Source organism: Pseudomonas putida (assembly GCF_001941965.1).
GTDB classification, from domain to species: domain Bacteria; phylum Pseudomonadota; class Gammaproteobacteria; order Pseudomonadales; family Pseudomonadaceae; genus Aquipseudomonas; species Aquipseudomonas putida_L.
This window is the reverse complement of the sequence record NZ_MKZO01000009.1, coordinates 57,672-115,342: the sequence shown is the minus strand read 5'-3', so window position 1 is coordinate 115,342 and position 57,671 is coordinate 57,672. Positions and strand designations below refer to the sequence as shown.

The 57,671-nt window shown below is 65.2% G+C and carries 48 protein-coding genes (1 of these 48 only partly in view); 16 read left to right on the top strand and 32 right to left on the bottom strand.

Translation table 11 applies throughout. The features are described 5' to 3' along the window. The 8 genes from pilO to hemE all read left to right on the top strand — a co-directional run. Window positions 1–307: the end of a type 4a pilus biogenesis protein PilO gene (gene pilO, locus PSEMO_RS05600; protein WP_075802148.1), read on the top strand. It extends 560 nt beyond the left edge of the window; the window shows 307 of its 867 coding nt (coding positions 561–867); the start codon falls outside the window, past its left edge; its stop codon occupies window positions 305–307. 49 nt (window positions 308–356) lie between these two features. Next, on the top strand, window positions 357–1,607 hold the full coding sequence (locus PSEMO_RS05595; RefSeq protein ID WP_144443546.1) for a type IV pilus secretin PilQ: 1,251 nt from the start codon (window positions 357–359) through the stop codon (window positions 1,605–1,607). A gap of 4 nt (window positions 1,608–1,611) precedes the next feature. Continuing rightward, window positions 1,612–2,130, top strand: coding sequence for a shikimate kinase AroK (aroK, locus tag PSEMO_RS05590; RefSeq protein WP_075802147.1), 519 nt, complete (start codon window positions 1,612–1,614; stop codon window positions 2,128–2,130). Between the two features lie 100 nt (window positions 2,131–2,230). Continuing rightward, window positions 2,231–3,328: a 3-dehydroquinate synthase gene (gene aroB / locus PSEMO_RS05585; protein WP_075802146.1), complete on the top strand. Its 1,098-nt coding sequence runs from the start codon at window positions 2,231–2,233 to the stop codon at window positions 3,326–3,328. 16 nt (window positions 3,329–3,344) lie between these two features. Beyond that, the gene (locus tag PSEMO_RS05580) at window positions 3,345–4,982 is read left to right on the top strand and encodes an SPOR domain-containing protein (protein ID WP_075802145.1); all 1,638 of its coding nucleotides are present in this window, start codon (window positions 3,345–3,347) and stop codon (window positions 4,980–4,982) included. Between the two features lie 370 nt (window positions 4,983–5,352). Then, on the top strand, window positions 5,353–9,798 hold the full coding sequence (gene gltB, locus PSEMO_RS05570; protein ID WP_075802144.1) for a glutamate synthase large subunit: 4,446 nt from the start codon (window positions 5,353–5,355) through the stop codon (window positions 9,796–9,798). Between the two features lie 121 nt (window positions 9,799–9,919). Then, window positions 9,920–11,338 carry an FAD-dependent oxidoreductase gene (locus PSEMO_RS05565; RefSeq protein WP_075802143.1) on the top strand — a complete coding sequence of 473 codons (1,419 nt, stop codon included), beginning with the start codon at window positions 9,920–9,922 and terminating at the stop codon, window positions 11,336–11,338. Window positions 11,339–11,456: 118 nt separating this feature from the next. Next, window positions 11,457–12,521, top strand: coding sequence for a uroporphyrinogen decarboxylase (hemE, locus tag PSEMO_RS05560; protein WP_075802142.1), 1,065 nt, complete (start codon window positions 11,457–11,459; stop codon window positions 12,519–12,521). 107 nt (window positions 12,522–12,628) lie between these two features. Here the strand turns inward: hemE and PSEMO_RS05555 are convergent, their stop codons facing one another. After that, complete coding sequence (locus PSEMO_RS05555) at window positions 12,629–13,438, bottom strand: hypothetical protein (RefSeq protein WP_075802141.1); 810 nt, start codon at window positions 13,436–13,438, stop codon at window positions 12,629–12,631. A 139-nt stretch (window positions 13,439–13,577) separates the two neighbouring features. Here PSEMO_RS05555 and PSEMO_RS05550 point away from each other — a divergent pair, with 139 nt between their 5' ends. After that, complete coding sequence (locus tag PSEMO_RS05550; RefSeq protein ID WP_075802140.1) at window positions 13,578–13,931, top strand: NirD/YgiW/YdeI family stress tolerance protein; 354 nt, start codon at window positions 13,578–13,580, stop codon at window positions 13,929–13,931. 126 nt (window positions 13,932–14,057) lie between these two features. Here the strand turns inward: PSEMO_RS05550 and PSEMO_RS05545 are convergent, their stop codons facing one another. Beyond that, window positions 14,058–15,323 carry an MFS transporter gene (locus PSEMO_RS05545; RefSeq protein WP_075802139.1) on the bottom strand — a complete coding sequence of 422 codons (1,266 nt, stop codon included), beginning with the start codon at window positions 15,321–15,323 and terminating at the stop codon, window positions 14,058–14,060. Between the two features lie 121 nt (window positions 15,324–15,444). On the opposite strand from PSEMO_RS05545, the gene PSEMO_RS05540 reads away from it, so the two are divergent. Beyond that, the gene (locus PSEMO_RS05540) at window positions 15,445–16,332 is read left to right on the top strand and encodes a LysR family transcriptional regulator (protein WP_075802138.1); all 888 of its coding nucleotides are present in this window, start codon (window positions 15,445–15,447) and stop codon (window positions 16,330–16,332) included. 6 nt (window positions 16,333–16,338) lie between these two features. Here PSEMO_RS05540 and PSEMO_RS05535 read toward each other — a convergent pair whose 3' ends face one another. The 22 genes from PSEMO_RS05535 to PSEMO_RS05430 are packed head-to-tail and all read right to left on the bottom strand — an operon-like array spanning window position 16,339 to window position 35,169. After that, window positions 16,339–16,785, bottom strand: coding sequence for an excinuclease (locus tag PSEMO_RS05535; RefSeq protein ID WP_075802137.1), 447 nt, complete (start codon window positions 16,783–16,785; stop codon window positions 16,339–16,341). 15 nt (window positions 16,786–16,800) lie between these two features. Next, on the bottom strand, window positions 16,801–17,241 hold the full coding sequence (locus PSEMO_RS05530) for a hypothetical protein (protein ID WP_075802136.1): 441 nt from the start codon (window positions 17,239–17,241) through the stop codon (window positions 16,801–16,803). Between the two features lie 20 nt (window positions 17,242–17,261). Next, on the bottom strand, window positions 17,262–18,488 hold the full coding sequence (locus tag PSEMO_RS05525; protein ID WP_075802135.1) for a beta-ketoacyl-ACP synthase: 1,227 nt from the start codon (window positions 18,486–18,488) through the stop codon (window positions 17,262–17,264). Further along, complete coding sequence (gene fabG, locus PSEMO_RS05520; RefSeq protein WP_075802134.1) at window positions 18,488–19,216, bottom strand: 3-oxoacyl-ACP reductase FabG; 729 nt, start codon at window positions 19,214–19,216, stop codon at window positions 18,488–18,490. The genes PSEMO_RS05525 and fabG overlap by 1 nt, the downstream gene beginning before the upstream one ends. Further along, window positions 19,209–19,679 carry a hotdog family protein gene (locus PSEMO_RS05515; protein WP_075802133.1) on the bottom strand — a complete coding sequence of 157 codons (471 nt, stop codon included), beginning with the start codon at window positions 19,677–19,679 and terminating at the stop codon, window positions 19,209–19,211. Before PSEMO_RS05515 ends, fabG begins: the two co-directional genes overlap by 8 nt. Further along, entirely contained in the window at window positions 19,676–20,848 is a 1,173-nt protein-coding gene (locus PSEMO_RS05510; protein ID WP_075802132.1) for a beta-ketoacyl-[acyl-carrier-protein] synthase family protein, read from the bottom strand. Before PSEMO_RS05510 ends, PSEMO_RS05515 begins: the two co-directional genes overlap by 4 nt. Continuing rightward, a complete protein-coding gene (locus tag PSEMO_RS05505; protein WP_075802131.1) occupies window positions 20,845–21,330 on the bottom strand; it encodes a hypothetical protein in 486 nt (161 codons plus the stop codon). Before PSEMO_RS05505 ends, PSEMO_RS05510 begins: the two co-directional genes overlap by 4 nt. Beyond that, on the bottom strand, window positions 21,327–22,058 hold the full coding sequence (locus PSEMO_RS05500; protein ID WP_075802130.1) for a class I SAM-dependent methyltransferase: 732 nt from the start codon (window positions 22,056–22,058) through the stop codon (window positions 21,327–21,329). Before PSEMO_RS05500 ends, PSEMO_RS05505 begins: the two co-directional genes overlap by 4 nt. Next, the gene (locus PSEMO_RS05495) at window positions 22,055–23,302 is read right to left on the bottom strand and encodes an NAD(P)/FAD-dependent oxidoreductase (RefSeq protein ID WP_075802129.1); all 1,248 of its coding nucleotides are present in this window, start codon (window positions 23,300–23,302) and stop codon (window positions 22,055–22,057) included. The genes PSEMO_RS05500 and PSEMO_RS05495 overlap by 4 nt, the downstream gene beginning before the upstream one ends. After that, complete coding sequence (locus PSEMO_RS05490; RefSeq protein WP_075802128.1) at window positions 23,295–24,449, bottom strand: sodium:proton antiporter; 1,155 nt, start codon at window positions 24,447–24,449, stop codon at window positions 23,295–23,297. Before PSEMO_RS05490 ends, PSEMO_RS05495 begins: the two co-directional genes overlap by 8 nt. Continuing rightward, on the bottom strand, window positions 24,446–26,764 hold the full coding sequence (locus PSEMO_RS05485; protein ID WP_075802127.1) for an MMPL family transporter: 2,319 nt from the start codon (window positions 26,762–26,764) through the stop codon (window positions 24,446–24,448). The genes PSEMO_RS05490 and PSEMO_RS05485 overlap by 4 nt, the downstream gene beginning before the upstream one ends. Continuing rightward, a complete protein-coding gene (locus PSEMO_RS05480) occupies window positions 26,754–27,344 on the bottom strand; it encodes an outer membrane lipoprotein carrier protein LolA (protein ID WP_075802126.1) in 591 nt (196 codons plus the stop codon). Before PSEMO_RS05480 ends, PSEMO_RS05485 begins: the two co-directional genes overlap by 11 nt. Continuing rightward, window positions 27,341–27,766: an acyl-CoA thioesterase gene (locus tag PSEMO_RS05475; RefSeq protein WP_075802125.1), complete on the bottom strand. Its 426-nt coding sequence runs from the start codon at window positions 27,764–27,766 to the stop codon at window positions 27,341–27,343. Before PSEMO_RS05475 ends, PSEMO_RS05480 begins: the two co-directional genes overlap by 4 nt. Continuing rightward, window positions 27,759–29,303 carry an HAL/PAL/TAL family ammonia-lyase gene (locus PSEMO_RS05470; RefSeq protein WP_075802124.1) on the bottom strand — a complete coding sequence of 515 codons (1,545 nt, stop codon included), beginning with the start codon at window positions 29,301–29,303 and terminating at the stop codon, window positions 27,759–27,761. The genes PSEMO_RS05475 and PSEMO_RS05470 overlap by 8 nt, the downstream gene beginning before the upstream one ends. Next, window positions 29,284–30,222: an LpxL/LpxP family acyltransferase gene (locus PSEMO_RS05465; RefSeq protein WP_075802123.1), complete on the bottom strand. Its 939-nt coding sequence runs from the start codon at window positions 30,220–30,222 to the stop codon at window positions 29,284–29,286. Before PSEMO_RS05465 ends, PSEMO_RS05470 begins: the two co-directional genes overlap by 20 nt. Further along, entirely contained in the window at window positions 30,219–30,953 is a 735-nt protein-coding gene (locus tag PSEMO_RS05460; protein ID WP_075802122.1) for a glycosyltransferase family 2 protein, read from the bottom strand. The genes PSEMO_RS05465 and PSEMO_RS05460 overlap by 4 nt, the downstream gene beginning before the upstream one ends. Continuing rightward, window positions 30,950–32,620, bottom strand: coding sequence for an acyl-CoA synthetase family protein (locus tag PSEMO_RS05455; RefSeq protein ID WP_075802121.1), 1,671 nt, complete (start codon window positions 32,618–32,620; stop codon window positions 30,950–30,952). The genes PSEMO_RS05460 and PSEMO_RS05455 overlap by 4 nt, the downstream gene beginning before the upstream one ends. Next, entirely contained in the window at window positions 32,617–33,162 is a 546-nt protein-coding gene (locus tag PSEMO_RS05450; RefSeq protein ID WP_075802120.1) for a COG4648 family protein, read from the bottom strand. Before PSEMO_RS05450 ends, PSEMO_RS05455 begins: the two co-directional genes overlap by 4 nt. Then, on the bottom strand, window positions 33,159–33,413 hold the full coding sequence (locus PSEMO_RS05445) for an acyl carrier protein (protein WP_075802119.1): 255 nt from the start codon (window positions 33,411–33,413) through the stop codon (window positions 33,159–33,161). The genes PSEMO_RS05450 and PSEMO_RS05445 overlap by 4 nt, the downstream gene beginning before the upstream one ends. Window positions 33,414–33,423: 10 nt before the next feature. After that, the gene (locus tag PSEMO_RS05440) at window positions 33,424–33,690 is read right to left on the bottom strand and encodes a phosphopantetheine-binding protein (protein WP_075802118.1); all 267 of its coding nucleotides are present in this window, start codon (window positions 33,688–33,690) and stop codon (window positions 33,424–33,426) included. Continuing rightward, window positions 33,665–34,480, bottom strand: a complete 816-nt coding sequence (locus PSEMO_RS05435; RefSeq protein WP_075802117.1) for a lysophospholipid acyltransferase family protein — start codon at window positions 34,478–34,480, stop codon at window positions 33,665–33,667. Before PSEMO_RS05435 ends, PSEMO_RS05440 begins: the two co-directional genes overlap by 26 nt. Next, window positions 34,456–35,169 carry a beta-ketoacyl synthase chain length factor gene (locus PSEMO_RS05430; protein ID WP_075802116.1) on the bottom strand — a complete coding sequence of 238 codons (714 nt, stop codon included), beginning with the start codon at window positions 35,167–35,169 and terminating at the stop codon, window positions 34,456–34,458. The genes PSEMO_RS05435 and PSEMO_RS05430 overlap by 25 nt, the downstream gene beginning before the upstream one ends. Window positions 35,170–35,481: 312 nt before the next feature. Between PSEMO_RS05430 and PSEMO_RS05425 the strand changes: the two genes are divergently transcribed. After that, window positions 35,482–36,255, top strand: a complete 774-nt coding sequence (locus PSEMO_RS05425; protein WP_075802115.1) for a ParA family protein — start codon at window positions 35,482–35,484, stop codon at window positions 36,253–36,255. Here the strand turns inward: PSEMO_RS05425 and trxC are convergent. The 7 genes from trxC to betI all read right to left on the bottom strand — a co-directional run bounded on the left by trxC (window position 36,252) and on the right by betI (window position 47,885). Beyond that, the gene (gene trxC / locus PSEMO_RS05420; RefSeq protein WP_075802114.1) at window positions 36,252–36,686 is read right to left on the bottom strand and encodes a thioredoxin TrxC; all 435 of its coding nucleotides are present in this window, start codon (window positions 36,684–36,686) and stop codon (window positions 36,252–36,254) included. The genes PSEMO_RS05425 and trxC overlap by 4 nt on opposite strands. A gap of 340 nt (window positions 36,687–37,026) precedes the next feature. Further along, window positions 37,027–38,487, bottom strand: a complete 1,461-nt coding sequence (gene selO / locus PSEMO_RS05415) for a protein adenylyltransferase SelO (protein WP_075802113.1) — start codon at window positions 38,485–38,487, stop codon at window positions 37,027–37,029. A gap of 10 nt (window positions 38,488–38,497) precedes the next feature. Beyond that, entirely contained in the window at window positions 38,498–41,812 is a 3,315-nt protein-coding gene (mscK, locus tag PSEMO_RS05410; RefSeq protein WP_075802112.1) for a mechanosensitive channel MscK, read from the bottom strand. A 38-nt stretch (window positions 41,813–41,850) separates the two neighbouring features. After that, entirely contained in the window at window positions 41,851–43,593 is a 1,743-nt protein-coding gene (locus PSEMO_RS05405) for a potassium/proton antiporter (RefSeq protein WP_075802111.1), read from the bottom strand. A gap of 284 nt (window positions 43,594–43,877) precedes the next feature. Next, a complete protein-coding gene (gene betA, locus PSEMO_RS05400) occupies window positions 43,878–45,569 on the bottom strand; it encodes a choline dehydrogenase (RefSeq protein ID WP_075802110.1) in 1,692 nt (563 codons plus the stop codon). Between the two features lie 149 nt (window positions 45,570–45,718). After that, window positions 45,719–47,191: a betaine-aldehyde dehydrogenase gene (betB, locus tag PSEMO_RS05395; RefSeq protein WP_075802109.1), complete on the bottom strand. Its 1,473-nt coding sequence runs from the start codon at window positions 47,189–47,191 to the stop codon at window positions 45,719–45,721. 28 nt (window positions 47,192–47,219) lie between these two features. Then, window positions 47,220–47,885 carry a transcriptional regulator BetI gene (betI, locus tag PSEMO_RS05390; RefSeq protein ID WP_075802108.1) on the bottom strand — a complete coding sequence of 222 codons (666 nt, stop codon included), beginning with the start codon at window positions 47,883–47,885 and terminating at the stop codon, window positions 47,220–47,222. Between the two features lie 483 nt (window positions 47,886–48,368). Here betI and PSEMO_RS05385 point away from each other — a divergent pair, with 483 nt between their 5' ends. Then, window positions 48,369–50,315: a BCCT family transporter gene (locus PSEMO_RS05385; protein ID WP_256721001.1), complete on the top strand. Its 1,947-nt coding sequence runs from the start codon at window positions 48,369–48,371 to the stop codon at window positions 50,313–50,315. A gap of 151 nt (window positions 50,316–50,466) precedes the next feature. Here PSEMO_RS05385 and PSEMO_RS05380 read toward each other — a convergent pair whose 3' ends face one another. Beyond that, entirely contained in the window at window positions 50,467–51,789 is a 1,323-nt protein-coding gene (locus PSEMO_RS05380) for a CapA family protein (protein WP_075802106.1), read from the bottom strand. Window positions 51,790–52,036: 247 nt separating this feature from the next. On the opposite strand from PSEMO_RS05380, the gene PSEMO_RS05375 reads away from it, so the two are divergent. From PSEMO_RS05375 to PSEMO_RS05360, 4 genes are all read left to right on the top strand, one after another. Beyond that, window positions 52,037–53,899, top strand: a complete 1,863-nt coding sequence (locus tag PSEMO_RS05375; protein ID WP_075802105.1) for a DUF1302 domain-containing protein — start codon at window positions 52,037–52,039, stop codon at window positions 53,897–53,899. A gap of 24 nt (window positions 53,900–53,923) precedes the next feature. Then, entirely contained in the window at window positions 53,924–55,285 is a 1,362-nt protein-coding gene (locus PSEMO_RS05370; protein ID WP_075802104.1) for a DUF1329 domain-containing protein, read from the top strand. Window positions 55,286–55,368: 83 nt separating this feature from the next. Further along, window positions 55,369–56,289: a LysR substrate-binding domain-containing protein gene (locus tag PSEMO_RS05365; RefSeq protein WP_075802103.1), complete on the top strand. Its 921-nt coding sequence runs from the start codon at window positions 55,369–55,371 to the stop codon at window positions 56,287–56,289. A 78-nt stretch (window positions 56,290–56,367) separates the two neighbouring features. Beyond that, a complete protein-coding gene (locus tag PSEMO_RS05360; RefSeq protein ID WP_075802102.1) occupies window positions 56,368–57,645 on the top strand; it encodes an MFS transporter in 1,278 nt (425 codons plus the stop codon). The last annotated feature ends 26 nt before the right edge of the window (window positions 57,646–57,671 follow it).

Here is a 57,671-nt window from a genome sequence, read left to right as displayed (position 1 = left end):
TTACCGGGCGCTTCAGTCGGGTGCGGTTGCGGTAACGGCCGTGGCGCCCTCTTCGCAGGTGCACAACCCGTTCGAGCCGTTTGCCTCGAACGTGGCTGAAGTGTCCCTGGATCAGGCGCGGATGGTGGGTTATCTGCGGGACCCGAAGGGGCAGGCGGCGCTGGTTCGTCTTGGGGCGGAGGTTTATCTGCTGCGCGAAGGCGACCGCATCGGCAGCGGGCAGGTGGTGGCAATAGAGGAGGGGCAGGTGGAGCTGCAGGGCGTCGCGACGGGGATAGCGCGGGTGCTGATGCTTTCCAAAAGCTGATGGCGCTTGGCTCTGTAGGAGCGTCATGGTGTTTGATTGGAGGAAGAATATGAACAGGACGTTCAGATCATGGCTGTTGTACCTGATGCTGTTATCACCCGTGGCCATGGCCGACCCCGGCAAGCCACTGTCGCTGAACTTCCAGGATGTCGAGGTCCGCGCCGTGTTGCAGGTGCTGGCGGACTTCGTCGGGGTCAACCTGGTGGTCAGCGACGAGGTGAGCGGCAATATCACCCTGCGCTTGCACGAGGTGCCCTGGGATCAGGCGCTGGATACGGTGTTGCGCAGCAAGGGGCTGGGCAAGCGCCTGGAGGGTAATGTCCTGCTGGTGGCGCCGCTCGGGGAGCTGGAGAACACCGGGCGCCCGGCCTACGGGCCCAGGGAGCAGGCACTGCTGCAGGTCAGCCATGCCCGGGCCGCGGACCTTGCCAGCTTGCTCGTGCCACTGCTCGACGCTGGTCCGGAGGAGGACCCCTGGGGCCCGATCAGCGTCGACGAGCGCACCAATACCCTGATCACCAGCCAGCAACCGCAGCGTCTCGACACCTTGCGCCGCTTGCTCGGGCAACTGGACGTGCCGGTACGCCAAGTGCTGATCGAGGCTCGTATCGTCGAGGCCAATGTCGATTACGAGCATGGCCTGGGCGTGCGTTGGGGCGGTTCTGCGGGTGGCCGCGTCATTCCGGGGATTGGCGAGGCGGGCTCATTGACCTTCGTCGACCTGGGGATCGAGCGTGCAACGTCAGGAATCGGTTTCGGCCTGATCGGCGACAGCGGCCTGCTCGACCTGGAACTGAGTGCCATGGAGAAGTCCGGCAACGGCGAGATCATCTCCCAGCCCAAGGTGCTCACCGCCGACAAGGAAACCGCGCGGACCCTCAAGGGCTCCGAGGTGCCGTACCAGGAGTCGGGGGCCAACGGCACCACATCCATCACCTTCCGCGAGGCCTCGCTGTCGCTGGAGGTCACTCCGCAGATCATGCCCGGTGGCGAGGTGAGCATGCAGGTCAAGGTGACCAAGGACGAGCCGGACTACCTCAACCTCCAGGGCACCGTACCGCCGATCCGCAAGAACGAGGTCAACGCCCGGGTTCGCGTGGGCGACGGTCAGACCATCGTGATTGGCGGCGTTTACTCCACCAGCAAAAACAATGTGGTGGATAAGGTGCCATTTTTCGGCGATGTGCCGTATGTTGGGCGGCTGTTTCGTCGCTCCACCGTCCAAGAAAGAAAATCCGAGCTGTTGGTCTTCCTGACTCCGCGTATCATGAATGACCAGGCGATTGCTGTGAGTCATTGATTCTGTGCGAAATTTGATACTTGTTGGGCCGATGGGTGCTGGCAAAAGCACCATCGGCCGCCTGCTTGCCAAAGAACTGCGCCTGCCTTTCAAGGATTCCGACAAGGAAATTGAATTGCGCACGGGTGCCAATATCCCGTGGATCTTCGACAAGGAAGGCGAGCCGGGCTTTCGCGATCGCGAGCAGGCCATGATCGCCGAGCTGTGCGCGGCCGACGGCGTGGTCCTGGCCACCGGTGGTGGCGCGGTGATGCGCGATGCCAACCGCAAGGCGCTGCATGATGGCGGCCGCGTCATCTACCTGCATGCTTCGGTGGAACAGCAGGTCGGGCGTACCGCCCGTGACCGCAATCGCCCCTTGCTGCGCACTGCCAATCCCGAGGAAACCCTGCGCAACCTGCTGGCGCTGCGTGATCCGCTGTACCGGGAGATCGCCGACCTGGTGGTGGAAACCGACGAACGGCCACCACGCATGGTGGTGCTGGATATTCTCGAACGCTTGCAGAAGTTGCCGCCCCGCTGACGCATGATTATCCTCGGCGACCAGTCATGCTCTGACAGGGCACTTTGTTATCACGCGGACCGGGACTTCCAGTCCGCGTCTTCGTTCTTTGTGGGGATACATGCAGACACTTAAGGTCGACCTGGGCGAACGCAGCTACCCGATCTACATCGGTGAAGGGCTGCTGGACCAACCTGAACTGCTGGCGCCGCATATTGCCGGCCGGCAGGTCGCCATCGTTTCCAACGAGACCGTCGCGCCGCTGTATCTGGAGCGCCTCAGCCAGACCCTGGGGGCCTACAAGGTGCTGCCGGTGGTCCTGCCGGACGGCGAGTCCCACAAGAACTGGGAAACCCTGCAACTGATCTTCGATGCCCTGCTCACTGCACGGCATGATCGCCGTACCACGGTCGTCGCCCTCGGCGGCGGGGTAATCGGCGATATGGCCGGCTTTGCCGCCGCTTGCTACCAGCGCGGTGTCGACTTCATCCAGGTGCCGACCACCCTGCTGTCCCAGGTCGATTCCTCGGTGGGCGGCAAGACCGGCATCAACCACCCGCTGGGCAAGAACATGGTCGGCGCCTTCTATCAGCCCAACGCGGTGCTGATCGATACCGCCAGCCTGCGCACCCTGCCGCCGCGCGAGCTGTCCGCGGGCCTGGCTGAAGTGATCAAGTACGGCCTGATCTGCGACGAGCCGTTCCTCGGCTGGCTGGAAGACAACGTCGATGCCCTGCGCAACCTCGATGGCGCAGCGCTGACCGAAGCCATCCGTCGCTCCTGCGCGGCCAAGGCTGCCGTGGTCGGCGCTGACGAACGCGAGTCCGGGGTGCGCGCTACGCTGAACCTTGGCCACACCTTCGGCCACGCGATCGAAACCCAGATGGGCTATGGTGTGTGGCTTCACGGCGAAGCGGTGGCGGCCGGTACGGTCATGGCCCTGGAAATGTCCATGCGCCTGGGCTGGATCAGCCAGCAGGACCGCGACCGCGGCATTCGCCTGATGCAGCGTGCCGGCCTGCCGGTGGTGCCACCACAGGACATGACCCCGGCGCAGTTCATGCAGCACATGTCGGTGGACAAGAAAGTACTCGATGGTCGTCTGCGCCTGGTCCTGCTGAGCAAGCTGGGCGAGGCCGTGGTCACGGATGACTACCCGCAAGAGATTCTTCAGGCCACGCTGGCAGCGGACTACCCTGCCATCGTGGCCCAGCTTTGAGGTCGATGAGAGCCCGATGACTAGTTTGCATGCCGACGAGGCCTTTCTCGGCCACTACCAGCTGAACCACGACCCCTTCGCCGCGCGCGTTCCGGGGTTCAAGTTCTTCCCCGCCCAGCGCAAGCCGGTACTGGGGCAACTGCACCACCTCGCCCGCTACAGCCAGCTGTTGCTGGTGGTGACCGGCCCGCAGGGCAGCGGCAAGACCCTGCTGCGCCAGGCCCTGGTCGCCAGCACCAACAAGCAGTCGGTGCAGAGCGTGGTGATTTCCGCTCGTGGCGCCAGCGATGCGGCGAGCGTGCTGGCCCAGGTGGCGCAGTCGTTGAACGTGGCCACGGCCGAGGTCCAGCCGATCCTGTCCCAGGTCGTGCAGCTTGGCCTGACCGGCCAGGAAGTCTACTTGCTGGTGGACGATGCGGAACAACTTGGCGAATCGGCGCTCCAAGCGTTGCTGGAACTGGCGGCGGGCACCGCTGAGGGTCGTCCCCACGTGTTCCTGTTCGGCGAGCCTTCGCTGATCACCAGCCTGGATGCGCTGGAGATCGAAGAGGAGCGCTTCCATGTCATCGAGTTGCAGCCCTACAGCGAAGACGAGACCCGGGAATACCTGGAGCAGCGTCTGGAAGGCGCAGGTCGCGGCATCGAGGTGTTCACGGCCGAGCAGATCGCCGATATCCAGCAAAACTCCGAAGGCTGGCCCGGGAACATCAACCAGGTCGCCCGCGATACCTTGATCGAAGCCATGATCGCCAGCCGCTCGACGGCGAAGCGACCATCAGTGGGGTTCACTATGCCGAAGAAACATGTGCTGGCACTGTCTGCCGTGGTACTCGTCGCCGTCGGCGCTGCCGTGCTGATGCCGAAGAAAGGCGACCAGCCCAAGACCAGCGCACCTGCCGAGCAGGCGCAACTGCCGCTGGGCCAGGGCCAGCCAAGCAACGCCCAACCGAACAACAATGGCGGCCCGGCGATCGAATTCGCCGGCTCGTCGCAGCCGATGCCGCTGCCACTGGTGGGTCAGTCCCAGCCGGTGATGCGCGGTCCGCTGGCGGAATCCACCGGCATGAACGAGGGTGAAGAAGGTGGTCCGGCCGGCAATACCGCGCTGCAGCCGCCAACCGTGACCACCATCGCGCCGCCCGAGGGCGCTGTCGCAGGTCCTGCACCGACGCCGGCCCAGCCAGTCCAGTCGCAGACCCTCGCTTCCGCCCAGCCGGTTGCACCGAGTCATCAAACCGCTGTGCCGTCTTCGACCAAGCCGGTTGCACCTGCCGCGAAGCCTGCCGAGGTCGCTGTCGCCAAACCTGCCGCTCCGGCAGTCAAGCCAGCGGAAAAACCGGCAGCCAAACCGGCAGCCGGCGGCGCTGGCAGTGGCTGGTACGGTTCCCAGGCCCCGGGCAACTACGTAGTGCAGATCCTCGGCACCAGTTCGGAAGCCACCGCCCAGGCCTACGTGAAAGCCCAGGGTGGCGACTATCGCTACTTCAAGAAAAACCTGCAGGGCAAGCCGCTGTATGTCATCACCTATGGCAGCTTCTCCAGCCGTGATGCAGCACTGAATGCCATCAAAGCCTTGCCAGCCAAGGTCCAGGCTGGTAAACCTTGGCCTCGCACTGTCGCAAGCGTCCAACAAGAGCTCGCTGCGACGCGCTAATTAATAGCCTGATCCGGGCGGCACCTACCCCCGCCGCCTGATCAACCTCTGATTCCACAGGCAGCCTGCTGTGCATATGCACGGCAGGCTTTTCTGTCCCAGACTGCCGGCCACAAGCCCTTCTTGCAGTCCAGGCTGAAACGCTTCAGACTCAAGCCAAGCCGTTACCACGGCGCTCGCTTAAAAACATTCAAAAATGCGACATGGATTTTCGATGATTCGTCATCAAATTTGTGGGATTCACTGTCGCCGTGCAACAATGGCACCCGTATTGCCCCCCGCAAAGCTGACGTCCGTTCGGCGTGGATGGTAAGTGGTTGAATTAAAAAGATTTGCCTTTGTGAGAGGCGAACCTGGTGAGAAAGTGTCTATGAAAACAGGTCTGTACCATCCCGAAGAATTCAAGGACAACTGTGGATTCGGTCTGATCGCCCACATGACGGGCGAACCCAGCCACCACCTTTTGCAAACGGCTATCGAAGCCCTGACCTGCATGACCCACCGCGGTGGGATCAACGCCGACGGCAAGACCGGTGACGGTTGCGGCCTGCTGATGCAGAAGCCCGACCAGTTCCTGCGCGCCATCGCCCAGGAGACCTTCGGCACTGAATTGCCCAAGCAGTACGCCGTGGGCATGGTGTTCTTCAACCAGAACGCCGCCAAGGCCGAAGCCGCTCGCGAAAACATGAATCGCGAAATCCTCGCCGCCGGCCTGCAACTGGTCGGCTGGCGCCAGGTGCCGATCGACACCAGCGTCCTCGGCCGCCTGGCCCTGGAGCGCCTGCCGCAGATCGAGCAGGTGTTCATCGGCGGTGAAGGCCTGAGCGATCAGGAATTCGCCATCAAGCTGTTCAGCGCCCGTCGTCGCTCCTCGGTGGCCAACGCCGAAGACAGCGACCACTACATCTGCAGCTTCTCGCACAAGACCATCATCTATAAGGGCCTGATGATGCCGGCGGACCTCGCCGCCTTCTATCCGGACCTGGGTGACGAGCGCCTGCAGACCGCGATCTGCGTGTTCCACCAGCGCTTCTCCACCAACACCCTGCCGAAATGGCCGCTGGCGCAGCCGTTCCGCTTCCTCGCCCACAACGGCGAGATCAACACCATCACCGGTAACCGCAACTGGGCCCAGGCCCGTCGCACCAAGTTCGCCAACGAACTGATCCCGGACCTGGAAGAGCTCGGCCCGCTGGTCAACCGCGTGGGTTCCGACTCGTCCTCGATGGACAACATGCTCGAACTCATGGTCACCGGCGGCATCGACCTGTTCCGCGGCGTGCGGATGATCATCCCGCCAGCGTGGCAGAACGTCGAAACCATGGACGCCGACCTGCGCGCCTTCTACGAATACAACTCCATGCACATGGAGCCGTGGGACGGCCCGGCCGGCGTGGTGATGACCGAAGGTCGCCACGCGGTCTGCCTGCTCGACCGCAACGGCCTGCGCCCGGCGCGCTGGGTCACCACCAAGAATGGCTACATCACCCTGGCCTCGGAAATCGGCGTGTGGAACTACAAGCCGGAAGACGTGATCGCCAAGGGCCGTGTCGGCCCGGGGCAGATCTTCGCGGTGGACACCGAGACCGGGCAGATCCTCGATACCAATGCCATCGACGATCGCCTGAAGTCGCGCCACCCGTACAAGCGCTGGCTGCGCCAGAATGCCCTGCGCATCCAGGCCGACCTCAGCGACGACCAGGGCGTGGCCAGCTACGACGCCGACCAGCTCAAGCAATACATGAAGATGTTCCAGGTCACCTTCGAAGAGCGTGACCAGGTCCTGCGTCCGCTCGGCGAGCAGGGCCAGGAAGCGGTCGGCTCGATGGGCGACGACACGCCGATGGCGATCCTGTCGCAGCGCGTGCGTTCGACCTACGACTACTTCCGCCAGCAGTTCGCCCAGGTGACCAACCCGCCGATCGACCCGCTGCGCGAAGCCATCGTCATGTCGCTGGAGATCTGCCTCGGTGCCGAGCGCAACATCTTCCAGGAATCCCCGGAGCACGCTTCCCGGGTGATCCTCAGCTCGCCGGTGATCTCGCCAGCCAAGTGGCGTTCGCTGATGAACCTCGAGCGCGAAGGCTTCGAGCGTCACGTGATCGACCTCAACTACGACGAAAGCCTGGGTCTGGAAGCCGCGGTGCTGAGCATCGCCGACCAGGCCGAGGAAGCCGTGCGCGCGGGCAAGACCCAGCTGGTGCTGAGCGACCGTCATATCGCTCCGGGCAAGCTGCCGGCCCACGCCTCCCTGGCCGTCGGCGCGGTACACCACCGCCTGACCGAAAAGGGCCTGCGCTGCGACAGCAACATCCTCGTGGAAACCGCGACCGCCCGTGACCCGCATCACTTCGCCGTGCTGCTCGGTTTCGGTGCGTCCGCCGTCTACCCGTACCTGGCCTATGAAGTGCTGGCCGACCTGATCCGCACCGGCGAAGTACTGGGCGACCTGGACGAAGTTTTCAAGTACTACCGCAAGGGCATCTCCAAGGGCCTGCTGAAGATCCTGTCGAAGATGGGCATCTCCACCATTGGCTCGTACCGCGGCGCGCAACTGTTCGAAGCGGTCGGCCTGTCCGAGGAAGTGGTCAACCTGAGCTTCCGTGGCGTTCCGAGCCGCCTGAAAGGCGCACGCTTCGTCGACATCGAGAACGAGCAGAAACTGCTCGCTGCCGAAGCCTGGAGCGCGCGCAAGCCGATCCAGCAGGGCGGCCTGCTGAAGTTCGTCCACGGTGGCGAATACCACGCCTACAACCCTGACGTGGTCAACACCCTGCAAGCTGCCGTGCAGCAGGGCGACTACGCCAAGTTCAAGGAATACACCGCGCTGGTGGACAACCGTCCGGTGTCGATGATCCGCGACCTGCTCAAGGTCAAGACCGCCGACCAGGCCCTGGACCTCAGCGAGATCGAACCGCTGGAAGCCATCCTGCAGCGCTTCGACTCCGCCGGTATCTCCCTCGGCGCACTCTCGCCGGAAGCCCACGAAGCCCTGGCCGAGGCGATGAACCGCCTGGGCGCGCGCTCCAACTCCGGTGAGGGCGGCGAAGATCCATCGCGCTACGGCACTATCCGCAGTTCGAAAATCAAGCAGGTCGCCACCGGGCGTTTCGGCGTCACCCCCGAGTACCTGGTCAACGCCGAAGTGCTGCAGATCAAGGTGGCCCAGGGTGCCAAGCCGGGCGAAGGCGGCCAGCTGCCAGGCGGCAAGGTCAACGGCCTGATCGCCAAGCTGCGCTATGCCGTGCCGGGCGTGACCCTGATCTCGCCTCCGCCGCACCACGACATCTACTCGATCGAAGACCTCTCGCAGCTGATCTTCGACCTCAAGCAGGTCAACCCGCAGGCGCTGGTTTCGGTCAAGCTGGTGGCGGAAGCCGGGGTCGGCACCATCGCCGCCGGTGTGGCCAAGGCCTATGCCGACCTCATCACCATCTCCGGTTATGACGGCGGTACCGGTGCTTCGCCGCTGACCTCGATCAAGTACGCCGGCGCCCCGTGGGAACTGGGCCTGGCCGAGACCCACCAGACCCTGCGCGGCAACGACCTGCGCGGCAAGGTCCGGGTACAGACCGACGGTGGCCTGAAAACCGGCCTCGACGTGATCAAGGCGGCCATCCTCGGCGCCGAAAGCTTCGGCTTCGGCACCGCGCCGATGATCGCCCTGGGCTGCAAATACCTGCGCATCTGCCACCTGAACAACTGCGCCACCGGCGTAGCCACCCAGAACGACAAGCTGCGCAAGGACCACTACATCGGTACCGTCGAAATGGTGGTGAACTTCTTCACCTATATCGCCGAGGAAACCCGTGAGTGGCTGGCCAGGCTGGGCGTGCGCAGCCTCGGTGAGCTGATCGGGCGTACCGACCTGCTGGAAATGCTCCCGGGTGAAACCGAGAAGCAGAAACACCTCGACCTCAGCCCGCTGCTGGGCAGCGCCCACGTGCCGGCCGACAAACCGCAGTTCTGCGAGGTCGACCGCAACCCGCCCTTCGACAAGGGCACCCTGGCCGAGAAGATGGTCGAGATGGCGCTGCCAGCCATTCGCGACCAGAGCGGCGGCGAGTTCGAGCTGGATATCTGCAACTGCGACCGTTCCATCGGCGCACGGATCTCCGGGGAAATCGCCCGCCTGCACGGCAACCAGGGCATGGCCAAGGCGCCGATCACCTTCCGCTTCAAGGGCACTGCTGGCCAGAGCTTCGGCGTGTGGAACGCCGGTGGTCTGAACATGCACCTGGAAGGCGACGCCAACGACTACGTCGGCAAGGGCATGACCGGTGGCAAGCTGACCATCGTGCCGCCAGCCGGCAGCCCGTTTGCCACCCAGGACAGCGCCATTGTCGGTAACACCTGCCTGTACGGCGCCACTGGCGGCAAGCTGTTCGCCGCCGGTACCGCGGGCGAGCGTTTCGCGGTGCGCAACTCCGGTGCCCACGCCATCGTCGAAGGCACTGGCGATCACTGCTGCGAATACATGACCGGTGGTTTTGTCTGCGTCCTGGGCAAGACCGGCTACAACTTCGGCTCTGGCATGACCGGCGGTTTCGCCTACGTGCTGGACATGGACAACAGCTTTGTCGACAAGCTGAACCATGAACTGGTGGAAATCCAGCGGATCACCGGCGAGGCGATGGAGGCTTACCGCAGCCATCTGCACCGCGTGCTGACCGAGTACGTCGAAGAAACCGGTAGTGCATGGGGCCGCGAGCTCTGGGAAAACCTGGACGACTACGTTCGTCGCTTCTGGCTGGTCAAGCCGAAGGCGGCGAACCTGAAGAACCTGCTCTCCAGCACCCGGGCCAACCCGCAATAAAGCAGCTGCAAGTGGCAAGCCTCAAGCTGCAAGTGAAGCAGTACGAGGTTTGCCGGGCATTAGTGATCGACTTGCGGCTTGCAGCTTATAGCTTGCAGCTGCTGTATAGAGGTTTTGAAAAATGGCTGAACGTCTGAGTAATGACTTCCAGTTCATCGAAGTCGGGCGCAAGGATCCGAAGAAGAAGCTGCTGCGCCAGCGCAAGAAAGAGTTCGTGGAAATCTACGAGCCCTTCAAGCCCCAGCAATCGGCCGAGCAGGCCCACCGTTGCCTGGGTTGCGGCAACCCGTACTGCGAATGGAAGTGCCCGGTCCACAACTTCATCCCCAACTGGCTGAAGCTGGTCTCCGAAGGCAACATCCTCGCGGCAGCAGAGCTGTCGCACCAGACCAACACCCTGCCGGAAGTCTGCGGCCGCGTATGCCCGCAGGACCGCCTCTGCGAAGGCGCCTGCACCCTGAACGACGGCTTCGGCGCCGTGACCATCGGTTCGGTGGAGAAGTACATCACCGACACCGCCTTCGCCATGGGCTGGCGTCCGGACATGTCCAAGGTCAAGCCGACCGGCAAGCGCGTCGCCATCATCGGCGCCGGCCCTGCCGGCCTTGGCTGTGCCGACGTCCTGGTGCGCGGTGGCGTGACCCCGGTGGTGTTCGACAAGAACCCGGAAATCGGTGGCCTGCTGACCTTCGGCATCCCCGAGTTCAAGCTGGAAAAGACCGTGCTGAGCAATCGTCGCGAAGTCTTCAGCGGCATGGGCATCGAGTTCCGCCTCAACACCGAGGTGGGCAAGGACGTGACCATGGAGCAACTGCTCGCCGAATACGATGCCGTATTCATGGGCATGGGCACCTACACCTACATGAAGGGCGGTTTCCCCGGTGAAGACCTGCCAGGCGTGCACGACGCCCTGGACTTCCTGATCGCCAACGTCAACCGCAACCTGGGCTTCGAAAAGTCGCCGGAAGACTTCGTCGACATGAAGGGCAAGAAGGTCGTGGTGCTGGGCGGTGGCGACACCGCGATGGACTGCAACCGCACCTCGATCCGCCAGGGCGCCAAGGCCGTGACCTGCGCCTACCGTCGTGACGAGGCGAACATGCCGGGCTCGCGCAAAGAGGTGAAGAACGCCAAGGAAGAGGGCGTGAAGTTCCTCTACAACCGCCAGCCGATCGCCATCATCGGTGAAGATAAGGTCGAAGGGGTGAAGGTGGTCGAGACCCGTCTCGGCGAACCGGATGCCCGTGGCCGTCGCAGCCCCGAGCCGATCCCGGGCTCCGAAGAGATCATCCCGGCCGATGCCGTGGTCATCGCCTTCGGTTTCCGTCCGAGCCCGGCGCCATGGTTCGAGCAGTTCGCTATCCAGACGGACAGCCAGGGCCGCGTCGTCGCCCCGGAGCAAGGCAAGTTCAAGCACCAGACCAGCAACCCGAAGATCTTCGCCGGTGGCGACATGGTCCGCGGTTCCGACCTGGTGGTGACCGCGATCTTCGAAGGCCGCAACGCGGCGGAAGGGATCCTGGACTACCTGGGCGTCTGATTTCTCAACAGAGAAAACTATTGACCCACGGCACCCGATAGAGAAAAGGCACGGTTAGTACCGTGCCTTTTCTTTGCCCGTCTGAGAAAATGCCCGCACTTTTTTTCCGGATGCCGACATGACTGCCTTGAAGAATGATCGTTTCCTCCGTGCGCTGCTCAAGCAACCTGTAGACGTCACCCCGGTGTGGATGATGCGCCAGGCCGGCCGTTATCTCCCGGAGTACCGCGCCAGCCGCGCCAAGGCCGGGGATTTCATGAGCCTGTGCATGAACCCGCAATTTGCCTGCGAAGTGACCCTGCAGCCGCTGGACCGCTACCCGCTGGACGCCGCGATCCTCTTCTCCGACATCCTCACCATCCCCGACGCCATGGGCCAGGGCTTGTACTTCGAGACTGGCGAAGGCCCGCGCTTCAAGAAAGTGGTCAGCACCCTGGCCGACATCGAGGCACTGCCGATCCCTGATCCGCAGAAGGACCTCGGTTACGTCATGGACGCGGTCAGCACCATCCGTCGCGAACTGAATGGCCGTGTACCGCTGATCGGCTTCTCCGGCAGCCCCTGGACCCTGGCCACCTACATGGTCGAAGGCGGCTCGTCGAAAGACTTCCGCAAGACCAAGGCCATGCTCTACGACAACCCGCAGGCCATGCACCTGTTGCTGGACAAGCTGGCGCAGTCGGTTACCAGCTACCTCAACGGGCAGATCCTCGCTGGCGCGCAAGCCGTGCAGATCTTCGACACCTGGGGCGGCAACCTCTCGGCGGCGGCGTACCAGGAGTTCTCCCTGGCCTACATGCGCAAGATCGTCAGCGGCCTGATCCGCGAGCACGAAGGGCGCAAGGTGCCGGTGATCCTCTTCACCAAGAACGGCGGCCTGTGGCTGGAAAGCATCGCCGAAGCCGGTGCCGATGCGCTGGGCCTGGACTGGACCTGCGAGATCGGTGATGCCCGTCGCCGTGTCGGTGACAAGGTCGCCCTGCAGGGCAACATGGACCCGACCGTGCTCTACGCCAAGCCTGAAGCCATCCGTGCCGAAGTCGCGCGCATCCTCGCCAGCTACGGCAAGGGCAGCGGCCATGTGTTCAACCTGGGCCACGGCATTACCCCGGAAGTCGATCCGGAACACGCAGGCGTGTTCATCAACGCGGTGCATGAGCTTTCAGCCCAGTATCACGGCTGACAGGGCAACCCGGTCCCCTGTGGGAGCTGGCTTGCCAGCGATTGTGGTAGTGAGCCCACCATCGTAATCGCTGGCAAGCCAGCTCCCACAGGTTTAGGCGTCGCCAGTTAGTTTGGCTGCACCCTTTGATCCTTCGGCTCGTAATAGAACACCGGCGTCCTGGTCAGATCGATCCTGACGATGGGAATGAATTTCCCGGTCGCGGCCATGAAGCTGTCCTGCATCTGCCTTGCCCTTTCCAGGCCTTCGCCGCTGTAATACAGCGCCTCCAAAGGCAGTTTGTCGGGGATGTTCTCCGGCCACGGTGCAATCACCACCTCATTCCACAGGGTACGATGCACTGGATGCGGGAAGTGCTGGCGCACGTCGATACTGAACTGGAACCACCGCGCCGTGGGCTCGAAGTAGCAGGCTTTGGTTCCTGTGTACTCGGCAAAGTGCGCCTGCCAGCTCGGAATATCCACTACCCCACTGAGATGGCAAGGCAGCGGAAACTGCTCCGTGCCACAACTTTCGATACGACTGTCAGTCGCCGCATTCAGCGGAAATACGCACCTCACCGTGAGCGGCTGCCCGCTCGGTTCCCCAAGCGGGGCCATGATCAACCCGGCATCGCCCGCCAGTCGTTCATTGCCCACATCCTTACGGAGATAGGAAAAGGACACGCCCTTGCGCTCGACATTCTCCGGACTGGGGTTCCAGAACGCCGGGTTGGACGAATCACGGATGGCGCGGATGATGACGCCGTTGCAGTTGATCGCCGCGCTGCCATCGGCGCACTCCGGCCGGGTATCGTCGAAGCGCTGCTGCAGGCGCAGGACCACGCTGCGCCCTGGGTCATCGGGGCTGATGGTGCAGGAGATAAGCAGGAACAGCGCGACCAGCACGCAGAAATAGCGCAGGGCGTGTGTGAGCATGTCGATGTCCTCGTGAAGGAGAAATCATCAAGCCATGCGCTTCGATTCAGGCACAACTGACAGAAATACCAGGTTTAAGCTTCAATTCAGCCTGCCCCGGTACTCTGATTCCATCAAAACCTGCCAAGGAATCAGCACCATGAAAACCCGCTATCTCGCCCTTATCCTCGCCCCTCTGTTCAGCACCGCCGCCCTGGCGGCCGGCACCGGCTACACCGGCCCGGGCGCGCAGAGCGTCACTACCGTGGCCGCAGCCAACGATGCCGCTGACGACACCCCGGTGGTACTGACCGGCTACGTGATCAAGAAGGTCAACAACGACGACAAGTACGAGTTCAAGGACAACACCGGCACCATCACCGTCGAGATCGACAACGAAGACCTGCCGCCGGTGGCGTTCAACGACAAGACCAGGGTCAAACTGACCGGTGAGGTGGAGAAGCACCTGATGTCGCGGGAAGTGGATGTGGATATCGTCGAGATCGTGAACTGATCCCCACCCTCAAGGCTTGCACACCACCTGTGGGAGCTGGCTTGCCAGCGATGAGGTCGGCAATGACAAAGAGGTTGTCAGGCCGGGCCAAATCGCTGGCAAGCCAGCTCCCACAGGGTTCTGTGTCTACGCCACTTTTGGTGGCAGTTTGCTGAGGTACAACGCAACCCCCAACGCCACCACCAGCAAACTCCCGATAAACACCCCGATCCCGTTCCACCCCGCGTAATGCCACGCCACCCCGCCCGCGGTCCCCGCCACGCTTGACCCCGCGTAGTAACTGAACAGGTACAGCGAAGAAGCCTGCCCCTTGGCCTTCAACGCCCGGCGCCCGATCCAGCTGCTGGCCACCGAGTGCGCGCCGAAGAAGCCGAAGGTGAACACCAGCATGCCGACGATGATCAGCGGTACCGCACTGAACAACGTCAGCAACATGCCGCTGAACATCAGCAGGATGGTGCCCCAGAACACCCGGCGCCGACCGAGCTTGTCGGCCAGCGCGCCGATCTGCGCCGAGCTGTAGATGCCCGACAGATAAACGATCGACAGTAGCCCGACCAGCGCCTGGCTCATGTGATACGGCTCGGCCAGCAAGCGGTAGCCGATGTAGTTGAACAGGGTGACGAACGCGCCCATCAGCAGGAAGGCTTCAAGGAACAGCCATGGCAGCCCGGCATCACGGAAGTGCAGGACAAAACCGTCCAGCAAGCTGCGCGGGTTCATCGAGCGCGCACGGAAGTTGCGCGACTCCGGCAGCACCTTCCAGAACAGCGCCGCGGCGAGCAGGGCCAGGCCACCGATCACCAGCATCGCCGTGTGCCAGCTGACGAAGTCGATCAACACCCCGGCAATCAGCCGCCCGCTCATCCCGCCAATGGCATTGCCACCGATATACAGCCCCATCGCCAGGCCGATGTGCTGTGGATGAATCTCTTCACTCAGATACGTCATGGCCACCGCGGCCAGCCCGCTAAGCGACAGGCCCACCAGCGCGCGCATCGCCAGCACGCCTTCCCAGGTCGGCATCAGGGCACTGGCGAGGGTGCTCAAGGCCGCGCAGAACAAGGCGAAAACCATCACCGGCTTGCGCCCGATGCGGTCGGAGATCGGTCCGGTGATCAGCAAGCCAAATGCCAGCAGACCAGTGGATACCGAAAGCACCAGGCTGCTCTGCGCCGCATTGATGGAAAAGTCCCGGGACAGCAGCGGCATCATCGGCTGCACGCAGTAGAGCAGGGCGAAAGTGGCGAAACCGCCGCAGAACAGGGCCAGCACCGTGCGCATGAAGGCCGGGGTGCCTTTTTCGATCCAGGTTTCTGTCAGGGCGGCGGCGACGTCGGCCACCGGTTCAGGGGGAAGGTCGTGGGCGTGGGGCGCTACAGCAGTTTTCACGGGGAGCCTCGGCGGGGTGCGGCCTGTAGGGGCGACTGAAAAAAGCATATAGCTGGCTAATGATCATTTCCAATATATTGTTCGACCTGTTTAAGAGGTTTTGCGACCTATTGGAGCGTCCATGGAATTGCGCCACCTGCGGTACTTCATCGCTGTCGCCGAAGAGCTGCATTTCGGCCGGGCCACGCAGGCCCTGGGCATCTCCCAGCCGCCGCTGAGCCAGCAGATCCAGGCCCTGGAGCAGGAGCTGGGCGCGCGCCTGTTCGAGCGGACCAACCGACGGGTGGCACTCAGCGAAGCCGGACGGCTGTTCCTCGAAGAGGCGCGCCAGGTCCTGGCCCAGGTCGACAAGGCCGCCGATGTCGCCCGCCGCGCACAACTGGGCGAACTGGGCGAGATGAAGATCGGCTTCACCTCCTCGGCGCCGTTCAACTCGAGCATTCCCAAGGCCATCTACAGTTTCCGCCAGCGCTTCCCGGCGGTGCACCTGAACCTCAAGGAAATGAGCAGCCGTGACGTGGCCGATGCATTGCTGGATGAAAGCATCGAGGTCGGCCTGATGCGGCCGCTGGCGTTACCGGAATCGCTGGTGGCCACCGAGCTGTTCCGCGAGCCGCTGGTGGCGGTGCTGAACGCCGATCACCCGCTGGTCGAGGGGTCGGAAAAGGGCCTGGAACTCAAGGCGCTGGCCAACGAGCCCTTCGTGTTCTTCCCGCGCAGCTACGGCAGCGGCCTGCATGCGCAGTTGCTGAGCCTGGCGCGGCAAGCCGGGTTCACCCCGCATTTCGCCCAGGAGGCGGCGGAGGTGATGACCATTATCGGTCTGGTGTCGGCGGGATTGGGGGTGTCGGTGCTGCCGGCGTCGTTCCAGCGCATGCGGATCGACGGAGTGGCCTATCGCACGCTGCTGGATGCCGATGCGGTGACGGCGGTGTGGCTGGTGCAGCGGCGCGAGCAGGGCTCGGCGATGGCGGGCGCCTTCGTCGAGCTGCTCACGCGCAAGGGCTGAGCGGGATCAGTCGACCTTCGACAGATCGCCTTTCAGCGCAACACCGGCAATAACGGCGCCGGCGTGGCACTCGTAGGTGCTGGCGTCCTTGCGCTCGTTCTTCTTGTAGTAGCTGGCGATATTGGTGACGGCGTTGGCTCCCACCTTCCTGGCCGCGTCTTGCATGGTCAGCAGGGCCGACTGCAGGGCCCATTCGCAAGCGGCTTCATCGCTCTTGTTGAAGGCGTTGGTTTTCTTGTTGGTGGTGGCATTCGGGCTGATGACGCTGACCTTGCCGCGTGGTTGTACACCGGCCAGATAGAACTTCACCGAACCATCGAGCTTCTTCTCGGCGGTCATCTGTTGAACCACCTTCTCGAACGGCAGGAACAGTGCGGTATCCCGGGCTTGGCTGATGCCCGGCAAGGCGCACAGCAGCAGGGCGGTGGTGGCGGTCCAGGTTTTCAAGCGCATGGTGTCTTTCCTTGATTAATAAGTGGTCGAGCGTTGTTCGTTGAGGGCGCGCTGCACCATGCGATCGGACTCGATGCGTTGCAGTTCGCGCATGATGCTTTTGTCGAGGTTGTAGACCCAGCGGTTGTAGTTGCGGTGGATCTTGCCGTCGTTGTAGCCGAGGTTGCGGCTGTCGCGGTACTCGATGCGGAAGTTGCTCAGGCTGTAGCGGATATCCACGGCAGCGAAGAAGGTGTTGCGCACGGTGATGTCGGCCTGGACCAGGCCCGGGCTGGTACTGCGTACGGTCCAGCCGCGCTCGGCCGAGGCCTTGACGATGGCCCGCTGGATTTCCTCGTCCGTATAGGAATGGCCGACCACCAGCAGTTCCTTGGGCACCATCACCGGTTTGGACGTGCAGCCAGCGACGAAAGCCAGTACCAGGCCCAGCAGGGCCGCGCGAATCATTGAAGACATTCCTTTCTCTCCAGTCGGTTTCAGGCCCAGCGGCGGAAAATCAACGACGTGTTGACCCCGCCGAAAGCGAAGTTGTTGCTCATGACGTATTGGTTGCTGATGCTGCGGAACTCGCCGCACAGGTAGTCCAGTTCGCCACAGCGCGGGTCGATGTTGTCCAGGTTGAGGGTGTGCACGTAGCGGTCGCTGTTCATCATTTCAATGCTGAACCACGCCTCCAGCGCGCCGCAAGCGCCCAGGGTATGACCGAGGAAGCTTTTCTGTGAGCTGATTGGCATCCGCGCGCCGAACAGGGCGCTGGTGGCCAGGGTCTCGGCGATGTCGCCCTGCTCGGTGGCGGTGCCGTGGCCGTTGACGTAGCCGATGGCCTCCGGCGCCAGGCTGGCGTCTTCCAGGGCCAGCTCCATCGCCCGGCGCATGGTCGCCTGCTCGGGACGGGTGGTGTGCTGGCCGTCGGCGTTGCTGCCGAAACCGACGATCTCGGCATGGATACGGGCGCCGCGGGCCAGGGCGTGTTCCAGCTCTTCGAGCACCAGCATGCCGGCGCCCTCGCCGATCACCAGGCCGTCGCGGCCGCTGTCATACGGGCTCGGGGTCTGCTGCGGGGTGTCGTTCTTCAGGCTGGTGGCGTACAGCGCGTCGAACACCATGGCCTCGGTCGGGCACAGTTCCTCGGCGCCACCGGCGAGCATCATCGGCAGGCGGCCGAACTTGATCGCCTCGTAGGCGTAGCCGATGCCCTGGCTGCCGCTGGTGCAGGCGCTGGAGGTGGGGATCAGGCGTCCGGTCAGGCCGAAGAAGATGCTGATATTGGCGGCCGTGGTGTGCGGCATCATGCGCACGTAGGAGTTGGCGTTGAGCCCTTCAGCCACCGAGTTCAGCAGCATGTTGCCGAAGGCCTTGATCTCGTCGGTGCTGCCGGTGGACGAGCCGCAGGCCACGCCCATGCGCCCGTCGCGGATCGACGGGTCGTCGAGCAGCCCGGCATCGAGCAAGGCGTTCTGCGACGCGGCCACGGCCAGCCGCGACACCCGGCCCATGCTGCGCAACTGCTTGCGGGTCCAGCTCGACGGCACGGCGAAATCATCCACGGGGCCGGCCAGGCGGGTGTTCAGCTCCTCGAAGCGGTTCCACTCGTCCATGTAGCGGATCCCGCTGCGGTTGGCGGCGAAGTTGGCGGAGATGGTTGCCCAGTCGCTGCCCAGTGACGTGATACCGGCCATGCCGGTGACGACCACACGCTTCATCAGCACAGGCCTCCGTTGACGGCCAGGACCTGGCGGGTGATGTAGGAGGCCTCGGCGGACATCAGGAAGTTCACCGCGCCGGCGACTTCTTCCGGGGTGCCCATGCGCTGGGCCGGGATCATTTTCAGCAGGTCGTCCACTGGCACATGCTCGTCGAGCATGGCGGTGTCGATCAGCCCGGGGGCGACGCAGTTGACCGTGATCTTGCGTTTGCCCAACTCGATGGCCAGGGCCTTGGCGGCGCCGATCACCCCGGCCTTGGAGGCGCTGTAGTTGACTTGGCCGCGATTGCCGATCAGCCCCGAGACCGAGGTGATGCAAACGATGCGCCCCGGCGCGCGGCGGCGGATCATCGGCATCATCACCGGGTGCAGGACGTTGTAGAAACCGTCGAGGTTGGTGCGCAGCACCTGGTCCCAGTCGTCCTCGGTCAGGGCCGGGAAGGCGCCGTCGCGGGTCAGGCCGGCGTTGCACACCACGCCGTAGTAGGCGCCGTGGGTTTCCACGTCGTCAGTCAGGATCGCCGCGCAGGCGGCGCGGTCGGCCACGTCGAACTGCAGGACCCGAACCTGCCGGCCCAGGCCACGTACTTCCTCGGCGACCGCATCGGCTTCGGCGCGGCCGCTGCGGCAATGCAGCACCAGGTTGAAACCGGCGCGGGCCAGGCGCAGGGCGATGGCCCGGCCGATGCCACGGCTGGAACCGGTGACCAGGATGGTCTCACTCATGTCGGCACTCCTCGTCGCCCGCTTCGGCCAGGTACTGGGCGGCCTGCGGCGGACGGAAAACATTCAGGCGGGCCGTGGCGTACAGCCCCGGACCGTGCAGGTGGCACTCGAACACGCCCATGCCGTTCTCGTCTTCCAGCGAGCGCAGGGCATGGATGCGCAGTTGCGCGCCTGCGGGGAAATGCTCGACATCGCATTCGAACTTGCGGGTGCCGAGCAGGAAACCCAGCTCCACCGGCTTGCCCTGCTGGCGCGCACGGCAGCCGGCATAGGCGGCCACGGTCTGGGCCATCAGCTCGATCCCGACCCAGGCCGGCAGGCTGCCGTCCTCGCGGTTGAACAGGCCGCCGGGGCGCACGGTCAGGTGGGCGTGGATCTGCTCCTCGTCGAACGACTCGATCCCGTCGATCAGGATCATGTCGCCCGCGTGGGGCAGGAGTTCGGCCAGTGGCCAGGCAATCATGGGGTGTCTCCGAGAATCAGGCTGATGTTGTTGCCACCGAAGGCGAACGAATTGCTCATCAGATGGTGCGGGCCGTCGGCGCCCAGGCGCTGGCCGGGGCCGATCAGGTTCAAGGGGGCGAGTTCGGGGTCCTGCTGGCCGTCCCACAGGTGCGGGGGCAGTTGGCCGTGGGCCAGGCTCAGCCAGCAGAACGCTGCTTCCAGGGCTCCGGCGGCACCTAGCGTGTGGCCGGTCATGGCCTTGCTCGACGAACAGGCCAGGCCGGCGCCGAACAGGGCGTTGACCGCCAGGCTCTCCATGGCGTCGTTGTGCCGGGTGGCGGTGCCATGGAGGTTCAGGTAATCGATCTGCGCGGGCTGCAGGCCGGCGCTGTCCAGGGCCTTCTGCATGGCCGCCAGGGCGCCCTTGCCACCGGGCTCCGGGGCGGAAATATGGTGGGCGTCGGAGCTGGCGCCGGCGCCGAGCAGGGCAATGCTGCGGCCCTCGGGATTGGCCTCGCGGGTCATCAGGAACACTGCCGCGCCCTCGCCGATATTGATCCCGCTGCGGTTGACCGAGAACGGATTGCAGCGCTCGCCGCTCATGGCTTCGAGGGCGGTGAAACCGTTGAGGGTCAGCTTGCACAGGCTGTCCACGCCGCCGCAGATCACCGCGTCGCACAGGCCCAGGTCGAGCAGGCGCCGGGCGCTCAACAGTGCACGGGCGCCGGAGGTGCAGGCGGTGGAAATCACATAGGCCGGGCCACTGAGCTGCAGCCAGTCGGCCAGGTAGACCGCCGGGGCGCTGAGTTCCTGCTGGGCGTAGTCGTACGCCGGCGGGAACCGGCCCTCGCGCAGGTATTCGGCGATGCCCTGGCTGGCTTCCTCGATGCCCGAGGTGCTGGTGCCGAGGACCACGCCGACCCGCTGCGGGCCAAAGCGCTCGATGGCAGCACGCAGCGGCGTCTCGATCTGCAGCGCGGCCTCATGCAGCAACTGGTTGTTGCGGCTCTCGCCCGGAAGCGGGCCCAACTCGCCGGCCACGGCACCGACTACCACGCGCTTGTCCGGCACCCAGCCGTCGGCCTCGACCATGCCGGAGCAGTCGCCGGCAAACAGGCGGCGGGCGACTTCGGCCTGATCGCGTCCAAGGGCGCAGACCAGGCCCAGGGCGTTGAGATAAGCGGTCATGGAGCGTTCTCGCCGGGCAGGGGGGTGACTAGATAACGCAGGCCTTGCTGCAGATTCAAGGTGAAGTCGTCGGGCTGTCGGTAGCTGACATGCCAGCGTTCGCCCAGCCAGCGCTGATTATCCTGCTGCCGCGCCGCCGGATAAAGCGCCGCCAGGCGCTCGGCAGGGGTCAGGGCGAAGAGCAGGGCGGCGAACAGTTCACGGGCCGCCGGGTTGGGCGGCAGCAGGCCGTCGGCCTGCCATTCGCCGTTATCCAGCAACTGGCGGGCCTGGGGAATGCCCAGCAGGTCCATCATCGACCAACGCAGGCGCTGGTCCTCGCGCTGGATCACCAGCAGCCAGTCCTGGCGCTGCTCGGCCTGTTCGCGCTGCACATGCAGGGTCATCGGCAGCTTCAGCGGCGGCAGTTGCTCCGGCAGCGGCGGACGCGCCGCGCAGGCAGCGAGGATCAGGCAGGTGACCAGCAACAACAGGCGTTTCATGCGGCGTCCAGGGGCTTGCGCGCCACCACGTTGACCAGGGTTTCCTCACGCTGGCCCGGCGGTGGCGGCTTGCGCAGGCCGAAGCGTTCGAGCAGGCCGAAGTCGCTGGAGCGGCTCCACCACAGGTACGGGTAGGAGACGTTCTGTTCGCCGAATTCGAAGCCCTGCTCGCGGAGCATTTGCAGATAGCCTTCCGCACTCTTCTGCACATGCATCGGATGGCGGAACAGCCAGCGGATCACCCAGGTGTCGATATAGGCTTCGGTGGACTCGGCGAACAGCAGGTAGCCGCCGGGCTTGAGTACCCGCCAGAACTCGGCCAGGGCCTGTTCCTGTTCCACCAGGTGGTGGAAGGTCTGGTGACAGAACAGCATATCGATGCTGGCGTCGGGGAATTGCAGGTTGGCGCAGTCGCTGCCCTTGAGTTCCACCTTCAGGCCCAGGTTCACCGCCTCGGCGCCGCTCAGCTCGAGGCTGTGCGGGTCGGCGTCGGTGCCGAGCAGCCTGCCCGGCTTGAACACCTGCTGCAGGTGCTTGAACGAACGCCCCTGGCCGCAACCGACATCCAGCACCACCGGCGCCTGCGGCGGCTCGCCGTCGAACAGGCGGCGCAGGTCGTTGATCGCTACCCGCAGGACGTGGTGCTGCCAGGTATGGCTGCGCAGGAACCAGAAGCCGAACTTCGTCTCCTCGACATAGGTGTCGCTGAAGAAGCGCTGTTCACTCATGCCTCTGCCCTCGCGCAGATCTCGGTGAGCATGCGCAGGCGCCGCTTGGGCTCGCTGACGAAAGGATTGCGCTCGTCCCAGGCGTAGCCGGCGAGGATCGAACTGATCATGGCGCGGATCTCGTCGGAGGCGTCGGGGTGATAGATCACGTCCTGGAAGCTGCCGTTGTACCAGCCCTCGACATAGGCGCGGAAGGTGTCGACGCCGCGCTTGAGCGGGGTGGCGAACTCGCTTTCCCAGTCCACGCTTTCACCCTTGAGCTGGCGGTCCAGCACGGCGGCGGCCATGCTCGACGAACGCATGGCGATGGTCACGCCCGAGGAGAACACCGGGTCGAGGAATTCCGCTGCGTTGCCCAGCAGGGCGAAGCCCGGGCCGTGCAAGGTTTTAACGTTGGCCGAGTAGCCGCCGATGGTCCGCGCCGGGGTATCCCAGAGCGCATTGGCCAGCACCTTGGACAGGCTCGGGGTCTGCGCGACGAAGCTTTTCAGGCAGGCATCCAGGTCCTGTGGAGCGTCGGAATAGTGTTCGGCGGCGGCGACCACGCCCAGGGAGCAACGGCCATCGCTGAACGGGATGGTCCAGAACCAGATATCCCGGTGCTCGGGGTGGGTGGTGATAAGGATCTTGTTGCGGTCGAAGTCCGGGTGGTCGATACGGTCCTCGATATGGGTGAACACCGCCTGGCGCACCGGGAAGCTCGAGGGCGCTTCCAGGTCCAGCAGGCGCGGCAGCACGCGACCGTAGCCGCTGGCATCGAGGACGAACCGGGCTTCTACCTGGTACTCGCTGCCGTCCTTGCGCCGCACGCTCAGCTGCGGGCGCTCGCGCTCGAAGTCGGCGGCGAAGATTTCTTCTTCATAGCGGATTTCCACGCCCTGGGCGGCGGCCTCATCGGCCAGCAGCTTGTCGAAGCGCGCACGCTGGACCTGGAAGGTGCTTGGGCGACCGTTGCTGAAGGTCTTGCCGAAGTCGAAGGCGCTGTATTCCTCGCCCCAGGCGAAGGCCGCGCCGTTCTTGTACTGGAAGCCCGCCGCTTCGAGGGCGGGCAGCATGCCGGCTTCCTCGACGAAGTCGATGCAGTGCGACAGCAGGCTCTCGCCGATGGAGAAGCGCGGGAACAACTGGCGCTCGATGATCAGCACATCGTGGCCCTTGCGCTTGAGCAGGGCGGCGGCGATGGCGCCGGACGGGCCGGCACCGATGATCAGGACCTGGCGGTGTTGCACTTCGGTATCAGGCATGGGGCCTCCTTGCCGTTGAAACGTTGAGAACTGGAAGACGGTGCAGCCCGGCGATGGCGGGCATCAGGGTGGCAATCAGGCTCATCAGCATCAGGGCGAAGTACAGCGCCGGGCTGATCAGGTGCTGTTGCAGCAGCAGGTTGAGGAAGACGATTTCGCTCAGGCCGCGAATGTTCAGCAGCAGGTTTTCCCGCCAGCGGCTGGCGCCGGGGAAGGACAGCGTGGCCCAGCGCAGGCCCAGCCAGTTGCCAGCCATTTTGCTAAGGATCGGCAGCACGATCAGCGCGCCCAGTTGCAGCCCATCGAGGTTCTGCAGCAGATGGCCGAAATCGATCTGGACGATGCCGAAGGTGATGATCAGCGGGATCGCCACGCCGTGTTGCAGGCGCTTTATCCAGGCGGCCGAGAGCGGCAGGCGCAATGGCAGCTTGAGCCAGGCCAGGCAGGCCATGTAGCCGATGCCGAAGATCAGCGCATTGAGCTTGTAGTGCTCGGCGACGAACAGCAAGGCGAGGAAGGTCAGGCCGAATATCCACGGCCGGCGCAGGCCCAGCAGGTACATCGGCAGCGGCGCGCAGGCGGCCAGCAGCGGCCAGGCCAGGCTCATCGGCTCGAGGCTGCCCTTGCCCAGGCCGAACAGCAGCCAGCACAGCAGGTCGATGCCGATCGCCACCTGCATCAGCCGGCGGGTCGCGGCGGGCGGGTAGTTGATATTGCGCAGGTACAGGTAGAGCACCGGCACGGCGGTGATGGCGAACACCAGGCCCAGCGCCAGGGCCGTCAGCCATGGCTGGTCCGGCAGCAACAGGAAACCGCAGCCCAGCCCGCAGGCGAAGGGCACGAGGAAGCTGGGCAGGGCGATCTTCAGGCTCTGGCGGTCGAGCTTGAGGTCCACCACATCGGAGAGGATATGCCCCAGCAACAGGGCGAAGCTCAGGCCGTACAGGGTCTTCAGCCAGGACGGCGCGATCAGCGCGGCGCCGCTGAGTTGCCAGTGCGGCTCGACCCAGAACAGCATCAGCAGCGGCAGGCCGAGGGTCGCCAGCAGCAGGTGGCTGACGATGCTGATCAGGCCCAGGCGCCGGCCGATCTCGCCGGCAATCAGGAACAACGACAGGGCCAGGCCCCAGAACAGCACGACACTCATGCCGACTTCTCCGTGTGGCGGGGTGCGGCCCAGGGGGCCAGGGCAAAGCTGAAGGCCAGGCCGAGGCTGACGGCGAGGCCGAAGTTGCTGACGGCCGGGGTGCTCGAAGCGGCCAGCAGGCCGAACGACAGCCAGGTGGTGGTCGCCGCCAGCAAGGTGCCGAGCAGGCTCACCGCCGCGCCGCCGATCTGCTCGTGCATCAGGATCGCGTAGTCGACGCTGATCGCCGTCACCAGCAGCAGGCCGAACAGGCTGAACAGGGTCAGCGGTTGCCCCAGCCAGCCCAGGCTCGCCAGGCTGCACAGCGCTGCCAGCAGGGGCAGGGCGACGATGCGCGCGGCGGCGCCGAAACCGAAGGGGAGTACCAGCAGGACCACGATCAGCACGCAGGACAGCAGCTTCAATTCCGCCGCGCTGACCTGGGTCGCGGCGAACAGCCGGTTCAGCTCACCGAGGCGGTCCACCAGTTGTACACCGTCCAGTCCTTCACTTTGTTGACGCAGCACAGCGGGATCGCTCGCGCCCTGCAGGCTGACCACGGCGGCCACGCCGTCGCCGTCCTTGCCCAGCCATAGCGCGCGCCAGGCTTCGCCCAGAGGACCGGCCAGGACCTGATCGATATCGAGGGTCGGCAGGGCGCGCAGGCGGGTCAGTTCGGCTTGCAGGGTTTCTTCCGGTACGCCGGTCGTCAGCAGCGGCTGCCAGTGTTGCGGCAGGGCATCCAGCGCTGCGCGCAGGCGGGCCTGATCGGCACTGCTGGCGAGCAACTGGTTCAGCGCCATATAGCCCTTGAGATGGCCGTTGGCGACCTGGGCATCGAGGCGCTGCCCGAGGCTGGCGAGACGCTCCAGCAGTTGGGCTTCATCAGCCGCACGCACCAGGTAGAACTGGCTGGTGGGCTGGTAACCGGTGATCCGCGCCACCGCCTTCGCTTCATCCAGCAGCACCGGCGAGCTGCCGACCCACTGGCGGATATCGTTGCGGTTTTCCAGGTGCCACAGACCGCCGGCACAGAAGGCCAGGAGCAGCACGGTCAGCACCGGCGTCGGCACCCGGCGCAGCAAGCGCAGGCGCAGCTCGACCAGGGTTTCGGCGATGCGCAGCGGCCAGTGCGCCGGTTGCAGGTCGATGTTCTTCAGCAGCGCCGGCAGCAGGCACACCGAACTCAGGTAGGCACCGATCAGCCCGGCGGCGGAGAACGCGGCGATCTGGGTCAGGGCCGGGAATGGCGTGAAGCCCAGGGCCAGGTAGCCGATGCAACTGGTGGCCAGGCTCAGGCTCAGGCCGGGCAGGGTCTTGCGCACCGCCTGCCAGGTGTTCCACGGGCGCAGGCTCCAGCTTTTCGAGAGGAAGTGCAGCGGGTAGTCCACCGCCACGCCGATCAGGCTGGAGCCCAGCACCAGGGTCATCACATGCATCTGGCCGAACAGGGCGATACAGGCGGTGGCGCCGAACAGCATGCCCACCAGCACCGGGACGAAGGCCAGCAGCACGCGGAACTTGCGGAAGGCGAGGAACAGCAGGAGCAGGATGCCGAGGGTCGCGCCGCCACCGATCCAGGTCATTTCCCGGGACGCCTGGCGCTGGCCGTCGGCGGCGTAGAGCAGGCCGCTGGCGGCAAGCAGGTGCGCGCCTTGCGGGGCGGCTTCGTCGCGGGACTGCTGCAACAGGTCGGCGACCCGCACCGGCAGCTTCATGTCGAAGGCATTGCCCTCGGTACGGGCGCGCAGCAGCACCCAGTATTTATCGTCGGCCTTGGCGAACAGCGCGCCGCTGGCAGTATCCAGCTCCACGGCGGCCGGGCGTGGCTGGCTGTTCTGGATGCGCCCGGTCAGGCCCAGCCAGTCGTCCTGGCTGGACACCAGGCTGAAGCCGGCGAACGGATCGAACAGGCTTTGCAGGCGCTGCTGGATAAAGGCGTCGGGGTGGTCGATCAGGCTGTCGCGGTCGGCTTTCGCCAACATCGCCAGGCGGCCTTGCAGCAATTGTTCGCGCACCGCCTGGAGGTCGGTTTGCAGGCTCCACTGGACCTTTTCGAACAGCCCGCTGGCCTGCCATTCCTTGCCCAGCTGCCCGGCCAGGGCGATGGCCTTATCGCGCTCGGCATGCCCGACCAGCACCAGCATTTCCCGGTTCAACGGTTCCTGCATGCGCTGCTCGGCGCGCTTGACCAATGGGTCCTCGGTGGCGCCGGGGACCAGGGTCATCAGGTCCGCCGACAGCGCCGAGCCGCGCGTCCACTGCCAGCCGGCCAGGGCCATGACCCCGACCAGCAACAGCAGGAACAGACGCGGCAGCAGGCGCTCAGTCGACAAGATCGTGGCGCTCCGCGTCGGTCATTTTCGTGCTCACGCTCGACGGCATGCGCAGCACGGTGCTGTCGCCCTGGGTCTCCAGCAGCTCGATGCGGTCGACGAACTGGCCGCCATGGATATTGATGCCGGTGAAGATCTGCTTGAGCACCAGCGAACGCGGGGTCAGGCGCAGTTCCCAGTCCTTGGCGTCGCCTTGCAGGGCCAGCTCGAAGTCACGCTCCAGGCCGCTGCTGTCGCCTTGCAGCACGGCGAAGAACAGCTTGTTCTGCTCGGTGCCGGCGGTGCGTGTGGGGATCACCTGCCAGCCGGAGGCGTCACGGCGGGCGATGCCCGTGGCATTGAGGCGGTAGTCCTGCTTCAGCGGGGTTTGCAGCAGCCACAGCAGGCCGTGGTCGCGGGCCAAAACGAACTGGCCGTTGCTGACCAGCGGCTGGGGCAGGGCGCGCAGGTGTTTTTCCTGGATGAACGGGCCCTTGATCACCTCCGGCTCGCTCAGTTGCTTGCGCAGGTCTTCGAGGCCGAAGGCATGGGCCAGGCCGCAGCACAGCATCAGGCCGAGGGACAGCAGCAAGCGGCTCATGCCAGCACCTTCTGTACCGCGTCGAGCATCACCTGTGGCGAGGCCAGCTGCATCTCGCGGCTGGCGATATGCACCGCCACCTGCACCGAGCTGCCGCGGGTCATGCGCTCGCCGGTGACCGCGTCGCTGATCAGGTAGTTGATCTTCAGGCGGTTCTCCCACTCCACCAGGCTGGCCCGCACGATCAGGCGCTGGCCGAAGGTGGCGCCGCGCATGTAGCGCAGTTGCAGGTCGATCACCGGCCAGGCGTAGCCGGAGTCCTGCATCTGCACGTAGTTGTGGCCGAGGTGGTCGAGCAGGGCGCAGCGCGCCACTTCCAGGTACTTCACGTAGTGCCCGTGCCAGACCACCAGCATGCTGTCGACGTCGAAGAACGGCACCAGCACTTCGGTATCGACGTGGAGAACGCCCTGACTACGCATGGAGCCTCCAGTGTTGCTGGGCGATGCGGTGCAGGCAGTGGCGCAGGTCGCTTTCCAGGGCGCGGTCTTCGATCACCGGGGCGAAGTCGTCGAGCAGGGCGCGGTGCATCTCGTCCAGTGCCGGCGGCAGCGGGCGGGCATCGGCCTCGCGGCTGCGCAGCCAGACGCCCTGGTTGGCGGCCAGCAGGGTGGCGGCGGCGACCTGCTCGGTCAGTTCCAGCACGCGCAGGGCGTCGCGGGCGGCGATGGTGCCCATGCTCACCTTGTCCTGGTTGTGGCACTCGGTGGAGCGCGAGAACACGCTGGCCGGCAGGGTATTCTTCAGGGCTTCGGCGGTCCAGGCGCTGGCGCCGATCTGCACGGCCTTGAAGCCGTGGTTGATCATGGCGCGGTCGGCCGGGGCGCCGGACAGGTTGCTCGGCAGGCCGTGGTTGTAGCGCACGTCCACCAGCAGGGCGAGCTGGCGGTCGAGCAGGTCGGCGACGTTGGCCACCAGGTTCTTCAGGCTGTCCATGGCAAAGGCGATGTGCCCGCCGTAGAAGTGCCCGCCATGCAGGACGCGCTCGGCGTCGCCGTCGATGATCGGGTTGTCGTTGGCGCTGTTCAGTTCGGTCTCGATAAAGCCGCGCAGCCAGCCCAGGCTGTCGGCCAGCACGCCCAGCACATGGGGCGCGCAACGCAGCGAGTAGCGGTCCTGCAGGCGGTGCAGGGGCGCGGTCGGCGCGTCGATCGCCAGGTCCTGGCGCAGCCACGCGGCGACCTGGGTCTGGCCCGGGTGCGGCTTGGCGGCGAACAGGCGCTCGTCGAAGTGCTCCGGGTTGCCTTGCAGGGCGACCACGTTGAGCGCGGTGATGCGGGTGGCGAGCTTGAGCAGGTAGTCGGCGCGGGTCCAGGCCAGGCAGGCCAGGCCGGTCATCACCGCGGTGCCGTTCATCAGCGCCAGGGCTTCCTTCGGCCGCAGCACCAGCGGCGTCCAGCCCAGCTCGCGGTGCACGTCGGCGGACAGGCGGCGCTCGCCGCGATAGACCACTTCGCGTTCGCCGGACAGGGTTGCGGCCACGTAGGACAGCGGCGTCAGGTCACCGCTGGCGCCCACCGAACCTTCTTCCGGGACCACCGGCAGGATGTCGTGGGTGATGAAGGCGTGCAGGCGCTCCAGCAACTCGACCCGTACCCCGGACACCCCGTGGCACAGCGACTGCAAGCGCGCCGCCAGCAGGGCGCGGGTGGACGGCGCATCGAAGACCCGGCCCAGGCCGCAACCATGGAAGGTGAACAGGTGCCTGGGCAGCGCTTCCACATGCTCCAGCGGCACCGCCACCACGCAGGAATCGCCGTAGCCGGTGGTCACCCCGTAGATCACCCCTTCCTTGTCCAGCAGGGTGTCGAGGAACTGCGCGCCGCGGGCGATGCGCGCGCGGTACCCGGCATCGTCCTGCAGACGGCTTTCAGCCTGGCCGTGGGCCAGGGCGTGGATGGCTTCGATCGAAAGCGGCGACTCGCCGAAGGTTACGGACTCACGCGGTTGCATCGTCATCGGTCTTCCAGAAAGGGTAGAAGTTGAACCATTGCTGCGGGGCTTGCAGGCAGTAATGGCCGAGGCGTTCGGCATAGCGCGCGGCATGCTCGGCGATCACCTGGTCGCGCTGGCTGCGGCGCCATTCCACGGCGGCGGCGAAGGGTTCGAGGGTGATGTGGTAGCGGCCCTGTTGCTTCAGGCAGAACAGCAGGTTGACCGGGCACTTGAGCAGGCCGGCCAGCAGCCATGGGCCTTGCGGAAACTTTGCCGGGTGGCCGAGGAAATCCACGGTCACGGTGCGCCCGCCATGCAGCGGCACGCGGTCGCCGGCGATCGCCAGCCACTCGCCGCGTTCCAGGCGCTGGCTGAGCTGGAGCATGGTCGCCGGGTCCAGCTCGCTCACCTGGATCAGGCGCAGATTCGTTGCACCGGCCTCGCCCAGCAGGCGGTTGAAGCGCTCGGCGTGGCGGGTGTGGACCAGCACGTTCATGGTCACCTGCTGGCCCATCTCGGCCAGGGCCCGGCACACCTCGAGGTTGCCCAGGTGCGCGCCCACCAGCATCTGCCCACGTTCGGCGCGCAGTTGGCTATGCAACTGGCCGGGGTCGTTGATCTCGATCTGCTCCAGGCCGAGCCGGCCGTTCCACACGTCGAGCTTGTCCAGCAGGGCATCGGCGAAGGCCATGAACTGGCCGAACACCCGGCCGGTGGTGGGGCGCAGCGCGGGCTGGCCGCTCCACTCGGCGAGGTTGTGCTGGTAGGCGCGCGCGGCCTCGCGGGCACGGCGGCCGAAGAGGAAGAAGTACAGGACGATGCCGTACAGCACCGGGCTCAGCAGCCGGCGCCCGAGCAGCCTGACGCCGAAGGCGGTGAGCTTCATCAGCAGGAAGCTGCCGCGCTCCTCGTGGGCGGCCCAGTGTTGTTCCCGGTCGCTCATGCCGTCAGCCGCCGCCAGAGGATCGCCGGGGCACGCAGCAACATGCCGAAGAACAGCTTGGTGTGCATCTTCGAGATCAGCGCGTTGTCGTGGAACAGGCGGAAATGCGAAAGGCCGTCCTGCGGGTAGTGCACCCTGGTCGGCAGCCAGCGCATCGGCTGGTTGCGCCACGACAGGCGCACCAGCACCTCGGGGTCGAAGTCCATGCGCTTGCCGAGGGCCACGCTGTTGATCAGGGCCAGCACCGGCGGCAGCGGATAGACGCGGAAGCCGCACATGGAATCGGGAATCTTCAGCGACAGGCTGTTGATCCACACCCACACGTGGGTCAGGTAGCGCGCATAGAGGCGGCCCTTGGGCACGCTGGCGTCGTACTGTGGATAACCGCAGATCAGCGCCTCGGGGTGGGCGCGGGACTGCTCGAGGAAGCGGCTGACATCGGCCAGGTCATGCTGGCCGTCGGCGTCCACCTGCAGGGCGTGACTGAAGCCCAATCGCGCGGCTTCGCGCAGGCCGGCCATGACCGCGCCGCCCTTGCCCTGGTTGACCGGGAGCTGCACCAGATAGGTATCCGGCTGCTCCGCCAACTGGCGCAGCACTGCCGCGCAGGCCGGGCTGCTGGCGTCGTCCACCAGCACGCAGGGCAGGCCGGCGGCGCGCAGGTCGGCGACCACCGCAGGCACCGCCAGTTCGTGGTTGTACACCGGGATCACCGCGCAAGGCCTGTTCATTGCGCGACCTCCAGGAGGATGCGGCCGCTGGAGCAGGGCACGCCGTCGCAGCTGTAGGCGAAGTACAGCTTGCCGCGCTCGACGTCGAAACGCAGGGTCAGCAGCAACGGGTCACCGGGGCGCACCAGTTGCTGGAACTTCAGCACTTCCATGCCGGCGAAGCGCCGTGGCTGGTCGAGCAGCGGCTGGCCAAGGGCGATGGCCCAGTCCACCTGGACCACGCCGGGCAATACCGGGGTCTTGGGGAAGTGGCCATTGAAGTAGGCGAGGTCGGCGGAAATGGCGATGTTCACCTTAAGCTCGCCGTCCACCTGTTCCTCGCCGAGCACGTCCGGGCCTTGCGGGCGTGGCGCCATCAGCAGGGTATCCACCAGCGATTGCGGCAGCTTGCCTTGCGCGGTGTACGGCAGTTGCCGCAGCAGGCGCCAGCGGCGGGGCAGGGCCAGGGCTTCGCAGTGTCCGGCAAGGTGGCTGCGCAGGGCTTCGGTCACGGCACGGCGGCCCTGGTTGCGCAGGGCGTGCAGGCCCTTGCCGCTCAGTTGCAGCAGGGCGCCGATGGAGGCGCGGTTGCCGTGGATCACGCCAAGGCGGGCGTCTTCGACCCAGGGATGTTGCAACAGGGCCTGTTCCAGCATCGGAAGGGCGATGCGTTTTTCTTCCAGCTTGACGATGCGGTCGAGGCGCCCGAGCAGGCGGAAGTGCCCGTTGGCATCGAAGCTCACCGCGTCGGCGCTTTCCTCGAGATGCCCGGCAGGCAGGTACGGCGACTCGATGCACAGGGCACCGTCGTCGTTCTGGCTCAGGCGGATCCCGGCGAAGGGCTGCCACAGGTTTTCCCCTTGGCGCCAGGCGATGCCGCCGGTTTCCGAGCTGCCGAGGATCTCCGTCGGCCACTGGCCGAGGCGCTGGTGCAACTCGCGGGCAGCCTCGGCGGGCAGTTCGCCGCCGGAGGAAAACACCCGGCTGACCTGGCTCAGGGCCGGCCAGTCGAGGTTGTCGCCCATGCGCTTGAGCAGCGCCGGGCTGGCGACCCAGGCGAAGGCCGGGTGCTCGCGGCTGGCGCGCTGCAGGTCCTCGGGGAACGGCAACTGGCGGCGGACGAAGCTGCGCCCGGCGCACAGCGGCCAGAGCACGCGGAACAGCAGGCCGTAGATATGCTGGGTGGCGACGCTGCCGATGATGCAGGCTTCGCCCAGTTCTTCACCCCACAGCGCTTCGAGGTTGTTCACTTCATTGGCCAACTGGCGCAGGCACTTGTCGATGCGCTTGGGCGCGCCGGTAGAGCCGGAGGTGCACAGGCTCAGACGGCAGGCGTCGAGGTCCAGGTCAGCCGGGGCCAGGGCTGCGGCAAACAGCTCGGCGGGGCGCTGGTCCTGTTCGCTCAGCCACAGGTCGACCTCGGCGTCCCAGCGCTGGCGGGTCTGGGCTTGCAGGTCGGCGGGCAGCAATACCTCGACGCCGGCACGCCAGGCGCCGAGCAGCGCCACGGCCAGTTCGGCGGCGTCTTCGAGATAGATCGCCAGGCGCTGCACGCCCCGCGCCTGCAAGCCGGCGGCCAGTTGAAGGGCCTGCTCGCCGAGGTGCCGATGATCCAGCGCCGGGGCGTGGCTGACCCGGCGTGCGCCTTCGGTCGGCCACAGCATCTGCTCAAGGTTGATCCATTTCATGAGCGTCCTCGTACGCGTTGTCTAACCAGCCATTCGATGGCGAACAGCAGGCCCATCACGCCGTAGGCGATCAGGCCGTTGTAAAGGGTCCACCAGGCCAGTGGCGCCCACAGGGTCAGGGCGGCGGCGATCAGACCGTTGACCAGGAAGAAGCCGCACCACACCTGGGTCACCCGCCGCGTATAGCGCACGGCTTTCTCTGGCAGATCCGGATCGCTCAGCCGCGCCAGGCGCTCGGCCACCGGCATGCCGAAGGTCAGGCTGGTGCCGAACAGGGCCAGCATGAAGGCGCTGATCAACACCGGGTACCAGCGCAGCAGGGCCGGGTCGTCGACCAGGGCCAGCAGTGCGCAGAAGGCGATGGCCACCAGGGCCATCCAGCGTCCGCCGGGGTTGTGCGGCTGGGTCAGGGCACGGGCCAGCCACAGGCCGCCCAGCAGCAAGCCGAACTGCCAGGGGGCGAAGTGGGCCATGCCGAAGTGCACCGCGAACGGGTAACCCAGGCCGGCTACCACCAGCCCGAGCCCGATCAGGCGTTTCATGCCGCGGTGTTGACCAGGCGGAAGACCGCTTCGACCACATCATTGACGGTGCGCACGGCCTTGAATTCATCGGCGGCGATTTTCTTGCCGGTCTGGCGCTTGATGTGGTCGATCAGGTCGACGGCGTCGATGCTGTCGATTTCCAGGTCTTCATAGAGGTTGGCGTCGAGGGTGACGCGCTCGGCGTCCAGTTCGAACAGCTCGACCAGGGCATCGCGCAGGGTGTTGAAGATGTCTTCACGGGTTTGCATGGTACGTGTCTCAGGCGGCCTGTTTGGCAGTGACGAAGGCGGCGAGGCTCGCCACGTTGGAGAAGTGCGAGCGGGTGTCCTTGGCGTCGGCGTCGATCTTGATGCCGTAGCGTTTCTGGATCGCCAGGCCGAGTTCGAGGGCGTCCACCGAGTCGAGGCCCAGGCCTTCGCCGAACAGGGTCTGCTCGTCGCCGATATCGTCCGCGCTGATGTCTTCCAGGCCCAGGGCCTCGATGATCAGGTCCTTGATGTCATGGTTGAGTTGGGGATTGCTCATCTGCTGCGAGCTCCTTGATGAAGTACTGGTGCAAGTGATCGTTGAGTTTGCGCGAGGCCTGCGGGGCAGGGCCCTGGCTGGCGAACGCCTGGGGGTCGATGTCGTTGCCGACCCGCAAGGTGAAGTGCACGCGGCGGTCGGGGATGCGGTACCAGGGTTCGCATTTGGTCAGGGTGGTCGGGTTGACCGTGATGGTCACCGGGGTGATCACCCGTGCGCCGCGCAGGGCGATGGCCGCCGCGCCGCGGTGGAAAGAGGGCGCCTTGCCCGGGGCGGTGCGGGTGCCTTCGGGGAAGATCACCAGGGTCTGGCCGCTTCGCAGGCTGTCCACGGCGGTGTCGAGCATGTCCATGCTGCCGTCGTTGCTGATGTATTGCGCCGAGCTCACCGGACCGCGGGTGAAGGGGTTGGCGAACAGGCTTTGCTTGACCACGCAGTTGCTCTGGCGCACCAGGCCGATCAGGAACACCACGTCGATCAGCGACGGGTGGTTGGCGATGATCATCTGCCCCGGGCGGCCCAGGCGCTCGGCGCCTTCCACTTCATAGGTGAGCACGCCGCAGGCGGCCATGAAGCGGATGAAGCGCCAGAACAGCCAGCTGATGGTGTGCCGCGCCCTTTGCCGGTGGCGCAGGCTGTCGCCCGGCAGGCAGGCCAGCAGGGGGAAGAACAGCAGGCGCAGGAGCAGGCCACCGAGCCCGAACAGCAGGAAGCTCAGGGCGGTGGCCAGCAGACGCCAGGGCCAGGCGTCGCGGCGCGAGCGGCTCAGGCCTTGCGTTGCCAGTTCCATGTGCGGTCCTTCAGGGTGTGGGTACAGGTCGACCGTTCGTCGAGCAGGCTGCGCAGCCAGCTTAGGGCGTGGGGTTCGCCGGCGGGCGCTTGCCTGTCGCCATCCAGGGACAGGCTCCATTGATCGCCGGGGGTCAGCAGCAGGCCGAGGGCGTAGTCGCAGGGGACGTCGGTGATCCACGGGCTGTAGGCGGCGGGCGGGCGCTCCTCGGCAACGATGAGCAGCACCGCCGGGGCACCGTCGTGGAGCAGGCCGGCGGCTTCCACCACGGCCTGCTCGAAGCCGTCGCCTTCGCCGGCGATCGCCGTCATTTCCGCCGTTTCGCCACGCAGGATCGACCACAGGCCGATCACCGCGTTATGCACGGACAGGCTGAACTGGGTCGGGGACAGGGGCTGGGCAGCGGCGAGGTCGCTGAGAATTTCGAAGGTGCGCGGGGTTTCGCCATGCCGCGAGACGAACACCAGCGGCAGGTGCTCAAGACCTTCGGCCAGCGGCCAGCCCACGGCAAAGGCCATGCGCGCCAGGCGGCTGAGGCGGCGGCGTTGCATGGCGGGCAGGAACGAGACATCCGGCGAGTCTTCGCCTGCATCGATCGAGCGCTCGCCGAGACTCCACGCGCGCCATTGCGCAGCCGACTGGAGGCCGGGCGCCCAAGCGCGCCACTGACGGATATTGAATGTGATCAAGATGTATCTCGCCCTGAGGGACTTCCATTCCGAGGGGACTCGGAGCTACGGCCTGCGGGCGAAATCGCCGAGTAACGGGCATTATCCCGGTGCAGGGGGGGCGTCGTAAACAAAGTATTGCCATTGATTACGGAACCGAGCGCCAGTAACTGACCTCGAATGGCCCCGCGCATTTCGCCGGGCCGGGATTTCCCGACAAACGGCCTGCACCTGTTGTCGGTCGCCTTGGCCGGATCTTGAGCCTTTCAGTGCTGGTCAATCCGGCGGGCTGAACACATACTCGGTCATTCTTTGAAACACGGAGGTCTTTCCATGCGGCGCGTGGTGTTCAATCAGAAAGGGGGTGTCGGCAAGTCCAGCATCGCCTGCAATCTCGCGGCGGTGAGTGCCAGTGAAGGCTATCGGACCCTGCTGATCGACCTGGATGCCCAAGGCAACTCCACCCATTACCTCACCGGCCTGACCGGCGAGGACATCCCCATGGGGATTGCCGACTTCTTCAAGCAGAGCCTGTCGTCGGGCCCGTTTGCCAAGAAGAACAAGGTGGATATCTACGAAACCCCGTTCGACAACCTGCATGTGGTCACCGCCACGGCGGAGCTGGCCGACCTGCAGCCGAAGCTGGAGGCCAAGCACAAGATCAACAAACTGCGGAAGTTGCTCGATGAATTGAGCGAGGACTACGAGCGGATCTACCTGGATACGCCGCCTGCGCTGAACTTCTATGCGGTATCGGCGTTGATCGCGGCGGATCGCGTGTTGATCCCCTTCGACTGCGACAGCTTCTCGCGCCAGGCGCTGTATGGCCTGCTGACGGAAATCGAAGACCTCAAGGAAGACCACAACGAGGACCTGCAGGTCGAAGGCATCGTGGTCAACCAGTTCCAGCCCCGGGCCAGCCTGCCGCAGCAGATGCTCGACGAGCTGGTGGCCGAGGGCTTGCCGGTGTTGCCGGTATACCTCAACAGCTCGGTGAAGATGCGTGAATCACACCAGGCGTGCCTGCCGCTGATTCACCTGGAACCGAAGCACAAGCTGACCCAGCAGTTCGTCGATTTGCACTCGTTGCTCGAAGAGAACGCCTAGATCCCTTGGGTGCGCAGCCACTCCAGTAACTGCTGGAGTGGGAATGCGCCGCTCTGGCGTGAGACTTCCCGGCCGTTCCTGAACAGGATCAGGCTGGGAATCGAGCGGATATTCAATTGGCCAGCCAGTTCGCGGTTGGCTTCACTGTCCAGTTTCGCCAGCCGGCAGCGCCCGGCCAGTTGCCGTGCGGCCTGCTCGAAGGTCGGCGCGAAGGACTTGCACGGCCCGCACCAGTCGGCCCACACGTCGATCAGCAGGGGCAGGTCGCCCTTGATCTGGCTGGCGTAGTTGGCTTGCTTCAGCTCGAAGGGTTGGTCCAGCAGGACGGGTTGCTTGCAGCGGCCGCATTTCGGCGTGTCGCCGAGGCGCTCGGCGGGGAGGCGGTTGAGGCCGTTGCAGTGGGGGCAGGGGATCAGGAGTGGGTCGGTCATGGGGATTGGGTCCGGGGGCGGGTGTTGCTGGGTATGTGGCGGTGGGACCTGGAGTTTTCAATGGTCTTGCGGGCCTCATCGCCGGCAACGCCAGCTCCCACAGGTACTGCGCAGCCCTTGAAGATTGTGCTGACCCTGTGGGAGCTGGCTTGCCAGCGATTGGGCCCGGAACGGCACTGCATCAGTCAGGTCAGGAAAAAGTTCTCAGGCCCCGCTGAGCACCAGTGATTGTGTGGTGTTCTTTGTGGCCTCATCGCTGGCAAGCCAGCTCCCACAGGGTCCGTGTGCACCGCCAAACCCTGTGGGAGCCGGCGTTGCCGGCGATGAGGCCCGGGAGGTCTCAGGAAGAACAACTGATCTCCAGATGCTTCCCCCACTCCGGCGGCCGCTCGGCATAACCTTCCATCCCCGCCTGCTCCTCGAACGGCCGGGTCAGCACTTCATGCAGGCGCCGCACCTCGGAGAAGTCCCCGCCCTGCGCCGCTTCGATGGCCCGTTGCGCCAGGTAGTTGCGCAGCACGTACAGCGGGTTCACCCCGTGCATCCGCTCCCGCCGCCCGTCCGCATTGCCCGGCTCACGCCGGACCCGCGCCAGATAGTCTTCCGACCATGTGTCGAACCCGGCCAGGTCGACGAAATCATCCCTTACCACCCGCAACGCCTGCTCCACCGCCTGGTCGCCCAGCCTGCGGAAGAACAGGTTGTAATCCACCGCCCCCGGCTGCATCAGGCTGAGCAGGCGCTGGATCAGCACCTTGTCGCCGTCCTCCGCCGTGGTCAGGCCCAGCCGGCGGCGCATCAGGTCGAGGTAGTGCGCCTCGTACAATGGCAGGAACAACCCCAGCGCTTCCTGCAATGCCTCGACACTGATGAACGGCGTCAACGCCTGGGCCAGCGCACTCAGGTTCCAGTGCGCGATCGGCACCTGGTTGCTGTAGCTGTAGCGCCCCTGGTCATCGGAGTGGTTGCAGATGAACCCGGCATCGAAGTCATCGAGGAAGGCAAACGGCCCGAAGTCGAAGGTGATGCCGAGGATCGACATGTTGTCGGTGTTCATTACCCCATGGCAGAAGCCATAGGCCTGCCATTTGCCGATCAGCTCGGCATTGCGCTCGACGATGGTGCGGAACATCGCCAGGTACGGCTCGTCCGCCGCCTTGCATTCCGGGTAGTGCAGGTCCAGCACATGCTCGGCCAGCGCGCGCTGCTGCTCCGGCTGGCGGGTGTAGTAGAAGTACTCGAAATGCCCGAAGCGGATATGGCTCGGCGCCAGGCGCAGGACCATGGCCGCGCTTTCCTTGGTTTCGCGCCAGACCGGCGTGCTCGAGCCGATCACGCACAGCGCCCGGCTGCTGGGGATGCCCAAGGCATGCAGGGCTTCGGAAGCAAGGAACTCGCGGATCGACGAGCGTAGAACGGCACGACCATCACCCATCCGCGAGTAAGGCGTCTGGCCGGCACCCTTGAGGTGCAGGTCCCAATGCTCGCCGGCATCGTTCTGCACTTCGCCCAGCAGCAGCCCGCGACCATCGCCAAGCCGCGGGTTGTATGAACCGAACTGGTGTCCGGAATAGACCATCGCCCGTGGGTCGGCTTCCTCCCACAGCTTGTGCCCGCCAAACAGCTCGGCGAACACCGGCGATTGCGCTTCGGTCGGCTCCAGGTCGAGCAGGGCCATGGCTGCCTCGCTGACCACCACCAGCTGCGGATTATCGATCGGCTCCGGCAGCACGTGGGTGGAGAATGCATCGCCCAGGCGGGCGAAGCGGTTGTCGAAGGTCAGTTCGTCGAGGCCTTTCACGGGCGACTCCTTACGGCTTGGTCGTGTCGTCGGGTTTGGGCTGAACGGCGTCTTCCGTCGGGATCAGCTGCTTCTTGGTGCCCGAGGTATCCATCAGGAACACCTCGACCTGACGCACGGAAATCTTGATGTCGTGCTTCTTGAACTCGCGGTTGATGAAACGGTTCAACTCATCCAGCGTCGGGTTGCGGTCGCCGAGGTCGCGCACGTGCATGCGCAGCTCATGGTCCAGCGAGCTTTCGCCGAAGTTGAGGAAGTACACGATCGGCTCCGGGTCCTTGAGCACCCGTGGATTTTCCCGGGCGCCCTGGAGCAGCAGGTCGCGTACCAGGTCCAGGTCCGAGCCGTAGTCGATGCCGAGCTTCAGGGTGACCCGGGTGACCGTGTCGGTCAGCGACCAGTTGATCAACTGGCCGGTGATGAAGGTCTTGTTCGGGACGATGATGTCCTTGCGGTCGAAGTCGGTGATGGTGGTGGCACGGATGCGGATCTTGCTCACCGTGCCCGACAGGTTGCCGATGGTGATGGTGTCGCCGATCCGTACCGGGCGCTCGAACAGGATCATGATCCCGGAGATGAAGTTGGCGAAGATCTCCTGCATGCCGAAACCGAGGCCGACCGACAGCGCTGCCACCAGCCATTGCAGCTTGTCCCAGCTGACCCCAAGGGTGGACAGGGTGGAGACGAAGCCGACGCCGACGATCACATAGGACAGCAACGTGGTGGTGGCATAGGCGCTGCCCTGGGCCAGATCCAGCTTCGACAGCACCAGCACTTCCAGCAGGCCCGGCAGGTTGCGCGCCAGGGCCAGGGTGATGCCGACGATGACCAGCGCGCCGAGCAGGTCGCCAAGGCTGATCGGCACCATGCTCGCGGTGGCGCCGGTGCCGCTGGTGTACTCGTACAGGGTGAAGTTGTTCAGGTAGGAGAATACGCTGATCAGGTCCGACCAGACCCAGTAAAGAGCGACCAGGAAACCGCCGAGCAAGGCCAGGCGGATCAGGCGCAGGGACTGCTGGTTGACCTGTTCGATGTCCAGGGTCGGCTCTTCCACCGGCACTTCGCCGTCCAGGCCTTCCTTGGTCGCCTGGCGCTTGGCCAGGGCGCGCTGGTAGGCCAGGCGCCGGGCGGCCACGGACAGGCCGCGGACGAAGGTCGCCTCGATCACCAGCCAGAACATCAGCAGGTACAGGGTGTCGATCAGCCGGTCGGTGAGTTTCAGCGCCGTGTAGTAGTAGCCGAAGCACACCGCGACGAACAGGGCGATGGGCAGGGCGGTGAAGGCCACGCCGACCACCTTGCGGAACAGCGAGGTATTGCGGTGGGTCGGGCTGCTCAACAGCAGGCGACTGAGCAGCCAGGCCATCAGGGCATAGCAGGTCAGGACCACGCCGATGCCGAGCACGTCATCGGCCAGCGCCGACGGCTGCAGTTCGGCCACCGCAACCACGCCGACCAGGGCCAGGACCACCGCGCCAAGACGGCGGATCCAGCGCCGGAGGAACTCGACCTGCGGTTTCTGCCAGCGGAAATGCAACTCGGCCACACCGCCGGGCGCCAGGACCCGATAAGCGGTGTAGAACACCAGCCAGGCCTGGGCAATCTGCCAGAGCGCGGCGCCGAGGTTGGCGTTCTGTCCGCGGGCGTCGATCTGCAGGGCGTAGCTGCACAGGGCCAGAAGCAAGGCCAGGGGCAGGGCAAGGAGGATATTGATCAGGATCGCCTGGGGCGTGTGCCACTGGCTGTCGCGCTTGAAGTGGCCGACATCGCCATGCACCTTGCGCAACTGTTCATACAGGGCGTTCCGCCGCCACAGCAGGCCGCCGATCATCAGCAGCAGCGGGAGGAACAGCAGCGGTCGCTCCAGCAGGCCGTCGGCCAGTTCGGCGATGCCCGAGCCCCAGGGCAGGCTGGTGACCTGCTTCTGGAAACGTTCGGGCAGGGTACGCAGCCATTCAACGTCCAGCGGCTTGTTGCTGGGGATCCAGAACATCTGCTCGTCGAGGGTTGCACGCAGGTTCAGGGCGGTGCTGACCAGTTGCTTCTGGTTCAGTTGCAGGGTGATGGATTCGTTGAGCACCGCGCTGAGCTCGCGGTTCAGGCGCTCCAGCAGGTCGACCCGGGTGATCGCCACTTCCAGCAGGGCCTTGCGCAGTTCCGGGGTGTTCTGGTCGGCGCTCTGGTTTTCCAGGAGCTTGTCGACGTACTGGCTCGGGCTGCTGATCTGCTCGCGCTGCTGGTTGACCTCGAACTGGTACAGGCGGATATCGGCGATCTGGTCGGCCAGGTCGCGGTCCAGCTTCAGGTGCGGCAGGGCCTGTTTCTGCTTGTAGAGGATCTTCGACAGCAGCAGGCTGCCCTTGAGCACGTTGATCTGCTCGTCCAGGGCCTGGTCGGCCTGGGTCAGGCTGTCCAGTTGCTGCTTGGCCTTGAGGTTCTGCTGGGTGACTTCGTTGAGGCGGTCGGTGCTGCGCAGCAGGTAGTCGGAGAGCTTGAGGTTGGCCGCGCTTTCGGTGGCGAGCAGGGTGCTGCCGCCGGCCTTCTGGGCTTCGAGGGACTGTTCAGTAACGGTCTTTTGCGATTGGGCCAGGCGCTTTTCGTTGATCAGGGTCTGCAGGTCCTGGATTTCCTGTTCCAGGCGTGCGGCGCGCTCCATCAGCAGGTCGTGCTGGGCGTTGCCGAGGTCCTGCAGCAGGCTGTTGCCGGCCAGTTCCTGGCGGCGCAGCAGGGTCAGGGCGTTGAGCGAGGCCAGTTCGGCGTTGAGCTGGTTGCGCTGGTCGGCGGACAGGCTCTTGCTGCCGTCCTTGCCGAGCTTGAGGGTGGTGTTGATCTGCTGGCTGCGGGTCTGGTTGAGGCTGATCTCGGACTGGGCGCGCTCGGGCCGGGTCTGCGAGTTGATGATCAGGCTATTGGCTTCGGACAGGGATTTCTGCAACTCGCCCTGCTCGGTGGTGCGTTCGGAGAGCAAGGTTTCCAGCTGCGGCACTGTCTGGCTGGCATAGCGCTGGGCCACCGGCACCGGCTTGGTGGCGGACAGGCGGGCCAGCTCACGCTGGCTCTCGGCGGTCAGCCGGGGCGCGTCGGTGAGCTGCTGCTTGAGCGCGGCCAGGCGCTTGCTGTAGTCGTCGCGGCTGGCGAGGAACCCGAGGGTCTGCTCCAGCACCTGTTGCAGGGCCTTCTGGTCGGCTTCCGGCAATTTGCGGTCGGCGATCTTGTCCAGGCTTTGCTGGACGCTCTCGGTACTGGGCGGCTCCGCGGCGAAGGCGGAGGTGAACGACAGGCACAGCCCGAGCAGGGCCGCGCCGATAACAGTGCGCAGGGACATAGGCAGAAAATTCGTACAACCAGACTGGAAATTGGAGTTTAGAGGAACAGACCCGGGCCGGGGCGGCTTCCTTCGGGGAATTTGATCCCCACTTTCTGGATCTTGTTCCCGTCCATCAGCGCAACGGTCCAGGTGGTGTTGTTCCACTCGATCTGGTCGCCGACCACCGGCGCACCGCCCACCTTCTGCTGGATGAAGCGCGCCAGCGGCATGTGCGGGTCCTGGCCGTCGAGCTGCAGGCCGTACAACGCGGCTACAGCCCCCAGTTCTGCGTCACCTTCGAGGACGAAGTCGCCGAAGAAGCGCAGGTCCAGGCCGCGTTGCGGGGCCTGGCTGAACAGCTTGCCGAGGGCCGAGAGGTTGTGTTCGTGGCCAATCACGCAGAGCAGATCGCCCACTTCCAGCACCGTACTACCCGACGGATGGAGCAGTTGCTGGCCACGGAACAGGGCGGCGATACGGGTGCCCTCGGGCATTTTCAGCTCGCGCAGGGCGGCGCCGATGCACCATTTCTCGGCGCCGAGGCGGTAGACGAACAGCTCCCACTCGCTGGTGACATGCACTTCCAGGGCGGAACGGGAGATCGGCGCCGGGTCCGGCGGTACCGTCACTTTCAGCAGCCGGGCGACCCACGGCAGGCTGGTGCCCTGCACCAGCAGCGAGACCAGCACGATAAAGAACGCCAGGTTGAAGTACAGCTGGGCCTGGGGCAGGCCGGCCATCAGCGGGAACACGGCGAGAATGATCGGTACCGCGCCGCGCAGGCCGACCCAGGAAATAAAAGCTTTCTCGCGGCCATGGAAGGCCTTGAACGGCAGCAGGCCGACCAGCACCGACAGCGGCCGGGCGAAGAGGATCATCCACAGCGCCAGGGCCAGGGCCGGCAGGGCGATCGGCAGCAGGTCGTGCGGGGTGACCAGCAGGCCGAGGACCAGGAACATGCCGATCTGCGCCAGCCAGGCCATGCCGTCGAGCATGTGCAGGATGCCGTGGCGGCTGCGGATCGGGCGGTTGCCCAGGACCAGGCCGAACAGGTACACGGCGAGGAAGCCGCTGCCGTGCAGGGCGTTGGTCAGGGCGAAGACCACCAGGCCGCCGGCGATCACCAGGATCGGGTACAGGCCGCCGGCCAGGTTCATGCGGTTGACCAGTTGCAGCATCAGCCAGCCGCCACCGAGGCCGAGCAGGCCGCCGATGCCGAACTCGCGCACCAGGTGCAGGAGCAGGCTCCAGTGCAGGCCGGTCTGGCCGCTGGCGATCATGTCGATCAGGGTCACGGTGAGGAATACGGCCATCGGGTCGTTGCTGCCGGATTCGATTTCCAGGCTGGCGGTGACCCGCTCGTTCAGGCCTTTGCCGCCAAGCAGGGAGAAGACTGCGGCGGCGTCGGTGGAGCCGACGATGGCGCCGATCAGCAGGCCTTGCATCAGGTTCAGGTCGAACAGCCAGGCGGCGGCCATGCCGGTCAGGCCGGTGGTGATCAGTACGCCCACGGTTGCCAGCGATAGCGCCGGCCACAGCGCCACGCGGAAGCTCGCGACCCGCGTGCGCAGGCCGCCGTCGAGTAGGATTACGGCGAGGGCGAGGTTGCCGACCAGGTAGGTGACGGGATAGTTGTTGAAGATGATGCCGCCCCCATCGACCCCGGCGACCATGCCGACGGCGAGGATGATGACGAGAATCGGGATGCCCAGACGCGAAGACAGCGAGCTGACCAGGATACTTGCCCCTACCAGCAATGCGCCGATGAGGAACAGGCTGTTGATGGTGCTCGCATCCAAAGGCAGTACTCCGGGGGACATCGCGGGAAAAAGAGGACCGTGCTTGCTCTTGCATAAGCAGGTCGCGTGCCAACCGATTCTAACCTGATGAATTGGCGGGCTGTAAAGCGTTTCCGCAGATGTAGAAAAGGCACCTGGGTCAGGTGCCTTTTCATGTGTTGCCTGTGCTGGCCCTATCGCTGGCAAGCCAGCTCCCACAGGGTCACCACTGCCCTTGAGAGCAGCACTGTACCTGTGGGAGCTGGCTTGCCAGCGATGAGGCCAGTGCAGGCCCCATCAATGCATCAGGCCTGCTTCACTTCACGCAGGGCCTTGCCTTTGACCGGCGCGCCGTTCGCCACGTAGTACTTGGCAGTACTGCGCGGCAACGGCTGGCGATTACGGATCTTGTCCGCGATTTTCTCGGCGATCATGATCGTCGTGGCATTCAGGTTGCCGGTGATGATGATCGGCATGATCGAGGCATCGACCACCCGCAGGCCTTCCATCCCGTGCACACGGCCCTGGCCATCGACCACCGCCATGTCGTCTTCACCCATCTTGCACGAGCAGGACGGGTGGAACGCGGTCTCGGCGTGCTCGCGGATGAACTTGTCCAGCTCCTCGTCCGTCTGCACATGCTCGCCCGGGCTGATCTCGCGGCCGCGGTAGGCGTCCAGTGCCGGCTGGGCCATGATTTCGCGGGTCAGGCGGATGCCATCGCGGAATTCCTGCCAGTCCTGCTCGGTGGCCATGTAGTTGAACAGGATGCTCGGGTGCTGGCGCGGATCGCGGGATTTCGCCTGGATACGGCCACGGCTCGGCGAACGCATCGAACCCATGTGCGCCTGGAAACCATGCTCCTTCACGCCATTCGAGCCGTTGTAGTTAATCGCTACCGGCAGGAAGTGGTACTGGATGTTCGGCCATTCGAATTCCGGACGGGTGCGGATGAAACCACCGGCCTCGAACTGGTTGCTGGCGCCGATGCCGGTGCCGTTGAACAGCCACTCGGCACCGATCGCCGGCTGGTTCCACCAGAGCAGCGACGGGTACAGCGACACTGGCTGGGTGCAGGCGTATTGCAGGTACAGCTCGAGGTGGTCCTGCAGGTTTTCACCGACGCCCGGCAGTTCGTGCACCACCGGAATGTTCAGGCTGTCCAGCAACTCGCGGGAGCCGACGCCGGAACGTTGCAGCAGCTGCGGCGAGGCGATGGCGCCGCTGCAGACGATGACTTCCTTGCGCGCACGGGCTTCCACGCGCTCTTCGCCGGAGCCGACCAGGTAGGTCACGCCGACGGCGCGCTTGCCTTCGAACAGCACGCGGTCAGTCAGGGCGTGGGTGACGATGGTCAGGGTCGGGCGCTTCTTGGCGGTGTCCAGGTAGCCGCGGGCGGTGCTGGAACGACGGCCGTTCTTGGTCACGCTGCGGTCCATCGGACCGAAGCCTTCCTGCTGGTAGCCGTTGAGGTCTTCGGTGCGCGGGTAACCGGCCTGCACGCCGGCTTCGACCATGGCGTGGAACAGCGGGTTGTTGCCGGCTTTGGGCGTGGCCACGCTGACCGGGCCTTCGCCGCCGTGGTAGTCGTTGGGGCCGATGTCACGGGTTTCCGCCTTGCGGAAATACGGCAGGCAGTCGAGGTAGGTCCAGTCTTCCAGGCCGGGCAGCTTGGCCCAGCCGTCGAAGTCCAGGGCGTTGCCGCGGATGTAGCACATGCCGTTGATCAGCGAGGAGCCACCGAGGCCCTTGCCGCGACCGCATTCCATGCGGCGGCCGTCCATGTGCGGCTCCGGATCGGTCTCGTAGGCCCAGTTGTAGCGGCGACCCTGCAGCGGGAAGGCCAGGGCGGCGGGCATCTGGGTGCGGAAGTCGGCGCGGTAGTCCGGGCCGCCGGCTTCCAGCAGCAGGACGGTGACGCCTTCGTCTTCGGTCAGGCGGGTGGCCAGGGTGTTACCGGCCGAGCCGGCACCGACGATGATGTAATCGAATTCCATGGGGGATCTCCCATTGAGCGGCAAGCTACAAGCTGCAAGAAAAGCAGTTGAGCGGCGCTTGCGTGATTGGAGGTGTCCTGCAAGGGCCGGTGACGTTACGCCGACCGGCTCTTTCTTGCAGCTTGAAGCTTGATGCTTGGAGCTGTCGGTCAGAAGACCGACGTGTAGTTGCCCAGCTCGACCTGGACCGACTTGATGCGGGTGTACTGGGCCAGCGAGCTGACGCCGTTCTCGCGGCCGACGCCGGACTGCTTGTAGCCACCGACCGGCATTTCCGCCGGCGACTCGCCCCAGGCGTTGATCCAGCAGATGCCGGCTTCCAGCTGGTGGATGATGCGGTGCGCGCGGCTGATGTCGTTGGTGCAGACACCGGCGGCCAGGCCGTACTCGGTGTCGTTGGCGCGACGGATCACTTCTTCTTCGGTTTCGTAGCTGAGGATGCTCATCACCGGGCCGAAGATCTCTTCCTTGACGATGGTCATGTCGTCGCGGCAGTCGGTGAACACGGTCGGCGCAACGAAGGCGCCCTTGGCGAATTCACCCTCGGTCAGGCGCTCGCCGCCACACAGGACGCGGGCACCTTCTTCCTTGCCCTTGGCGATGTACGACAGGACGCTTTCCATGTGCGGGAAGCTGACCAGCGGACCGAAGTTGGTGTTCTCGTCTTCCGGGTTGCCAACGCGGATGCGCGCGACACGTTCGACGATCTTGGCTTCGAAAGCCGCCTTCATCGACGCAGGAACGAACACGCGGGTGCCATTGGTGCAGACCTGGCCGGAGCTGTAGAAGTTGGCCATCATCGCGATGTCGGCGGCGCGGTCGAGGTCGGCGTCTTCGCAGATGATCAGTGGCGACTTGCCGCCCAGTTCCATGGTCACTTCCTTCAGCGAGGAGCTGGAGGCGCTGGCCATGACCTTCTTGCCGGTGGTGGTGCCCCCGGTGAAGGAGACTTTCTCGATGCGCGGGTGCTCGGTCAGCCAGGTGCCGACTTCGCGGCCGCTGCCGGTCAGGACGTTGAACACGCCGTCCGGCAGGCCGGCTTCGGTGTAGATCTCGGCCAGTTTCAGGGTGGTCAGCGAGGTGACTTCGCTCGGCTTGAAGATCATCGCGTTGCCGGCGGCCAGGGCCGGGGCGGATTTCCACAGGGCGATCTGGATCGGGTAGTTCCACGCGCCGATACCGACGGTGACGCCCAGCGGCTCGCGGCGGGTGTAGACGAAGGAGGAATCGCGCAGCGGGATCTGCTCGCCTTCGATGGCCGGGACCAGGCCAGCGTAGTATTCCAGCACGTCGGCGCCGGTGACGATGTCGACGTAGCGGGTTTCCGAGTAGGACTTGCCGGTGTCCAGGGTTTCCAGGGCGGCCAGCTCGTCGTTGCGCTCGCGCAGGATGTCGACGGCGCGACGCAGGATGCGCGAACGCTGCATGGCGGTCATCGCAGCCCAGACTTTCTGGCCGCGCTCGGCGCTTTCCACGGCGCGCTCGACGTCGGCCTGGGTAGCACGTTGCACGTGGGCGAGGACTTCGCCGTTGGCCGGGTTGATGGCTTCGAAGGTGGCATCGCTGCCAGCGTCGACATAACCACCATCAATGTAGAGTTTTTGCGTTTCGAAACGGGCCATAGTGTCCTCGCAAGTGCAATGTGATTGGCTAGCCGGCGGTTGCTCCCGAAGGTGTGCGGGAGGCTTTGCGCGGGGTTTCAGAGGCCTGGGTCTGGGTGTCCGGGCTCGTCTGTTTCGCCAGTTGTAGATCCATGTATTCGTAAGCGATCTGCTGCGCCTGTTGGGTGTCGAAGCTGTCTCCCGACAGCGCCCCGCGCAGCCACAAACCGTCGATCAACGCTGCCAGGCCACGGGCTGCGCTGCGTGCTTCAGGCAGCGGCAGCACCCGGCGGAACTGGCAGCACAGGTTGGAATACAGGCGGTGATCGTTGATCCGCTGCAACCTGTGCAAGGACGGCTGGTGCATGCTGGTGGCCCAGAAGGCCAGCCAGGTTTTCATTGCCGGGCCGTTGACCTGGCTGGCGTCGAAGTTGCCTTCGATGATCACCTGCAGGTGGGCGCGCGGGCTGTTGTCCGTGAGTGCCTGGCGACGGGCGGCGACGCCCTCGCTCAATACCGTCATCAAGTGCTGCATGGTCGCTGCGATCAGGCCGTTCTTGTCCCGAAAGTAGTGACTGATGATGCCATTCGACACACCGGCCAAACGGGCGATCAGCGCAATGCTGGCATCACCCATGCCGACCTGGTCGATAGCCGTCAACGTGGCTTCGATCAACTGCTGGCGGCGAATGGGTTGCATACCGACCTTGGGCATCTGGCAAATCTCCTCAGGCCTGCGAGCAGACGACAAGCGGCTGACTCGGCGAAGGCCAGTCTATTTTGTTTTGATTGAACGTTCAATCAACAAAGAATAAGCTCTGCGACAATTCGTACCATTGACAGGGTTTCGGGCCGGTCAGAAGTCACGAATTGGCACCCCCGAAAAGACGTGTACCCCCGCAAAACAAGGTGTTTCACGCGCACAGACGCACCGTTGGACCGCTGTGCCCCAGGCCGTGCAAGCCAGGAGGCGCAACCCTCGAGCCGGGGTTTTGCAGCAGGTTTTCAGCGCATTCGTATTGGGATCACGGTTTTTCAAGGTGCTTTTATATCACCTGAGGCGATGGGGCTATTGCACCAATTGCCCGGGTGACGGGTCGTTGTCCCTTTTTCCTACGCACCGCCTTGGAGCATCCGTGCAATGAGTTCTGCCTCCCTGATCAAGACCCCCGCCGAGAGGGTCCGGGTCAACAGCGTGGTGTTTTTCACCTCGACGCTGCTGATCCTCTGCTTGACCGCCTTGCTGATCGCTGCCCCTGAAACCGCCGGTCATGTGCTGAGCCAGGCCCAGGCCTGGTTATCGCGCAGCTTCGGCTGGTACTACATGCTGGTGATCGGCGGCTACCTGCTGTTCGTCATCGCCATCGCCTTCTCCCGCTACGGCAAGCTCAAGCTCGGCGGCAAGGACGACAAGCCGGACTTCAGCTACGGCGCCTGGGCCGGCATGCTGTTTTCCTCGGGCATCGGTATCTCGCTGCTGTACTTCGGCGCCTCCGAGCCGCTGGACCATTACTTCAACCCGCCTGAAGGCGCGCCGGCCAGCCTGCAATCGGCCCGCGAAGGCCTGCAGCTGACCTTCCTCCACTGGGGCCTGCACGGCTGGGCGATCTACGCCCTGGTCGGGCTCGCCGTGGCCTACTTCGCCTACCGCCACAACCAGCCGCTGGCCCTGCGCTCGGCGCTGTACCCGCTGCTGGGCGAGCGCTGGGTCAAGGGTGCCGCCGGTCATACGGTGGACATCTTCGGCATGTTCGTGACCCTGCTGGGCCTGGTGACCAACCTCGGCATCGGCTCGATGCAGGTTTCGTCCGGCCTGGAATACCTGTTCGGCATGGAGCACAACAACACCAACCTGCTGATCGTGATCCTGGTGATGAGCACCGTGGCCACCATCGCGGCGGTGTCCGGTGTGGAAAACGGCATCCGCCGCCTGTCCAACCTGAACATCATCCTGTTCAGCGGCCTGCTGCTGTTCGTTCTGCTCAACGGTCCGACCCTGCACCTGCTCAACGGCTTCGTGCAGAACATCGGTGATTACCTGAACGGCGCGGTACTGAAGACCTTCGACCTCTACGTCTACGAAGGCGACGGCGCCAAGTCCGAGCGCTGGCTGGGCCTGTGGACCCTGTTCTACTGGGCCTGGTGGATCTCCTGGGGCCCGTTCGTCGGCATGTTCATCGCACGGATCTCCCGTGGCCGCACCGTCAGCGAACTGGTTGCCGGCGTGCTGCTGATCCCGCTGGGCTTCACCCTGGCCTGGCTGTCGATCTTCGGCAACACCGCCCTGGACCTGGTGATGAACCACGGCGCCGTGGAACTGGGCCGCACCGCGCTGGAACAGCCGTCGATGTCGATCTACCAACTGCTGGAGCACTTCCCGGCGGCGAAGATCGTGGTCGGCGTGGCGATCTTCGTCGGCTTCGTGCTGTTCCTCACCCCGGCCGACTCCGGCGCGGTGATGATGGCCAACCTCTCGTGCAAGGGCGGCAGCGTCGATGAAGACGCGCCGCACTGGCTGCGTATCCTCTGGTCCGCGATCATCACCCTGGTCACCGTCGGCTTGCTCTTCGCCGGTAACTTCGAGGCGATGCAGACCATGGTGGTGCTGGCCGGCCTGCCGTTCTCGGTGGTGCTGGTGGTGTTCATGTTCGGCTTGTACAAGGCGATGAAGCAGGACAGCCAGGTCGAGCAGGAGCAGGCTGAACTGGCCGCCCGTGGCCGTCGTGGTTTCAGCGAGCGCCTGAGCCAGCTGGACCTGCAGCCGACCCAGTCGATCGTCCAGCGGTTCATGGACAAGCAGGTCAGCCCGGCGCTGAAGGAAGCGGCGGCGCAGTTGCAGGCCATGGGCCTGGAGGTGCAGACCCGTCTCGGTCAGTCGCGTTCGGCGATGGGCCTGCGCATCGAGATGGAAGAGGGCAATCCGTTCGTCTATGAAGTCAGCCTGGATGGCTACATGGCTGCGCCGAGCGAGGCGCCGGTGGAAGGTGAAAGCGAGGTTCGACAGCGCTTCTACCGTGCCGAGGTGTACCTGCACAACGGCAGCCAGGAATACGACCTGATGGGCTTCACCCCGGACCAGATCACCCGGGATGTGCTGGATCAGTTCGAGAGTCACCGGCAGTTGTTGGGTCGGGTTTACAGCTGATGTGAAGAAAGGGCCTGTTCAGGCCCTTTCTTTTTGGGTTGTTGCTGCTGGCCCTATCGCTGGCAAGCCAGCTCCCACAGGGACCGCGTGCACCGCAAATCCTGTGGGAGCTGGCTTGCCAGCGATAGGGCCAGTGAATCCAGAAAATCTTTCAGAGCCGTACGCGTGCTATGCCTCCCTGAATCTCCAGGCGGGTTTCATAGCCACGGGACAACGCCGCAAACCGCTCCAGAATCCCCGTCGCCTGCTCCCCCTCCGCCAACCGCGGCCGCCCCCGGCGATGAATCGCTTCCCCCAGCCCCAGGCTCACCGGATGCAACTCGATCCCGGTCAGCGTCCGCCCCTCGAACGTACACACCGGCACCACCGTCTCCCAGAACCGCGCATCCGCCGGAAAACTCCGGCTGCCATTCCCCGTCCTCTGCAGGAACACCTTCGACGGCGTCTGCTGCCGATCCACCCGGAACTGGTCATAACTGTCCACCGGCAAGCGCTCCACCAGCTCGTTCTGCCCGATGAAATTGCCCAGGCTGTAGAAGATCGGCTTGCCCTGGTACAGCTCCATCCCGCGCAGCAGGTGCGGGCCATGCCCGACCACGATATCCACCCCGGCATCGATCAGCCGGCGCGCCACCGGCTGGATGAACTCGGCCGGCGCTTCCAGATCCCATTCGCCCTGCTCGTTGTAGCCCAGCTCGTGGGCATGCAGGCTGACCATGACGATATCCGAGGTCAGCCGCGCTTCCTCGACCCAGCGCAGGATCCCGTCCACATCCTTCTTCCGCGCCAGCGTCCGCAGGCGGGTGCGCGCGCCTTCGCGGAACAGCAGCGGGGTGAAGGGCCCGAATACCTGCAGCGACGGGTCGGGCAGGGGATGGGCAAAGCCCAGGTCCACGGCGCCCTGATACAGCTTGTCCAGGCCCAGGTCGGCGATCAGCCGGCGTACCTGCTCCATCTGCTCGGTGTTCACCTCGTGCAGGGTATCGTAGCCCAGCGGGTTGAGCCCCGGCCGCCCGGGCATGTCGCGGCTCTGGTCGCTGGCTTCCTGGCCCTTGCCGTAGGTGGAGCTGCACGCCAGCAAGGCCACGGTCCCGGCAGGCGTGGTGCAGTACACCGGGCGCCGCGCCTCTTCCAGGTTGCGCCCGGTCCCGGCGAACAGCAGCTCGCGCCGGCACAACTGCTCATGGGCCGCCTGCAGACCGCTGATGCCGTAGTCGAGGCTGTGGTTGTTGGCGGTGGAAAACAGGTCGAAACCGCCGTCCACCAGCTCGTCCAGGACCCAGGCCGGCGCGCCGAAATGCGAGCCGCCGCTTTCCAGCGCCGGGTCGCCGGCGAAGTCGTTGGGCAGCACTTCCAGGTTGGTGAAGCTGACGTCTGCGGCGCGGATCAGGTCGAACAGCGGGCGCAGGGTCTGGTCGGCGCGGCTGTGCAGGCGGCGCTGCAGGATGCTGTCGCCGGTCAGGGCAATCTTCATGGGCGGATCTCGGTGGTTTTTCGCCGACTCTAGGCCAAGCCCGGCCGCGCCCCGTACTGAATCCGCTGCATCCCCATAGCCGGCGGTTATCGGCCCGGCGTCACCTGCGCATTTGGCTATGGGCATCACTTTTTTTCAGAGGCCGGGGCTGTGACTCGCTGCTTACCATGCATCCCGCCCGGCGCCCGGCAACGCGGCGTTCGAGGAATGGCTTTCACATGAACAGCAGTTCAAGGCGCAGAGCACCATGAAAAGAACAACAAACACCATCGCCGTCTTGCGGCCTCGTGCAGTGCCCTTGGCCGTGAGCCTGGCACTCGGCGCCGCAAGCGCCCAGGCCGCCACGTTCAACCTCGGGGAAATCGAAGGTCGCTTCGATTCGACCCTGTCCATCGGCGCCAGCTGGGCCATGGCCAGTCCGGACCGCGCCTTCATCGGCAGTCGCAACGGCGGCAGCGCCTCCACCCAGACCTCCGACGACGGCCGCCTGAACTTCAAAAAGGGCGAGACCTTCTCGAAGATCTTCAAGGGTATCCACGACCTGGAGCTGAAGTACGGCGACAGCGGCGTGTTCCTGCGCGGCAAGTACTGGTACGACTTCGAGCTCAAGGACGAACACCGCCCGCTCTACGATATCGACGACAGCCACACCGACAACGCCGCCAAATCCTCGGGCGTGCAGTTGCTGGACGCCTTCGTCTACCACAACTACAGCATCAGCGACCTGCCCGGCACCGTGCGCGCCGGGCGCCAGGTGGTGAGCTGGGGGGAAAGCAGCTTTATCCAGAACGGCATCAACAGCATCAACCCGGTGGACGTTTCGGCCCTGCGCCGGCCCGGCTCCGAGGTCAAGGAAGCGCTGATCCCGGTGAGCATGCTGTATTTCAACCAGGGCCTGACCGACAACCTGTCGATCGAGACCTTCTACCAGCTGAAATGGGAGAAGAGCGTTGCCGACAACTGCGGCACCTTCTTCAGCAGCGATGTGGCGGCCAAGGGCTGCGACATCAACATGGCGATCAACGGCAGCGACTTCGACCGCGATATCGACGGCACCGGCAAGCTCGGCGGCTATGGCTACGTGCCGCGCCTGTCCGACAAGGACGCGCGCAACAGCGGCCAGTTCGGCGTGGCCCTGCGCTGGATGGTGCCGGAACTGAACGACACCGAGTTCGGCTTCTATGCGATGAACTACCACAGCCGTACCCCGACCAGCACCTGGACGGTGGGGCGCGGGGCGCTGGTCGATCCAGTCGGCGGCCTGGCCGGGCGTGGCGGGGTCAGCACCGCCCGTTACTACCTGGAATACCCGGAAGATCTCCGCCTCTACGGCCTGAGCTTCAGCACCACGATGGGCGCCACGGCGGTGGCCGGGGAAATCAGCTACCGGCCGAACATGCCGATGTCGCTCAATGCCAGCGACGTGTCGGCGGCTGCGACCCTCGGCGCCGCGGCGACCAACCCGCTGGTCAACGCCGGCCTGCCGATCTTCGACAGCGGCTTCGCCAGCTCGGTCTACGGCTCGCAGATCAACGGCTACGTGCGCAAGCCGTTCACCCAGGCCCAGGTCACCTTCACCCGTACCATCGACCAGTTGACCTTCATTGGCTCCGACCGCCTGACCCTGGTCGGCGAAGTCGGCTTCAGCCATATCGCCGACCTCGGCCCCACCGACGGCTCCGGCCTGCGCTTTGGTCGCAGCAGCGTCTATGGCAATGGCGAGCTGGCCAATGCCGGCACCGCGCCGCTGCTCGGCGGGATCTCCGGCAACGCCCTGTGCACCCGGACCGCCAACTCGGCCAACCCCGACCAATGCACCAGCAAGGGCTTCTACACCGCCAACTCCTGGGGCTACCGCCTGCGCGCCGGGCTGGAATATGCCGACCTGATCGGCGGCGTGGTACTGCGCCCGAACCTGTCCTTCGCCCATGACGTCGAGGGCTACGGCCCGACCTTCAACGAAGGCGACAAGTCGGTGAGCGTCGGTCTCGATGCCGAGTACCTGAGCCGCTACAACCTGAGCGTCAGCTACACCGACTACTTCGGCGGCGACTTCAACACCAACACCGACCGCGACTTCCTCGCCGTCAGCCTCGGCGTGAGCTTCTGACGCCCCCTGTTTCTGGAGCAGAGCATGATTCGCAACGCATTGATCCGCAGTAGCTGCCTGGCCCTGGGCCTGCTGGCCAGCCAGGTGATGGCGGCGGTGTCCGAGCAGGACGCCGCCCGCCTGGGCAAGGACCTGACCCCCATCGGTGCCGAGAAAGCCGGCAATGCCGACGGCAGCATTCCGGCCTGGAGCGGCGGCCTGCCCGCCAGCACCGGCGCGGTGGATGCCGGCGGCTTTATCCCCAACCCCTACGCCAATGAAAAACCGCTGTTCGTCATCACCGCGCAGAACGTCGCGCAGTACCAGGCGCGCCTGACCCCGGGGCAGTTGGCGATGTTCAAGCGCTTCCCCGAGACCTACCGCATCCCGGTGTACACCACGCACCGCAGCGTGACCCTGCCGCCGAAGGTGTTCGAGGCGGTGCGCGACAACGCCACCCGCACCACCCTGGCCGAGGGCGGCAACGGGTTGAAGGATTTCAACATGGCCATCCCGTTCCCGATCCCGCAGAGCGGCCTGGAGGTGATCTGGAACCACATAACCCGCTACCGCGGCGTGTCGATCCTGCGCAACACGGCGCAGATGAACCCGCAGGACAACGGCGCCTACACCGTCAGCATGATGAAGGAGCAGTTCGCCTTCCCCTTCGGCCTGAAGGACTACGATGCGCAGAAGATGCAGAACATCCTGTTCTACTTCCGCCAGGAGATCCTCTCGCCGCCGCGCCGGGCGGGCAGCGTGATGCTGGTCCTGGAAACCCTCGACCAGGTCGCCGAGCCGCGCATGGCCTGGATGTACAACGCCGGCCAGCGCCGCGTGCGGCGGGCGCCGCAGGTGGGCTACGACAGCCCCGGCGCCGAAGGCATGCGCACCTACGACGACTTCGACATGTTCAACGGCGCGCCGGACCGCTACGACTGGCAACTGGTGGGCAAGAAGGAGCTCTACATCCCCTACAACAGCTACGCCCTGGATTCGCCGACGCTCAAGTACGACGACATCATCCGCCCGGGCCACCTCAACCCCGACCACACCCGCTACGAACTGCACCGGGTCTGGCATGTGGTCGCCACCCTGAAGCCCGGCAGCCGGCATATCTACAGCAAGCGCGACCTGTATATCGACGAGGACAGCTGGCAGATCGCCGAGGCTGACGCCTATGACGGGCGCGGCAACCTGTGGCGGGTCTCCGAGGGCCATGCGCGGTTCTTCTACGACCAGCAGTTCCCCTGGCTGACCGCCGAGACCCACTACGACGTGCTCAGCGGGCGCTACACCGTGTCGGGGCTGCGTAACGAGGAGAAGAAGGACAGCTACGACTTCTCGCAGAACGCCTCGAGCAAGGACTTCACCCCGAACGCCTTGCGCGCGACCGGGATCCGCTAGGACGACCGGTGATCGCGGCGGGGCTGGCTTTCCGCCGCGATCCTTGGTCTATTGCGGCCCTTTTCCGTTGTTGGTGAATGCCCATGAAGTTGCATCAACTGCGTGCCATCGTCGCCATTTGCGAAAGTGGCAGCATCCAGGAGGCCTCGCGCCTGCTGCATATTTCCCAGCCGGCCCTGTCGAAAAGCATCAAGGAACTGGAGTCGGAACTCGGCGTGCCGCTGCTGGTGCGCTCCAATCGCGGCATCACCGCCACGTCCTACGGCGAGCACCTGGTACGCCGGGCCCGCCTGGTGGTGGAAGAAGTGCGCCGCGCCCGGGACGAGATCGAAACCCTCAAGGGCACCATGGATGGCCGGGTAACCATCGGCGTATCGCCGGTCACCCCCAGCCAGCAGTTCGCCGCCTGCATCCTCAGTTACCGCAAGCGCTACCCCAAGGTGCAGTTGCAGATCCACGAACTGCGCCCGGCCAAGCTCCTCGAAGGCTTGCGCGAGGGACTGCTGGACCTAGCCCTGACCTCGCACCCGCCGTCGCGCAGTGTCGAAGGCTTCGAGTGGCACGAACTGTATGCCCAGCCCACCACCCTGGCTGTGCGCAAGGGCCATCCGCTGTCGAAAGCCAAATCCCTGGCCGAATTGCTCGACCTCGAATGGCTGCTGCCCGACACCCTGGAAAGCTCCCTGGCCGGGCGCATGTTCGAGGAATGCGGGGTGACGCCGCCCCGGCGCGTGCTGGTATGCGCCTCGGTGGTGCTCTACGCGGAACTGGCGGCCACCACCGATGCGGTGAGCTCCTGGTCGCGGCGGGTGTTCGACCTGCCGGTGGTCTCCGGCAACCTCGACATGCTGTCGATCGCCGAACGGGTGCCCGGCACCGATATCTCCCTGGTCTGCCGCCCGCCGGAGCTGATGACCCGGGAAACCCAGATCATTGTCGACGACATCCTCTACGCCTTCAAACACCCGAGCACCCTGCGCTCGCCCCTCGATAACCAACCCTGATAAGCATGCCGATAGATGATTATCCGCCGCCCGGCGCCTGCGGCATCCTGCCCGCCTGACCAATGGAGGAACCCGTGCATGCTGTTCTCCCGACGTAACCTGGTGCTGGTGCTGCTGATGAGCGTGATGGTCATCAGCGTGCTGGACAAGAGCATCTTCGCCTTCGCCGGCGCGCAGATCATCGACGAGCTGAAACTGACCCCGGCCGAATTCGGCTTTATCGGCAGTGCGTTCTTCTTTCTCTATTCGATTTCCGGGGTTGCCGTGGGCTTCCTCGCCAACCGCTTCCCGAGCCGCTGGATCCTGGTCGGCATGTCGCTGGTGTGGATGGTTCCGCAGCTGCTGGTCGCGGTCAGCAGCAGCTTCATGGCCCTGGTCGCCAGCCGCCTGATGCTCGGTGCCGGCACCGGGCCGGGCACGGCAGTGACCCAGCATGCCTGCTTCAAGTGGTTCGGCCCGACCGAGCGGGTGATGCCAGCCTCGCTGATCCAGGTGTCGATCATGCTTGGGGCGATCTTCGCGGCGGTCAGCCTGCCGTTCCTGATTGCCCAGGTCGGCTGGCGCCTGGCCTATGCCGGGCTGGCGGCGCTGGGCCTGGTGTGGATGCTGCTGTGGCTGGCGTTCGGGCGCGAAGGCAGCCATGTCGATGCGGCGGCGCAACCGGTGAGCGGGCCGCTGCCGGGCTACCGGCGCCTGCTGCTGAACCGCACCTTCCTCGGCATTACCCTGGTCGGCTTCGTCGGCTACCTGCCCAATGCGCTGATCTACAGCTGGGTGCCGCTGTACCTGCAAAAGGGCCTGGGCATGACGCCGATGCAGTCGGGCTACGCGGTGATGTCGGTGACCCTCGCGGTGATCCTCTGCAACCTGCTGGTTTCGGCCCTGTCCCAGCGGGCGCTGGCCCGGGGCGCTGCGGTGCAGCGGGCGATGGTGGCGTTGCCGCTGGCCTGCTGCCTGGGAGCCGGGCTGGCCTTCGTCACCCTGGCCCAGGCCCACGGTCATCTGCTCGCCACCCTGGCGCTGTATGCCTGCGGCGCGGTGCTGATCAACGTGCTGCCGACCTTCGCCAACACCATCGTCGCCTTTATCGCCCCGGATGCCCGGCGCGGCTCGATGCTGTCGATCCATATCGGCGGCCTGACCAGCGCCGGCATGCTCGCGCCCTGGCTGGTGGGGCAGATGGTGGCGGGGCAGGGCGACGATATCGCCCGGGGCTTCGAACTGTCCCTGGTGCTGATCGGCGTGGCGATCCTCGCTTCGACCCTGCTGGCCTTCTGGCTGGTGCGGCCGCAGCTGACCCGCGAGCAATTGCAGGTGGCCGAGCCCCTACGCCAGGCGACCCTGCAACCCAACTGATTCCCGCCTGATTCCGTTTCCCCGCT

Bases quoted from the DNA above. Each gene is read 5' to 3' on its own strand.
- PSEMO_RS05595 (WP_144443546.1), top strand. From the start codon at position 357: ATGAACAGGACGTTCAGATCATGGCTGTTGTACCTGATGCTGTTATCA.
- aroB (WP_075802146.1), top strand. From the start codon at position 2,231: ATGCAGACACTTAAGGTCGACCTGGGCGAACGCAGCTACCCGATCTAC.
- PSEMO_RS05580 (WP_075802145.1), top strand. From the start codon at position 3,345: ATGACTAGTTTGCATGCCGACGAGGCCTTTCTCGGCCACTACCAGCTG.
- gltB (WP_075802144.1), top strand. From the start codon at position 5,353: ATGAAAACAGGTCTGTACCATCCCGAAGAATTCAAGGACAACTGTGGA.
- PSEMO_RS05565 (WP_075802143.1), top strand. From the start codon at position 9,920: ATGGCTGAACGTCTGAGTAATGACTTCCAGTTCATCGAAGTCGGGCGC.
- hemE (WP_075802142.1), top strand. From the start codon at position 11,457: ATGACTGCCTTGAAGAATGATCGTTTCCTCCGTGCGCTGCTCAAGCAA.
- PSEMO_RS05555 (WP_075802141.1), bottom strand. From the start codon at position 13,438: ATGCTCACACACGCCCTGCGCTATTTCTGCGTGCTGGTCGCGCTGTTC.
- PSEMO_RS05550 (WP_075802140.1), top strand. From the start codon at position 13,578: ATGAAAACCCGCTATCTCGCCCTTATCCTCGCCCCTCTGTTCAGCACC.
- PSEMO_RS05540 (WP_075802138.1), top strand. From the start codon at position 15,445: ATGGAATTGCGCCACCTGCGGTACTTCATCGCTGTCGCCGAAGAGCTG.
- PSEMO_RS05535 (WP_075802137.1), bottom strand. From the start codon at position 16,785: ATGCGCTTGAAAACCTGGACCGCCACCACCGCCCTGCTGCTGTGCGCC.
- PSEMO_RS05530 (WP_075802136.1), bottom strand. From the start codon at position 17,241: ATGTCTTCAATGATTCGCGCGGCCCTGCTGGGCCTGGTACTGGCTTTC.
- PSEMO_RS05525 (WP_075802135.1), bottom strand. From the start codon at position 18,488: ATGAAGCGTGTGGTCGTCACCGGCATGGCCGGTATCACGTCACTGGGC.
- fabG (WP_075802134.1), bottom strand. From the start codon at position 19,216: ATGAGTGAGACCATCCTGGTCACCGGTTCCAGCCGTGGCATCGGCCGG.
- PSEMO_RS05515 (WP_075802133.1), bottom strand. From the start codon at position 19,679: ATGATTGCCTGGCCACTGGCCGAACTCCTGCCCCACGCGGGCGACATG.
- PSEMO_RS05510 (WP_075802132.1), bottom strand. From the start codon at position 20,848: ATGACCGCTTATCTCAACGCCCTGGGCCTGGTCTGCGCCCTTGGACGC.
- PSEMO_RS05505 (WP_075802131.1), bottom strand. From the start codon at position 21,330: ATGAAACGCCTGTTGTTGCTGGTCACCTGCCTGATCCTCGCTGCCTGC.
- PSEMO_RS05500 (WP_075802130.1), bottom strand. From the start codon at position 22,058: ATGAGTGAACAGCGCTTCTTCAGCGACACCTATGTCGAGGAGACGAAG.
- PSEMO_RS05495 (WP_075802129.1), bottom strand. From the start codon at position 23,302: ATGCCTGATACCGAAGTGCAACACCGCCAGGTCCTGATCATCGGTGCC.
- PSEMO_RS05490 (WP_075802128.1), bottom strand. From the start codon at position 24,449: ATGAGTGTCGTGCTGTTCTGGGGCCTGGCCCTGTCGTTGTTCCTGATT.
- PSEMO_RS05480 (WP_075802126.1), bottom strand. From the start codon at position 27,344: ATGAGCCGCTTGCTGCTGTCCCTCGGCCTGATGCTGTGCTGCGGCCTG.
- PSEMO_RS05475 (WP_075802125.1), bottom strand. From the start codon at position 27,766: ATGCGTAGTCAGGGCGTTCTCCACGTCGATACCGAAGTGCTGGTGCCG.
- PSEMO_RS05470 (WP_075802124.1), bottom strand. From the start codon at position 29,303: ATGACGATGCAACCGCGTGAGTCCGTAACCTTCGGCGAGTCGCCGCTT.
- PSEMO_RS05465 (WP_075802123.1), bottom strand. From the start codon at position 30,222: ATGAGCGACCGGGAACAACACTGGGCCGCCCACGAGGAGCGCGGCAGC.
- PSEMO_RS05460 (WP_075802122.1), bottom strand. From the start codon at position 30,953: ATGAACAGGCCTTGCGCGGTGATCCCGGTGTACAACCACGAACTGGCG.
- PSEMO_RS05455 (WP_075802121.1), bottom strand. From the start codon at position 32,620: ATGAAATGGATCAACCTTGAGCAGATGCTGTGGCCGACCGAAGGCGCA.
- PSEMO_RS05450 (WP_075802120.1), bottom strand. From the start codon at position 33,162: ATGAAACGCCTGATCGGGCTCGGGCTGGTGGTAGCCGGCCTGGGTTAC.
- PSEMO_RS05445 (WP_075802119.1), bottom strand. From the start codon at position 33,413: ATGCAAACCCGTGAAGACATCTTCAACACCCTGCGCGATGCCCTGGTC.
- PSEMO_RS05440 (WP_075802118.1), bottom strand. From the start codon at position 33,690: ATGAGCAATCCCCAACTCAACCATGACATCAAGGACCTGATCATCGAG.
- PSEMO_RS05435 (WP_075802117.1), bottom strand. From the start codon at position 34,480: ATGGAACTGGCAACGCAAGGCCTGAGCCGCTCGCGCCGCGACGCCTGG.
- PSEMO_RS05425 (WP_075802115.1), top strand. From the start codon at position 35,482: ATGCGGCGCGTGGTGTTCAATCAGAAAGGGGGTGTCGGCAAGTCCAGC.
- trxC (WP_075802114.1), bottom strand. From the start codon at position 36,686: ATGACCGACCCACTCCTGATCCCCTGCCCCCACTGCAACGGCCTCAAC.
- mscK (WP_075802112.1), bottom strand. From the start codon at position 41,812: ATGTCCCTGCGCACTGTTATCGGCGCGGCCCTGCTCGGGCTGTGCCTG.
- betA (WP_075802110.1), bottom strand. From the start codon at position 45,569: ATGGAATTCGATTACATCATCGTCGGTGCCGGCTCGGCCGGTAACACC.
- betB (WP_075802109.1), bottom strand. From the start codon at position 47,191: ATGGCCCGTTTCGAAACGCAAAAACTCTACATTGATGGTGGTTATGTC.
- betI (WP_075802108.1), bottom strand. From the start codon at position 47,885: ATGCCCAAGGTCGGTATGCAACCCATTCGCCGCCAGCAGTTGATCGAA.
- PSEMO_RS05380 (WP_075802106.1), bottom strand. From the start codon at position 51,789: ATGAAGATTGCCCTGACCGGCGACAGCATCCTGCAGCGCCGCCTGCAC.
- PSEMO_RS05375 (WP_075802105.1), top strand. From the start codon at position 52,037: ATGAAAAGAACAACAAACACCATCGCCGTCTTGCGGCCTCGTGCAGTG.
- PSEMO_RS05370 (WP_075802104.1), top strand. From the start codon at position 53,924: ATGATTCGCAACGCATTGATCCGCAGTAGCTGCCTGGCCCTGGGCCTG.
- PSEMO_RS05365 (WP_075802103.1), top strand. From the start codon at position 55,369: ATGAAGTTGCATCAACTGCGTGCCATCGTCGCCATTTGCGAAAGTGGC.
- PSEMO_RS05360 (WP_075802102.1), top strand. From the start codon at position 56,368: ATGCTGTTCTCCCGACGTAACCTGGTGCTGGTGCTGCTGATGAGCGTG.